The sequence below is a fragment of the Dickeya oryzae genome, from assembly GCF_009372235.1.
GTDB classification, from domain to species: domain Bacteria; phylum Pseudomonadota; class Gammaproteobacteria; order Enterobacterales; family Enterobacteriaceae; genus Dickeya; species Dickeya oryzae.
Genome location: NZ_ML762922.1, coordinates 225,840 through 283,510 on the forward strand (window position 1 = coordinate 225,840; position 57,671 = coordinate 283,510).

Consider the following 57,671-nt stretch of genomic DNA (forward strand, 5'->3'; position numbering starts at 1 on the left):
CGACCGCGTTATCATTAGTAAGCTACCATGATTCGGCACGGGTGATAGAACACACGCTCTGTATCCAAACAAGCCAGGCCAATAGCTCTCCACTCAGATAACAGCACACTCAGTTCACACCTCAGGGTGTGAACTGAGTGAATAACCGATTATTTATTCTGGTAATCTTTCAGAATCTGACGGCCCGCAATATAAATCATGATCTCATCGGTGCCGCCGCCAATTCGCTCACAACGGACATCACGCCAGAAGCGGGAAACACGCGCATCGTCGGTGTAGCCCAGGCCGCCCATAATCTGTATCGCATCGTCAATAACTTCCAGCGCGGTACGCGCACAGTACAACTTACACAGCGCCGCGCTGGTACGCAGCGACTGGTGCATATCCGCCTGCCATGCCACCTTCATCACCATATTGCGCATGTTCTCGATTTTTATCGCCATCAGCGCCAGCTTTTCCTGGATCATCTGGTTATGGCCGATAGGCTTGCCGAACGCAATGCGCTGGTTGGCGTATCTGGCGGCATCCTCAAACGCGCACTCGGCAAACCCGGTACTGCGCGCAGCGTTGATCAGGCGTTCCATCTCGAAGTTGTACATCACATTGAGAAAGCCCATGCCTTCTTCGCCGACCCTATCGCTTTCATCCACCTCGACATTGTCCAGATAGACTTCGCAGGTGCTCAGCATATGCCAGCCGATTTTATGCAGCGGGTTGATTTTGATACCCGGTTTATTCGATTCCACCCACCAGAGGGTGAACGCTTTTTTCGGATCCTTCGGTTCTGGATCACGCGCCAGTACCAGCATATACGGGTATTCTTTCGCCCCGGTGATGAAGGTTTTCTGGCCATTCAAATACACTTTGCCATTTTTGCGCGTATAAGAAGTGGTTGCGCTACTGTTGTCCGAACCCGCGCCCGGTTCAGTCAGCGCCAGCGCATAAGCCGGGTCGCCGGTGGCCAGCGTGCTTTCCGCCGTTTTACGCAACTGCTCCGCCGAGCCGAACCGCAGCATACTGTGAATGCATTGCCCATTGGTGATAAGAAACGCGGGTGCGCCGCATTTTGCCACTTCCATCAGCGCCAGCATCTGGGTGACATAGTCAGCCGGAATGCCGTTATATTCTTCTGGCACGCCCAACAGGGAAATACCGTTGTCAGACAACGCTTTCATGAACTCTTTGGGATACGTCCCGGTCTGATCGCATGTCCTGAAATATTCTTCCGGGAAATTATTGGTAATTAACTCGCGAATACTGGCAAGCAAGAGTTCTTGTTCTTCAGTTAAGGCAAAGTTCATCTTCTTTACTCCTATTATTGTTCTGCTTCAGGCAAAACAAATCCCATGACGTTGTCGTGAAACATTCTTTCATCCATCAATTTCAGATCGCCGGAAATAATGGGTGTGAAGTCCATTTGAGCCAAAATGTCTTTTTCCAGATCGACACCGGGTGCAATTTCGACCAAATGCAAACCATCTTCTTTCAACGTAAATACCGCACGTTCGGTGATATAACGGACATCGAGGCCCCGCTCCAGCGCTGTTTTCCCACTGAAGGTAATTTCCGGTATTTCTTTAATGAATTTTTTAACTTTCCCTTCCTGAGTAATGGTCAGCTTGCCATCCCCCACGGCGGTTTTCAGGCTACCGGCGGTCAGCGTGCCGCAGAAAATGATTTTCTTCGACGTGGCGCTGATATCGATAAATCCGCCGGTCCCCATGATCTTGCCGTTGAATTTGTGCACGCCGACGTTACCGTGTTGGTCGATTTCCGCGAAGCTCAGGTAGCACACATCCAGCCCACCGCCGTGGTAGAAATCAAACTGGGCGGTCATATCCAGAATGGCGCGGGTGTTCACATTGGCACCGAAAGCCACCCCCTGGGTGGTGATGCCGCCCACCGGGCCGGTTTCCACCGTCAGCACAAAATCGTCTGCGCACCCCTCTTCCCGAGCCACCAGGCCGATACCATCGGCAATCCCGACCCCCACATTCCCGACTGCGCCTTTGCGCATTTCAAACAGTGCGCGGCGAGCGACCAGTTTGCGCTGGTTCAGCGGGATAGCCATTTGCGTGCTGTCATCAAGGGTGAAGTCGCCGGAAATAAAGCGATTGACGGGCGCACCGCCATAGAGTTGCGTCTGGGCTGAATCAACCACCACGATATCCACCAGATAACCGGGGATTCGCACCGATTTGGGGTGTAGCGTGGCCTTTTTCACCATTTTCTGCACCTGCATCATCACGATGCCGCCATGATTGTGAACGGCTTGCGCGATCACTAATGCGTCCAGATACATCACCTCATCCTCAAACGAGGCATAGCCTTCACTGTCGCAGGTGGTGGCGCGGATAAAGGCGATGTTCGGCGCTATCGCCTTGTAATACAGGTATTCCTGGTTATCGATTTCAATCAGTTTGATCAGCTCTTCTTTGGTGACTTCGTTGAGCTTCCCGCCCTGCTGGCGTGGGTCGACAAAGGTGCCGACGCCGATATTACTCAGGATACCGGGCTGATGCGCGGCAGCGGCGCGCAGCGTCTGGGTCAACACCCCTTGCGGATAGTTGTAGGCAAAGATTTTGTTCTGCTCGGCCAGATCAGAAATTCGCGGTGACTGCCCCCAGTGACCGCACAGCGCCCATTTCACCAGTCCTTCCTGTGCCAGTGGGCTGATGCCGCGCTCAGCACGATCCCCCAATCCGGTCGGGCTGATTAGCGACAGGTTGCGCGGTGACTGCGTGGCTTTATATCTTTCGGATAACGCAGTAATTAATGTTGTGGCTTCAAGGATGCCGCCACCAGCGCCTAATACGCACAGCGTGGCTTCATCCGGAATATATTTAACGGCGTCTTCGGCAGATAATACCGGCACTCTGCCATTGACTCTTTTCGGTTTTTCCAGCTTCATAGCGACTCCTGACCCAGGCCGAATTGAATTATTTTTATTCAAAAATGAAATATACTGACGCAGTGCTAAATAATTTTCTTTGCGTGACATATAAAATAAAAATACACACATTCATTTTTGAATGAGGATATATTTACCATTACTTTCATTGCACTTAACGTTATCAATTCAGACCATTGATAATATGCGAGCGTTCGAGCCATAGTAATAATACTATTTCTCTCATCAATGATGCTATTTGATATTTATTTTATTCAGGCACCATAGTAGTACCTGAATAAATACGCCAATGCCTTTCAATCAGGCTTCATGCAAAATTCTCAGTACGTCTCTCAAATCTTTGATAGCTATCTGGCCGGGCGCGGACGCTTTTTTCAGGGCGCCGAACGTTGCCGACGACCCGAATACTTCCCCCGCCAGACGTGAAATTACCCCGTCTTTCGACATCGACATGGTGATGATCGGACGATCCGCATATTTCTCAGACATTTCCTGCGTGGCCAACAGCAACGTCAACACGTCGCTCTTGTTTTGTGGCATCAATGCAATCTTGGGAATATCAGCACCCAGCTCCTGCATTTTGCACAAGCGTTTGACGATCTCTTCCTTCGGTGGCGTTTTGTGGAAATCATGGTTGGACATCACGACCTTGATTCCGTTGGCATGCGCGTGAGCAATGGTGTCACTCACCAGTTGGTCACCGGTAAACAACTCCAGATCAATCATGTCCACAAGGCCACTGTCGATTAGCTGTTTATTCAGGGCAATATAGGCTTGCGGCGAAATATCTTTCTCACCGCCTTCTTTAGCGGTACGGAACGTAAAGAGAATCGGTTTCTCACGAATGATGGTGCGCAGCTTGTGCGCGGCATCCAGCACGCTGTCGATCTGTTCCACGCCATCAAAATGATCGATGCGCCATTCCAGAATATCGAAATCAAAATCCCGGTAGTAATGCGCTTCCGACTCTACGGAAGACACATCTTTTCCCATTAATGACACGATGATTTTGGGGGCACCTTCCCCTATCACCACACTCTTCACGGTTACGGTATTCATGTTGTTCCCTTAAAATTTATCCCCTGACCAGCACCGCCTGAGCGAACAGCGTGCTTCAGGCGGCCACCGCTGGGCAACTAACAGCCGACGCGGACCATCAGGCACCAAATCCCATCGCTTTTTTAACGTATTCCAACGGGAAGTCTTTTCCGGTCCAGAGTTTGAACTGCTCTGCCCCCTGCCACAGCAACATACCGTAACCATCAACGGTCTTACAGCCAACTTCCTGTGCCATCTGCAACAATTTGGTGATATGCGGGTTATATACGCATTCGGTAACCAACAAGCCTGGGCGCAACAAGGATTTATCCGTAACGATGCTCTCGTTTTCCAGCGGTTTCATCCCAAGCTTGGTGCCGTTGGTCAGGATGTCGGCGGTAGCGATAGCATCAGCGAACGCCTGTTGATCACCCAGATCGTGCACGGTAACCATGCAGTCGGTGTTGTCGTTCACGCGTTTGGCAAAGGCGAGCGCCTTTTCGTAAAACTCATCACGACGATTGAACAGCTTGATGGCCTTAATGCCTTCAATCGCCGCCTGAGCACCGATCGCGGTCGACGCGCCCCCGGCTCCGACCAGCACCATAGTTTTGCCTTTGATATCAAAGCCGCTTTCCTTGATGGCGCGGATATGCCCGGTACCGTCGGTGTTATACCCTTTGAGGTAACCATCATCGTTGACGATGGTATTTATCGCGCCGACCAGTTTGGCTGCTGGTGTCAATTCATCCACATAATCGCAGGCCAGCTGTTTATTGGGCATGGACACACCAGTACCACGCATTTTTAGCGCTTTAAGCCCTGCTATCGCCTGAGGGAAGGTGGTGTTATCCACTTCAAATGCCATATAGGTATAAGGTAACCCAACTTCTTCCAGCGCTTTATTCTGCATTTCCGGTGACAGGCTGTGTCTGATTGGATAAGCCATTAACCCAATCAGTTCATATTTTGCAGTTACATCCATTATAAACTCCTTACGCTATAAATATATTCTTGCCGCCTGCGCCATTATTATGATGACGAGGGGTTCTGCTTATGAATGTGATGGTCTATTACTGGCATTCTTCATCGAAAACATGTTTTCCCCCATCCGCACATCGTTTTCAGGAATATTGAACACTTTGTAATAGCGAACGAAAACGATAAATGCGGTGAGCAGCGATACCACGGCAAAACCAATATCCAGCAGAATGATGTATTTCAATTCAATCTTGGATAAATAACCGGTGATGATAGGAATCACGAAATTAGCCAGGCCGCCCATCAACATATAGAGACTGGTGACTTTTGCTTTGCTTTTTGGGAAGAACTCGGACATCACAGAAACGCCCAGTTGTAATAACCCACCGGCCGCAGAGAAGCCGATAACAAATGCGCCGACGTTACAAACCAGTGCGGAGGGATACAGATAAATCACCGTGCTGGCCACCACTGCCAAGGCAGAGTTGAACACGTTGGCCCAGACTGGGCGAACCATGCTTTTCAACAGCAGAGCGAAGACGAATACGCACACCAACGATCCCATGCTGTAATAAGAAATGGTCTTCAACGCGTCGGTTTCCGCCATACCGGCATAGGCTACGGCATATTTCGGCATCCAGACCACGATGACGTAAAAGGTGGAGAAGATGGCAACGCCGAATACAATCGATGCCACACCTTCCAACCAGACCAACGGCTTCTGATTCATCTGCGGCAAGTCTTTGATGGCATTGGCATCTGCCGTCTGGCTCGGGAATTTACTCCTTACTATAAGCAGCGATACCAGCAGGAACGCGATCCCCGGCAGGACAATGCCGTAGCCGTACCAGATATTGCTGGTGAGCAGGTAGCCGACCAGGACCGGATAGAACATTTGTCCGAAAGAAATCATGGCCTTGAGCAGAATAACGGCCGAACCGGACGTTTTGGGATAAGCCTCCATCAATGCCGGATAAGCGCCGGTATCCAAGGCAGCGTTGGCCACCCCCACGCAGACCGCGAGAATAAAAGCTACGATCAGGTTGGGGCTGGAAGGAATACCGAAAAAGAACAACACATACAGCGCTACCCCGATAAGAATTGACACGCGGCGGCCGAACTTATCGGAAATCACCCCGAAGAACAAAATACTGACCAATCTTCCCAGGCCAATACCTGAAATAAGATAGGCGATGCCTGCATTATCAGTTCCGAACTTTGCCGCCAGACTCGTCATATTCTGCGCCAGGGTGATGACGCTAATGCCATGAAGAAAATAGCTTAGATATATGCCGATAACAGCTAATAAAAATGGCGAATTGAAGGCCTTGTTCTGGCTCATGCTTCTCTCCGTTTATAGTGATTTTTTCATTGCACAGTTTTCATTGCATCATGTTCATCGCACAAGTCGTGCCTTGCTGCACAAGTTGCACAAATTGTTCCGGCAGTTTTATTTCTCTTATTTACTCCCCATGAGTTATACGCCCATGAGTTATACGCTTCGTAAAATATTGCTAAATTACTCTCTGTATTTAATGTACTCAGCAAGGGAAACAATGAACACGCAATATAAGGTTTTCGTTGCAAACTTTATTGCAGGGAACGACAGACCTCATTCAGTCAGCGTGTTGAAGATTTGTTTTCTCTTTTACAAAATCACCACATTATGATGCCAAAAAGCACAACCCTAAACATCAACAAGACAGAATAAAATAATGCGACACACTTCAAATTTATTTTTATGATTCGTGTGTGATAAGATTTTTTTCATGCCAACTATCGCCACGATAAAAAAACAGCACATTGTTATTGTGAGCCAGCTGGCATTAATACATAAAAGAGGAAAATGAGATGAAGTGACACCTCTCTCTCCCTCTTCGACTTCACGAGGCGAGAGATAACAGAGCCGCTCTCAAGTAACACCCTATTTACCTTTTCCTCCTGTATTTCATATTCAAAAAGACATGCTATTTTGCAGTTCACCATAATAATGTTGCAAACAGGACAAAGCGGCCTCGTTTTTACGGTCATACCCGTGTACACCATGACATAAATCCCACAGATAATCTGATTCTCATATATTTGCGGTATGTGGGTATTATCAACCGTATCGTTAGGCTACGCTCGTAACCAATACGGTAGTACCACCGGCAGGGATAGGCGCTTCATTGATCTGACGAGAACCCGAATGAACTTAAAACAACTACATTATTTCAAACGACTGGCAGAAAAACAGCACTACACGGAAGCGGCATCCAGCCTGAACATTACCCAACCCTCGTTGAGCCATGCCATCTCTGAGCTGGAAAAAGAACTGGGGGTCGCTCTGTTTGAACGGCATGGGCGCAACGTGCGAATTACCCAGAGCGGGAAACTCTTTTTACCCTATGTCGAAGGTGCGCTGCTTGAATTGGAAAATGGCCGCACGGCGCTGAGGAAAATGTGCGCGCCCCACGATGAAATCATCAATCTGGCGTTTATTTACACCATGGGGGAAACCGTGGTGCCGCAATTGATCGATCGTTTTATTCATATTCCAGAAAATACGCATAAACGCTTCGCTTTTTTTCAGGGCACCACACTGTCGATCGTGCAGGATCTCAAGGAAGATAAATTTGACATGGCGCTGTGCTCCCATATTCCAGACGAGTCAGACATTGAATTTATCCCGGTGATCACTCAGGAACTGGTGCTGGTGACCTCACGCGACCACCCACTGGCGCAACGCCATCGCAGTGAAATCGATCTGGAAGACGCCATCGCCTATCCGTTCATCTTTTTCTCCCAGAAAAGCGGGCTGCGGCAGTTTATCGACAAAATCTTCATGCAGAAAAAACTGATCCCAGAAATTGCCTGCTATGTGGAGGAGGATACGGCGATGGTGGGCCTGGTTAGCATCAACTACGGTATCGCGATCATGCCACGTATCAGCACACTGTCGCACTCCAACGTACAGGTGATGAAAATTCGCAATCCAGGCCAGACGCGCTACGTCTATCTGGCGACACACAAAGAACGGACGCTGTCGCCAGCAGCGGAATCTTTTAAGCAGTTCATCCTAAGCACCTGCCCGTCGATAGCATTGGCATGACGGTGTCCGACGTCAGAGAACTGAAATAAACGAAAGTGGCCGTAACCTCCCGGCGGGCCTCAGGCACCAATCTGATTCATGCTGATGGAACAGCGACGGGCTTCCATATCGCGGTAGCCAATAAACAGTGCGGTCAGAAAACCAGCCGCCGCCAGGCCAACGTCAAACCACATAATGCTGGCGATGCTGAGTTGCGACAACCGGGCAGTGACCAACGGAATCGTAAAGGTCGCCAGACTCCCCGCGCTGTAATAAATGGCGGTGGCTTTCCCTTTGGCATTGGGAAAACGCCGCGCCATCAGCGTTAACCCCAGTTGTAACACCCCTCCCGCCGCAGAAAAACCGATCACAAAGGCAAACACGACCACCACCTTAACACTGGGATACAGGCACACCACCAACAACGCGATGAAAGACAGGAAGGTGCAACCTATCAGCACCAGACTCGAATGGGTACCGTTCCTCGCCAGTCCCGCGATAATCACCACGCCAGACAGCGAACCGATGGTGTAGAGACTCAGCAACTTGATTGCCATTTCATAAGGCATGCCCGCCACAAACTGCCCGTACTGCGACAACCATTGACTGATCAGGTAGAACGTTGCCATAGCGATGTAACCGTAGAAGGTAAAACTGGCGAGATCCAGCATGGCACAGGCATGGTGTTCTTGCTCCGCCAGCACTGGCTTAATCTGGGCGTCGGCCCGTTTGGCCTTATCGGTTTGCGGGTGATGCGGCGGAAACGGATACCGGAACAGGCACACTGCATTTAACATCATGATGCTTGCCGCCAGCAGGAACGACCAGCCGAACCAAAGATTAGCCCACACCAGTACACTTATCACCAACGGCAGAAGAAACTGCCCACCGGAGACAAACGCTTTGATCAGGATATTGGCGGTACCCGGACTGTTGGGAAACGCCTCCATCAGTGACGGATAAGTCCCGGAATCCAGAAAACTGTTGGCCACGCCAGCCAGTAACCCAAAGCAGTAAGCCAGGATAATATTGGTCGTGCCGAGGATGCCCAGGAAAAACACCAGATAGCATGCGATACCAAGATAGATAAAAGGCTTACGACCAAATCTATCGGACAGCGTACCGGCAATCATTAACAGGCTTAACCGACCAATCCCCAACGAAGAAATGACCACAGATACCCCAGCGGCATCGGTGTGCCATTGCTGTTCCAGATGGTGCATGTTCAAGCTCATCAGGATAACGCCCATGCCATGTACCAGATAATTGAGGTACAAGCCAAATGCCGTTGGTATATAGGGATTTTTCATACGGGACCTTCGGTTCAGAAAAGGATGCTGTCATTAAGCGGCATGTCCTTATTCTCCCCGGATACCCATTCATCAATGGGTATGATACAGAGAGAGCGCAGCCTTCTCATGGCACATCACCTGGCGTCATGCAGACAAAAAAGCCTACGGTCTTGTCTGCCCATAAGGCACATTTAATTTCAGGTATTCCATACCTTTTTCATGCTATCAATTCATTCTCAAAATAAATAATTCCTTTTTCAGTCACAATTCATAGATTCTTTCTATAGTGAAATTTCATGAACCACTGCACATAAAAAAATGAATTATTCGAATTTACTCATACAAATAAAAACACAAATGCAACATTTCAATCGTTATTTAATCGCATTTTTGGCTATACCCCCTCCTTAACTATTAACAGACAACACCCTTACGTATTGGCAGCAAAGAAAGGGTATCTGCCCATGCTTTTCATTATGAATCTGCGCATTACCCTGTCGGTCATAAAATAAAATGCAAGATTGTATGTTTTCTTATAAAAAAGGGGGGAATACCCGTTTCTCTTGCCAATCAGTCTTTCCTCATAATAATGGTTTACATATTTTTCCGATGGCCCAATTCCATTCACGAGACAAAACCGGATGTCTGACCAACACAGGCTGACCACACCAGATTATATCGGGCTATACAGAACTACACCGAACTGCACCGCTCTATACCGAACTACACCGATGCTCTACCAATGCCTTCACCTACAGGCACCCGCGCTACGCCTGTATCTGGCGCGCAATGGCGCTATGTCTGGCAATATCGACATAGGTGTTAGCCATTAACACAATCGTTCCAGATCACGCGAATAAAGCTCATTGGCGACAGATTGATACACTTTCCACTCCAGGAAATCGCCATCGGGATAAACAGAAAGGAAATCATTAAAATCGGTAAAGGAACGCATGGTGTTATTGCCAATGCGGTTATTTATTTTTTCAATTATTGCGCTAATTCTCCGCTTTCTCTCCTGATTCATTGATTCAAACTGCTCAACAATCAATACAGGTATTTCCTGTTCTCCCCGTTCCCACATAACCCACTGTTCGGTATTCCCATCGTTAGCAATATAGTATGCAGCCTCATCCACACTCAATAGAAAAAGCTGGCGCATTGCCAGTAGTTCAAGATGATTCATGATGCATGACTCCGAAATTACCAGGGTGAGAGAGGAATTAAATATCACCTTCATTCTTAAGGCGGTATGATCATTATCACACTATCCCGAAGAAAATAGTGTGGCTATCTCTCGTCATATTTCAAGAGACAAGACAGTGGCGTGCAAGATAGTGAGGTTTCAAATAACGATTCGGGATATAAGCCGGAGCAATATTGCTCCGGTTTATACCGTAATAAAGCACGCAGATACCTTATTCCCGGCCCTGCGCATGCCAGACAATCTTCGTGACTTTCCAGTTTTTAAGAATATCGTCGGACGGCATCAACCCTTCAGGGCCATTCCAGTCGCCAGAAAACAGGTAACTCACGTGTTTACCCTGCGGTGCCACACACTCCACACTGCGAGCATCCGCGCCTTGTCCCGGCTGACAAACGCCAAACGCTTTGCTATACAGTGAGCTGAACTCATCACCGATTTTTACGCCCCACTCGCTGGCGATAGCTTTATCCGTCACGGTCACCTGTTTTACCTGGCCTTTTGGCGCGCCGCTGATTTCCAGTTTGACGCTGTCATCCTTAAGCGCTTCATAGATAGAAACCAGTTTGCCGTTACGGGTTTCCATACCGCCACGCAGGCGATAGTCGCCATCCAACGCCTTATCCAGAGCAGACTCCAGCATGGGAGTAGAGGCATTAATATCACCCACACCCGCGTCCGACACCGTCAAGCGGTGACCAAACCAGTTGAACGGCGACAGACTGGACCAGGAAAAACCAGACAGGGTGCTGCACCCTGCCAGCAACAGCGGGAAAGCCAGAAACAACGGACGCACTTTTGTCACACTCGACTCCTCAACATAAAACGGTGCCGACCCACAGTCGTCAGCCCTGATAGTGCTGGCTGTTGGAGTCCACCCCCGGCAAAAAGTGCCGTAAATATTCGCGCGGGTTTATTCACGGCGCGCACAATGGCGCCAAGATTACCATTGTTCGGCACAACGAGGAAAATCTGACGCCAGGAAAGCTGCCGTACGAGGTGATAAGGTGGGGATAATCAATACTCCTGATCTTCAATCAAACGCTTACCCAACGTAATACTATCGACCAGGTCGTAATTCATCTTTTCATACATGCTGATGACGGCGGTGTTGTTCTGGCGCACCATCAGGTGAATCTTCGGGCAACCACGTGCGATCAGTTTTTTCTCCAAACGGCTGATCAACGCATTGGCGATACCACGGCCACGGTAATCAGGATGCACCCCCAGATAGTAGGCAGAACCGCGATGCCCATCGTAGCCGCCCATCACGGAACCCACGACCTCACCGCCCACTTCCGCCACCAGAAACAGGTCGGGGTCATGGTTGAGCTTACGCTCAATATCCATTTCCGGATCGTTCCAGGGACGCAGCAAATCACAACGCTCCCAAAGGGTGATCACTTCTTCAAAGTCATCTTGCCTGAATATGCGGATTTCCATTGCTGCTCGCCATCTAGAGTCAATCGGTTATTCCTGATTATCCCGCGATTCATCGCAGACGCAATATCTCCGTCATACACTTTTCAACCGCAGGCTGATAATTCACGCCAGCGACATTTTCGGTAATGGGCGACGTGGCGAAGTCCGATATACTAAGGCCAGAATCAGCCCGGGCAGGAAATCCGCCCTCACTGCCTTTCACTATCATGATAAGGGACATTATGAGTTCACCGGACACCAACGCTATCAAGCATTTTCTGCTCGGTTTGCAAGACACCCTGTGCCGACAACTGGAACTGGCGGACGGTACCGCCAGCTTTATGGAAGACGCCTGGCAGCATGCCTCCGGCGGCGGTGGGCGTAGCCGTGTTCTGCGTCAGGGGCGCGTATTTGAACAAGCTGGAGTGAATTTTTCTCACGTCTCAGGTGCATCGCTGCCACCCTCTGCCAGCACCCATCGTCCCGAGCTGGCAGGACGCAGTTTCCAGGCGATGGGCGTGTCGCTGGTCATCCACCCGCTTAACCCTTATGTGCCAACCAGTCACGCCAATGTCCGCTTTTTCATCGCCGAAAAACCGGGTGAACCGGCGGTATGGTGGTTTGGCGGCGGGTTTGATCTCACCCCGTTCTACGGTTTCGAAGAAGACGCCGTCCACTGGCACCAGACCGCGTTTGACTTGTGCCAGCCATTTGGCGATGACGTTTATCCGCGTTACAAGAAATGGTGTGATGATTACTTTTTCCTCAAACACCGTAACGAAGCGCGTGGTATCGGTGGTCTGTTCTTTGATGACCTCAACACGCCGGATTTCGACACCAGCTTTGCTTTCATGCGCGCAGTCGGTGAAGGGTTCCAGCACGCCTATCTGCCTATCGTCAATCGCCGCAAAGATATCCCGTGGGGCGAGCGGGAGCGTCAGTTCCAGCTTTACCGCCGGGGCCGTTATGTGGAATTTAATCTGGTATGGGACCGGGGGACCTTGTTCGGCCTGCAAAGTGGTGGCCGTACCGAATCTATTCTGATGTCGATGCCGCCGCTGGTACGCTGGGAATACCAGTACCAACCCGAGCCAGACAGCCCGGAAGCCTCGCTGTACCGGGACTTTTTACCCGCTCGCGACTGGCTTAGTGTCGCAACATCGCCGGAGTCACACGGATGAGTGCCATCTGGGTCGATGCCGACGCGTGCCCTAACGTCATTAAAGAAGTGTTATACCGTGCAGCCGATCGTACCTCGACCCGGCTGACACTGGTGGCCAACCAGCCGCTCAGAACGCCGCCGTCACCACACATCCACAGCCTGCGCGTGGCCGCCGGGTTTGATGTTGCGGATAACGAAATTGTGCGTCGTGTTCAGCCTGGTGATCTGGTGATCACCGCCGATATTCCGCTTGCTGCTGAAGTGCTGGCAAAGCAGGCTATCGCCCTCAATCCACGTGGCGAGCGCTACACCGCGGATACCATCCGTGAGCGGCTGACCATGCGGGATTTCATGGATACGCTGCGCGCCAGCGGCGTGCAGACCGGTGGCCCGGCGGCACTCAACCAGCGTGACCGCCAACAGTTCGCCAACGAACTGGAGAAGTGGTTACGCCAACAGGCGTAAAAAAACCGGCAGGTCACCCTGCCGGTTTCGTTGTTCTCGCAGTAATCAGGACGATTACAGCGGTGCGGTCTGTGCTTCCACAACAGCCAGTGCGACCATATTGACGATACGACGAACAGAGGCAATCGGTGTCAGGATATGTACCGGTTTCGCCACGCCCATCAGTACCGGCCCGACGGTCACGCCTTCGGAAGAAGAAACACGCAGCAGGTTATAGCTGATACGCGCAGCTTCCATGTTCGGCATGATCAGAATATTAGCCGCCCCTTTCAGCGGGCTATTCGGCATCTGTTCACGACGAATGGCTTCCACCAGCGCGGCATCGCCGTGCATTTCACCATCGATCTGCAACTCCGGCGCCATCTTGTTCACCAGTTCCAGCGTCGCACGCATTTTCTTCGCCGTCGGCGAATCAGAGGTGCCGAAGCTGGAATGCGACAGCAAGGCCACTTTAGGCTCAATACCAAAACGGCGTACCGTGTCGGCGGCCATCAGCGTAATTTCCGCCAGTTGCTCTGGTGTCGGATCCGGGTTGACGTAGGTATCGGCGATAAAGGTGTTACCGCTCGGCAACAGCAACGCGTTCATCGCGCCCGCCACATGCACACCGTCACGGTAGCCGAACACTTTCTCTACCACACCGAAATGCTCTTCGTAATTACCGACCGTCCCGCAGATCATCGCGTCCGCTTCACCGCGATGGACCATGATAGAGCCAATCAGCGTCGGGTTAGCACGCATATCACGCTGCGCCTGTTCCTGAGACACACCACGGCGCTTCATCATCTCGAAATATTCAGTCCAATAGGCTTTGAAACGTGGGTCGGACTCGTTATTGACCACTTCGAAGTCTTTACCAATGGCTATCTGCAAGCCCAGTTTCTGAATACGTTTTTCGATAACACTGGGGCGACCGATCAGTACCGGGAATGCCAGCCCCAGCGACACCAGTTCCTGCGTTGCATGCAGCACACGCGGGTCTTCCCCTTCCGCCAGTACCACACGTTTTGGCTGGGTACGAGCCTGAGCGAAGACCGGCTTCATGAACAGGTTGGTTTTGTAGACGAACTGCGTCAGCTTCTCGATGTAATCATCGAAGTTTTCAATCGGACGGGTTGCCACGCCGGAGTCCATCGCCGCTTTCGCTACCGCCGGTGCAATCTTGATGATAAGGCGTGGATCAAACGGTTTCGGGATCAGATATTCCGGCCCGAAAGAGAGATCCTGATCGCCATAGGCAGACGCAACCACATCGCTCTGCTCCGCCAGCGCCAGGTCTGCAATGGCATGCACGCAGGCCAGCTTCATCTCTTCGTTGATGGTGGTCGCCCCAACGTCCAGCGCGCCACGGAAAATAAACGGGAAGCACAGTACGTTGTTAACCTGATTCGGGTAGTCAGAACGGCCAGTACAGACGATAGCGTCCGGGCGCACTTCTTTTACCAGCGGCGGCAGAATTTCCGGTTCCGGATTCGCCAGCGCCATGATCAGCGGGCGCGGAGCCATGGTTTTCACCATGTCCTGAGTCAGCACGCCCGGGCCAGAACAACCGAGGAAAATATCCGCGTTCGGGATAACATCCGCCAGTGACCGGCTGCCATTGTCGTCAATCGCATAGGCCGCTTTGGTTTCCGCCATATTGGCTTCACGGCCCTTGTAGATAACACCGCGGGAATCACACACCACGATGTTTTCACGTTTCAGGCCCAACGCCACCAGCAGATTGAGGCAGGCAATCGATGCCGCACCCGCGCCGGAAACCACCAGCCGGACATCGGCAATCTGTTTTTCTACCACGCGCAACCCGTTGAGTACCGCTGCGGTACAAATGATAGCTGTGCCGTGTTGGTCGTCGTGGAATACCGGAATCTTCATGCGCTCGCGTAGCTTCTGCTCGATATAGAAGCATTCCGGGGCCTTGATGTCTTCGAGGTTGATACCACCGAAAGTCGGCTCCAGTGCGGCGATCACATCGATCAGCTTGTCAGGATCCTGCTCATCCACTTCGATATCAAATACATCGACGCCGGAGAACTTCTTGAACAGTACCCCTTTACCTTCCATCACCGGTTTACCGGCCAGTGCGCCGATATTACCCAGCCCCAGCACGGCGGTACCGTTGGAGATCACCGCCACCAGATTACCGCGAGCGGTGTATTTGTAAGCGGCCAGTGGGTCTTGCGCAATTTCCAGACAAGGCGCAGCAACGCCCGGTGAGTAGGCCAGCGCCAGGTCGCGCTGAGTTGCCAACGGCTTCGTCGGGGAGACCTGGATTTTTCCCGGCACCGGATATTGATGGAAGTCCAGTGCGCTTTGCTTGAGTTGTTCATCCATAGCTAATTACCTTGTCTTCTTGCTTTGTTTGTAGGGTAGTGGGCTACCCAGTCTATCGTGTCTGTCATTTGCGAAACCATGAAGCATTACAAAATCCGCGCCGGAATACCGCTTAATATAGTTAATTAATGAGAGTGAAAATCACTCAGTAGCATACCTCCCTACAACCTGTGACAACGCGCATATCCGCGATAACCCCGCGTGATGCGCCGGGCAAAAAAAGCAGAAAATGCCAGAAAAAACGCCACTTACCCCTCAATTTATCCAACCCGACGACAGATGGCGTACAGATTAGCTATGCTTAGCCCGTGTTACGGCATGACGGGGTCAGCTCTGCCGATGGCTGCGCAATCAGAAAAAACGCATGTCATTCCACCACAGAATCCTGCAGTGTGATTCCGCCAAATTTATCTTCAGGGAGCTAAGCCATGAACCAGCTAGACGCATTGAAACAATTCACTGTGGTAGTGGCAGACAGCGGCGATATCGAATCGATTCGCCACTTTTCACCGCAGGACGCTACCACTAACCCCTCACTCATTCTGAAAGCCGCCAGCCTGCCCGCATATCAATCACTCTTTGCCGATGCACTGGCGTATGCCCGCCAGCAAGGCGGCTCGAAAGAGACACAACTCATCAACGCCAGCGACCGCCTGGCAGTCAACATCGGGACGGAAATTCTCAATAGCATTCCTGGGCGAGTCTCCACCGAAGTCGATGCCCGCTTGTCGTTTGATCGCGGCATGTGTGTGGCGAAAGCCCGCAAACTGATCGCGATGTATGAGGAAAAGGACATCCATCGTTCGCGTATTCTGATTAAGCTGGCCGCCACCTGGGAAGGGATCTCCGCCGCCGAAGAGCTAGAAAAAGAAGGGATAAACTGCAACCTGACGCTGCTGTTCTCATTTGCTCAGGCTCGCGCGTGTGCCGAGGCGGGTGTCTATCTGATTTCGCCGTTTGTCGGTCGTATTTACGATTGGTATCAGGCCAGACAGCCTTCTGCCGACTACAATGCCGAACAGGATCCTGGCGTACTGTCCGTACGACGTATTTACGAGTACTACAAACAGCACCGCTACCGCACTATCGTGATGGGGGCCAGTTTCCGCAAGGTAGAACAAATCCTGGCATTGGCCGGATGCGACCGTCTGACCATCGCCCCGGCGTTGCTGGAACAGTTGAAAAACAGCACCGCGCCGGTAGAACGCCGACTCAGTCCGTCAACCGAAGGCTTCCATCAGCCAGCGCCACTGTCGGAAACCGAATTCCGCTGGCAGCATAATCAGGATCCTATGGCGGTAGAAAAACTCTCTGAGGGTATTCGCCTGTTTGCCGCAGACCAGCAGAAACTGGAAGATCTGCTCGCCGCCCAGCTATAAGCCCGCAGAATCACCAAACGACACGGGGCCTGTCGGCCCCGGATAGCGAGATTGACCATTCCCTAAGGTTAGCGGGTGCTGGCGAACCAGCCGTTAATCTGTGCGTACTGCAACAACATGATGGTTTTGCCATCCTTAATACGGCCATCTTTGACCATCGCCATCGCTTCACTGAATGGCAACTCCAGCACTTCGATATCTTCGTCTTCCACACCACCGCCTGAAGCCCGTTTTTGCGTATCGTCATATTCCGCCGCAAAGAAGTGCAGCAGCTCGGTGACACCACCCGGCGACATATAGGCTTCAAACAACTTTTCCACCTGGCCAATCCGGTAGCCGGTTTCTTCGATAGCCTCATTACGGATGCACTGCTCCGGCGATTGATCGTCCAGCAGGCCTGCGCAGGCCTCCAGCAACATCCCGCTTTCATTACCGTTCAGATAGGTCGGCATACGGAACTGACGGGTTAGCACAACGGTGCCTTTAGCCCAGTTATACAGCAAAATAGTCGCGCCATTACCACGGTCGTACACTTCCCGGATCTGACGCACCGTGCCACCGTTTTTTCTCTTCAAATCAAACACGTATTTATGCAAAACGAACCAGTGGTCGGATAGCAGCTTCTTCTCAACGATAGTAATCGGCGCAGACATAATGGTATCCCGGTATCAAAAATCAGCTTCAGATAATAGGCCGGGCATCACCCAATTGCACGTGATCATCCGGTGAAAGCAAAAAGTCAGACACATAAAAACAAAACGCCCCCGACACACGGAGGCGCAATAGAAAACATAATGGATGGAAACGCAATGAATGAAGAACCGGCGGGCATTATCCCAGCAACGTATCCACAACCAGATACAGGTTGAGCGCAACCACCATACACACGATCACTTTACCCGTATTCTGCACCCGGCGACTGTTGACCAGGTTTCCCATCAAATCGCGGTTACCGGTAAACACCAACAGTGGGATCAGCGCCAGTGCAATACCGAAGCTCAACAGCACCTGGCTTAATACCAGCACCCGGGTCGGATCCATACCGCACAGAATTACGACAAAGGACGGCAGCATGGTCACCACACGGCGAACCCACAATGGAATACGGAAGCGCACAAAGCCTTGCATCACCACCTGACCGGCCAGGGTTCCCACCACGGTAGAAGACAGACCAGCCACCACCAGACTCAGACCAAAAATGGTTGCTGCCGCCTGCCCTAACAGGGGTTTGAGCGTCAGATACGCCTGATCCAGCTCTGCAATCGAGGTGTTTCCGCTAAAGTGAAATGCCGCCGCTGCTGTCGCCATCATGGCCAGATTGACAAACCCGGCGATAGTCATCGCCACCGCGACATCCACCTTGGTGGCGGAATAACGTTCAGCACGGGTGATGTGACTTTGCTGCTGCGTCAGCGACGAATGCAGATAGATAACATGCGGCATGATGGTAGCACCCAGCACACCGGCCGCCAGTAATACCGCATCGGAACTCGGCAAACTTGGCACCACCATGCCTTTTGCCAGCGATGCCAGTTCAGGACGAGAGAAAATCAATTCAACGATGTAGGCTGCGGCGACGAACATCAGTAACCCGCCGATCACCATCTCCAGCGGCTTCTGCCCGCGTTTTTGCAACATCAAAATCAGAAAGGTGGCAATCCCGGTCAGGATAGCGCCTTCCAGCAACGACACGCCAAGCAGCAACTTAAAGCCGATAGCCGCACCGATAAACTCGGCGAGATCCGTCGCCATCGCGATGATCTCGGCTTGTATCCAGTACGCCCAGACCACAGGTTTAGGAAAACGATCGCGAATATGCTCCGCCAGATTCTTGCCGGTCGCGATCCCCAGTTTGGCAGAAAGCAACTGGATTAACATCGCCATCAGGTTAGCCCATACCACCACCCACAACAGCTGGTACCCGTAAGCAGCACCCGCCTGAATATTGGTGGCGAAATTACCGGGATCGATATAACCGATCGCCGCGATAAAGGCCGGCCCCATCAGCGAAAGTTTGAGCTTTCTTGACGTTCGGCTGACTGATTCCACTACACGACTCCCCGGCATATGAGTAACCCTTCTAATGCTATTGTTTTGCTACTGTCGCAAAGTTGATAATGATTATCAAGTGCATTTAGAATGAAAGAAATGATTGCTCTGATAGGTAATGATAATGATGCATCTACCCGGCAAGTAACACCGGTTTTAACACATAAAGATTAACAAAATATAAACACAAAAACGAACAATGAATAACGGACTAACGAATTTGTTTCACAACATGGCACGGGGGAACGTGGGGAGAAAAGCGGGAAGGAAAACGAGGGAAGAAACCGTAACACAGAAACCCCGGGAAGACGCCGTTGGCCGCTTCCCGGAGCACGAACAGACGTTACTCTTTTGCTTTAGACACAGCGACCATCGCCGGACGCAACAAACGACCGTTCAGGGTATAGCCTTTTTGCATCACCATCATGACATGGTTTGGTTCATGATCGGCGGATTCGAGCAGAGTCATCGCCTGGTGTACGTCCGGATTAAACGGCACGTTCACCTCAGCCACCACCTCGATGCCGAACTTGCTCACCGCAGAAAGCATCGCTTTTAGCGTCAGCTCAACCCCTTCAATCATGCCGGACAGTGCTTCGTTCGACTTATCCGCCATTTCCAGCGCACGCTCCAGGTTATCAATCACTGGCAGCATTTCTCCGGCAAACTTCTCCAGAGCGAATTTATGCGCTTTTTCCACGTCCAGCTCGGCACGACGACGGACATTCTCCATCTCGGCACGGGCACGTAATGCGTTTTCACGTTCACGTTGCTGAAGCTCGCTCAGTTGCGCTTCCAGCTCGGCGATACGCTCTTCACGCGGGTCAGCGACATCCGTCGTCTCTGGCACGGCATCCGCTTGCTGACCTTGCGCTGCTTCCTTTTGATCCAAGACTTGCTCGTCAGGCGACTTCTGTTCTTTACTACTCATGAAATTCTCCGCGTTTTTCGCATTCATCTCGCTAGTTCGCTTATTATGGGGATCAAAACCGGGGTTTCAAGGGAACCACTCACATATTGGTCTGATTACCGGTCCGAAAACCGTGAGCTGCCGGTGCGCCTATGAGGACAAACCACCCAAATGAACAGAGCGTTTAACTGCATTGGTATTGTAGGTCATCCACGTCACCCACATGCATTGACCACCCATGAAATGCTGTATCACTGGCTGCGCGCGCAAGGATACAAGGTCGTGCTCGAACAACAGATCGCCCGTGAATTGCAGTTGACGGAGGCCGCCACCGGCAGCCTGTCGGAAATTGGTCAGCAGGCTGATCTGGCGGTGGTGGTCGGCGGTGATGGCAACATGCTGGGCGCAGCGCGGGTGCTGTCGCGCTACGATATCAACGTCATTGGCGTCAACCGTGGCAATCTCGGTTTCCTCACCGACCTCGACCCGGACCACACCCAGCAGCAACTCAGCGAGGTGCTCGCCGGGCGTTACATCCGCGAACAGCGTTTCATGCTGGAAGCACAGGTGTGCCGCGCAAATCATCCCAACAGCAGTAGCACCGCTATCAATGAAGTGGTGCTACACCCGGGCAAAGTGGCACATATGATTGAATTTGAAGTCTATATTGACGACAAGTTCGCCTTTTCCCAACGTTCCGATGGCTTGATTATTTCAACCCCCACCGGCTCCACGGCATATTCGTTATCTGGCGGTGGCCCCATCCTGACCCCATCACTGGATGCGATAGCGCTGGTGCCGATGTTCCCACACACCCTGTCGGCAAGGCCGTTGGTGATCAACAGCAGCAGTGCCATTCGGCTGAAGTTTTCCCACATCACCCAGGATCTGGAAATCAGTTGCGACAGCCAAATTGCGCTGCCAGTTCAGGAAGGTGAAGAGGTCGTCATCCAGCGCAGTCAGTACCACCTGAATCTGATTCATCCAGAAAATTATAGCTATTTCAATACATTAAGCAGTAAGCTCGGCTGGTCTAAAAAATTATTCTGAAAGTGGCGATTGCCTCTTTACTGTACAAAAAACCAGTCTATACTGTATGTAATAACAGTTGTTGTTACATACAGGACACTATCATGCTGGCGCAACTCACAATCAGTAATTTCGCCATTGTGCGCGAACTGGAAATTGATTTTCAGGCAGGGATGAGCGTCATTACCGGTGAAACCGGGGCGGGAAAATCCATTGCTATTGATGCTCTCGGCCTGTGTCTCGGCAACCGCTCTGATGCCAGCATGGTGCGCCCTGGAGCCACTCGCGCTGACATCTGCGCCCGCTTCTCGCTGACGGATACCCCCGCCGCGTTACGCTGGCTGGAACACAATCAGCTTGATGACAACAACGAATGTCTGTTGCGCCGCGTCATTAGTGCCGACGGCCGCTCTCGCGCCTTTATCAATGGTACGGCGGTGCCGTTGTCGCAGTTACGCGAACTGGGCCAGCATCTGATTCAGCTCCACGGCCAGCACGCGCACCAGTTGCTGCTCAAGCCGGAACATCAACGCCATCTGCTGGATGCCTACGCCGATGAATCACAACTGCTTGGTGCCATGCGCCAGATGTGGCAGCAATGGCACCAGAGCTGTCGCGAACTGGCGCAACATCAGCAGGCCACCATCGAGCGGGAAGCGCGCCGGGAATTGTTGCAATACCAGCTCAAGGAGCTCAATGAATTTGCCCCTCAACCGGGTGAATACGAGCAGATCGATGTCGAATACAAGCGGCTCGCCAACAGCGGGCTACTGATGTCACTCAGTCAGCAGACGCTGCAAATACTCAGCGAAGGTGAAGAGCAGAACGTACTTGGCATGTTGCACAGCGCCAAACATCAGTTATCGGAACTGATCAGCATGGATGAGACGCTCTCCGGGGTGTTTTCCATGCTGGAAGAAGCCAGCATTCAAATTAGCGAAGCCAGCGATGAGTTGCGCCATTATTGTGACCGCATGGACCTGGACCCTATCCGGCTCTACGAACTGGAACAGCGTTTGTCGCGCCAGTTAACGCTGGCACGTAAACACCACGTCACGCCGGAAGAATTGCCTGCGTATCACCAACAGCTGTTGCAGGAACAACAACTGCTGGAACAGCAAGAAAGTGACCACGACGCCCTGAACCGTGCCGTGCAGGAGTACCATCAACAGGCCCTGCATGTGGCGGAGCAGTTACACATCCGGCGCAGCCAGCACGCCAGTGAACTGGCACAATTGATCACCACCAACATGCATGAACTGGCTATGCCGCATGGCCATTTCACCATCAACGTTACCTTCACCCCAGATTCGCTGACCGCCACCGGTGCTGATCACATCGAATTCTGTGTCACCACCAACCCCGGCCAGCCACATCAGCCGCTGGCTAAAGTGGCGTCTGGCGGTGAACTGTCGCGTATCGCACTTATTATTCAGGTGATCACCGCCCGCAGAATGGATACACCGGCGCTGATTTTTGATGAAGTGGATGTGGGCATCAGCGGCCCGACGGCGGCTATCGTCGGTAAAATGCTGCGCCAGCTTGGTCAATCAACCCAAGTCATGTGCGTGACCCATCTTCCACAAGTGGCTGGTTGTGGTCATCACCACTACTTTGTCAGCAAACATACCGACGGTGAAGCAACAGAAACCCTGATGCAGCCACTGGGTAAACGCGAACGGCTGCAGGAACTGGCGCGTTTGCTCGGCGGTTCGGCCGTCACCAAAAACACGCTGGCAAACGCCAGAGAATTACTTGCAGCCTAGTGAGGATCAACTTTTTCGAATTCCCGCGGTCTTACAGACGTCTTGCAGGTTTTCAAGTCAGGCAAGGTCTATTATCATCTGCAACCTATGCCCTTAAGGAATGTAATCACTATGCGCTGTAAAACGCTGACTGTCGTCGCTGCGGTGGTTGTTGTTATGTTGACTGCCGGTTGTTCCACACTGGAGCGTGTCGTCTATCGGCCTGACATCAATCAGGGGAACTATCTGGCCCCCGCTGACGTTGCCAAAATTCATAATGGAATGACCAAACAGCAGGTCATCTATACGTTGGGCACCCCAATGCTGCAGGATCCGTTTGGATCAGACACCTGGTACTACGTCTTCCGTCAGCAGCCAGGGCATGAAGCCGTGAAACAGCAAACGCTGACGTTGACCTTCAACAGTCAGGGTGTGCTGACGAATGTGGATAACAAACCCACGTTACAGGCGCAGTAAGTGAGCAGGTCTGGCGAAGTAGCCCTTCATTGGAAGAAATAGTCCTTCATTGGAAGAAGTAGTCCTTCATTGGAAGTAATCCTTCGCTGACCGGCACAAAAAATAAGGCACGTTACCGTGCCTTATTTTTTGAACGCTCTGCGCGCTGACGGCGTAATTCTTTCGGGTCAGCTAGCAATGGCCGGTAGATCTCTACTCGGTCGCCATCACTGAGCACGTCGCTTAGCTTCGCCGGGCGGCTAAAAATACCGATTTTGTTGACGCTAAGATCGATATCCGGGCGCAACGCTAGCAAACCGGATGCCTGAATAGCCTGTTCCGCGGTACTCCCCGCTTCCAGCGTTAACGGCCGCAAGTACTGACGCTCCGGCAAGGCGTAGACCACCTCAACATGGATCTCAGGCACAGTAGACCTCTTTGGCTCGCAGGGTAAATGCCTGCACCATACTGTTGGCCAGCTCTTTGAAAATTTTGCCAAATGCCAGCTCAATCAATGCATTCTTGAATTCAAAATCCAGATTCAGCTCCACCTTACAGGCATCATCACTCAATGGCGTAAAGCGCCAGTCGCCACTGAGTTGACGGAACGGGCCATCCACCAGTTGCATCAAAATGCATTGATTGTCGATAAGCGTATTGCGGGTGGTAAATGTCTTGCTGATGCCAGCTTTTGACACATCAACAGCAGCCGTCATTTCACTTTCGGAAGAAGACAGCACGCGGCTACCGGTGCACCCAGGCAGAAAGGCAGGGTAAGAAGAGACATCATTCACTAATTTATACATCTGCTCGGCACTGAATGGGACCAGCGCAGACCGGCTGATTTTAGGCATACAATTTTCCGTGATTCATAAAACGCGCAAAATCATACCACCGATGAGCAGCCAGACAACCATTCTGCGAGGAACATCGCACCTGTTCATAAAGAACGGGATGAATCCCGACTGGGGATTTCATTCACGACGACAACCAGTATAATGACGGCACTATGACAAAGAAAAAAGCACATAAACCCGGTTCTGCCACCATTGCGCTTAACAAGCGCGCTCGCCATGAATACTTCATAGAAGAAGAGATTGAAGCGGGCCTGGCTCTTCAGGGATGGGAAGTCAAATCACTGCGCGCAGGTAAAGCCAATATCAGCGACAGCTACGTGCTGATGCGTGATGGCGAAGCGTACCTGTTTGGTGCCACTTTCACCCCGCTGCACGGCGCTTCCAGCCATGTGGTATGTGACCCGACCCGAACCCGCAAGCTGCTGCTAAACCAGCGCGAGCTGGATTCGCTCTACGGTCGCGTCAACCGCGAAGGTTACACGGTAGTCGCGCTGTCACTGTACTGGAAAAACGCCTGGTGCAAGGTCAAGATTGGCGTTGCCAAAGGTAAGAAAGAGCACGATAAGCGCGACGACATCAAAGAGCGCGAATGGAAGCTGGATAAAGCCCGCATCATGAAAAACGCGGCCCGTTAACGGCTGCTAGCGTCGCTACCCATCTTTCTGTTATAATAGTGAAATATCTTGGGGCTGATTCTGGATTCGACGGGATTCGCGAAACCCAAGGTGCATGCCGAGGGGCGGTTGGCCTCGTAAAAAGCCGCAAAAAAATAGTCGCAAACGACGAAACTTACGCCGTAGCAGCTTAATAACCTGCTTACAGCCCTCTCTCCCTAGCCTCCGCTCTTAGGACGGGGATCAAGAGAGGTCAAACCTAAAAGAGATCGCGTGGATGCCCTGCCTGGGGTTGAAGCGTTAAATCTAATCAGGCTAGTTTGTTAGTGGCGTGTCTGTCCGCAGCTGGCAAGCGAATGTAAAGACCAGACTAAGCATGTAGTACCGACGGTGTAGGAATTTCGGACGGGGGTTCAACTCCCCCCAGCTCCACCACTTTTTAGTTGTTTGAAGTATACTGAAGTCTACTAAGCCTGCATGGACCCAGCCTTGCGGGCTTTTTTACGTCTATAGAAGTCTACTGAGATTTGCTAGAAGCTACTCGTTATGGCACCCTTTTTGGGACCCAACCCAAAGGGTGCCAAAATCGAGGGTCCTAAAATGGCAAAGATCGCTAAGAAACTTACTGACACCGAAATCAAAAATACCAAACCAGCAGAAAAAGAGATCAACCTTTTTGATGGCGACGGCCTGATGCTACGGATCGCTCCTCTCTCTGTCGGTGGCAAGAAAAACTGGTATTTCAGGTATGCGGTACCAGTAACTAAAAAGCGAACTAAGATGAGTTTAGGAACTTATCCTCATCTTACCCTTGCCAAGGCACGAACTTTACGTGATGAATATTTGTCATTGCTCGCAAACGGTATCGATCCGCAGACTCACAACAACGATAAAGCTAATGCTCTTAAGGATGCCACTGAGCATACGCTACAGGCTGTTGCAAGGAAGTGGTTAGATGAGAAGATTAAGACCTCTGGTATTTCTGCAGACCATGCAGAAGACATCTGGCGGAGTCTGGAACGAAATATTTTCCCTGGATTAGGCAATGTCCCTATCAAAGAAATCCGGCCTAAGCTGTTAAAACAGCACCTTGACCCAATCGAACAACGAGGCGTATTAGAAACTCTGCGCCGCATCATTTCGCGCCTGAATGAAATTTTCCGTTGGGCTGCGACAGAAGAACTTATTGAGTTTAATCCTGCTGATAATCTTGGCCAGCGCTTCAGTAAGCCTAAAAAGCAGAATATGCCAGCCCTTCCCCCCAGCGAACTACCAAGATTTATGATTGCTCTGGCTAATGCATCCATAAGGTTAGAAACACGTATGCTGATTGAATGGCAGTTGTTGACTTGGGTTCGACCGGGAGAAGCTGTTCGCGCCAGATGGATGGATATAGATATTGATAATGCCGTATGGGACCTTCCAGCCGAGTTTATGAAGATGAAACGCCCTCATAAAGTCCCATTAAGCAGAGAAGCGTTACGCGTCCTTGAATCAATGAAACCAATCAGTGGTCATAGAGTGTGGGTTTTCCCCAGCATCAAAGCTCCCTTCAACCATATGCATGAACAAACAGCAAATGCAGCAATCATTCGTATGGGCTTTGGTGGAGAGCTTGTGGCTCACGGTATGCGGTCAATCGCAAGGACGGCCGCGGAAGAATGCGGTAGATTTAGAAAAGAAGTGCTTGAATCAGCTTTGGCTCATACCCAAAGCAGCGAAATCATCGCAGCGTACAATCGTGCCGAATATCTTTCGGAAAGAACGGAGTTAATGCAGTGGTGGGCCAATTATATTCAAACACAAAAACATAAGGTGTGTGATTCATAGACATCATTTTGATCCTACCCACATAATGTGTATTAGCTCAGACCTGATCTGACAGTTACCGGTTATTTATACAGGTGTCTGTCAGATTACATCTGGCTTAAATTTTTATCAGCCCAGATGCGTTTTCCATCAAGTAATGTTTCCATTGGCGTCCGCCCACAGCACATTTTTCCCTGATGGGTTCGCTCAATTATAGTGAGTCAGCCATTCATCAAGGTCCGCTTGTAATGTGTCGAGATCGCCATATAACTTTTTACGGAACGTCACCTGATAAAACTCGTTTAGTATCGTTTTATGGAACCGCTCGCAGATGCCGTTGGTTTGTGGTGACATCGCTTTCGTTTTTGTGTGTTCGATGTCATTTATCGCCAGATAAAGCTGGTAATCATGCTGCTCCACTTTGCCGCAGTACTCTGTGCCTCTGCCTGTCAGTATCCTCAGCATCGGCAGCCCCTGAGACTCATAAAACAGCAGCACACAATCATTCAGTAAATCAGCGGCTGTAATGGGTGTTTTGATGACGTAGCGTTTGCAGTGAGCCACTTTCGAATACGTATCGACGAACGTCTACTGGTAAATTCGCCTGACGCCTTTCAGATTGCCGACATAGAACGTGTCCTGCGAGTCCAGATAGCCCGGATGAGCGGTTTCGATTTCGCCACAAGCTTCGTCATCACTGGCTTTACGCTCCAGCGCGGCGATTTGGGTGTCAGTGAGTTCGATACCTTCACGAGACACCTTTTCTTCCGGCGCTTTCAGCCGTTTTTTGAAGTTCTCAAGGTCGTGACGCAGCCAGACTGAACGAACGCCGCTTCTGGACCTTAACAACCTGCTTAGTGGCGTCATCGGTACGATTTTTAAGGTTAGGTGTGCGGCGACTACGGTTTATCAGTGCATCCACGCCGCCTTCATCGGCCAGTTCACGGTAACGATAAAACGTATCCCGTGAAACGCCCATGATCTTGCAGGCTTTGGATACGTTGCTGAGCTCTTCAGCGAGGTTGAACGAACCAGCTTTGTGTTTGATAACGGGATTGGTAGTATGAAGCATGAGAATTACCTTGTGTTTTGTATAAGGCTTCGACACCCATATCAAAACCGGTAACTCTCAACCTTTCAAGGTCATGAGTCAGATCAAGTCGCGACTAATACAATTAAAGCGCTCCGGTTAGACCGTTTCTCGCTCGCTAGGTTAATTCATATTTATCAAAAGCCAGTGTAATATTAATGTCCTGAAAACCTTCAATGTACTACATATTATTATTTAAGGAACAACGCCTATGGCTGGCCACTTTGCCCTTCAGACATGGATATTAATCATATTTTTAGGTGGAATATCGACTTTTTTTATATTTCTATTTTCTTCAGTCATCTGTTTCTTTTGTGTTTATCCTAAAGGCACTCTGAAATATCTGTTTAAAACGTTAGCGATTGGTCTTTTAACTATTCCTGTTGCTATTATACTGCTGTGTCTCTTAATTTTTTATGTTTTCAGGAACATCATATACCTGTCTTTCTGGAGACGAACTACCCAACCAGCCATGAAGCATCATGATGTAAAAACACCTGCCCCAGACGTCATGATCTATCTCATCAACGGGACTTTCGATGAAAATCCCCTCTGGGTGCAACCGGGCTCAGCATTACGTAAAGAGATCGAGGCGCTGGGATTAAATGTAGGCATAACACACTTCAGTTGGGATGGACAAAACACCACCACGTCTCGCACCCGTGCATCAATCATCTTAGGCGAGAAACTGGCAAAATCATCCGCGCGACATCATTACCTTATTGCACACAGCCACGGAAGTGCAGTTGTGCGGGAAATGTCGCATCGACGACCAGATGTTGCACACAAAGTACGAGGGGTCTGTCTGCTATCTCCACCTTTCATTTATCGCTGTCAAATTGAACGAACTTCAGGTGCACTTTTTTATCTGACCGATATCGGTGGCTCTTTCGCCCTTCAACTAGTGCTTGCAGCCGTCCTTCTACCATTTGGCATTTATGATTTTTTTGGCGCAGCCGTTCTCTTCTTCCTGACAGCTTTAGCTGAACGGGTGATATCGAAACGCTGCCGTAATTCGCTTCATAAGGAGGTCGAAGAGCGTAAAAATCAGGAATCCGTAAATTTTAACAACGTACAGATATTCCAGGCCGTCGGGGATGAAGCTGATTCAGCGCTAAGGTTTGTCAGTTCACTCCACGAAAGTTGTTTTGCAGTTCTAGCGCAGCTTAAAGATGCATCTCGACCTGACGCAAAGTTCCTGTGTGCTTCGGCAGTACTGAGTTACTTCATCTATGCTGCGGTCGGTACAACCTTATGGTACTTTTACCCAAACATAAGAGATATCGCTGCCGTCTGCGGGGTAGGATTCATCGCTATAGCTGTGGTGCATCTATGGCAACTATTTAAGCCATCGGAGTACATTCCAAATGTACTGATTACAGCGGCCCTGCCCGTTACCATTTTCTCGTTCTGGCTGGGAGTGGCCAAAGCACTCGCATATGGAGACCTGCGCCTCATGTTCTGTCCTAATATGTTTATATCCTCATCAGAAACCCCGGCAGGGGAATTCAGCATCCACAAATATGTTCCCAAAGACGATGCCACAATGCTCCACTCCACGCACTCGCATCCCCAAGCTATCAGGGATGTCACTGCGTGGATTAGCAACAGCGAATATGAAAGAACATCCACTAACACTGATCAGATCCCCGTTGATTAACACGCACCATCAACTATATTGTTGTCAACAAAAGTACTCTTGTACCGGGAAGTTAAGTCGTACTGACAGGTGCTGATTCACTTGATGACGATCAGAAGGCTGTATTCAGTTATGACTTGTTTCGTGTAAGAGTAACTACAACAGGAATGCTGCGTAGCATTTAGGAAGACAGGGCTCACTGGAAATAAAAATCGCCAGACCGAAGCACACCAAAGTGCTTCGGATATCTGGCCTACACCTTATCGCACCTGCGGTTATACCCTGTTCGTCAGGTTGCGCTTATCGTTTCATGAACAGGGGATGTATGGGCTACCCACCACAACATCATCAAAACAGCTCAAAGGACTCAGTAGGTTATGCCGGAGCAGCAATTTTCAGATAATTGAGCCGTAAATCTGATACCGCGTGGAAGTTCAATACTGACGGCTTTTCGGTCTTCAAAAACAATATTTTTTGTCGGGATAGGTACAGATTTAATAACGTCACCAACCAACTTCCCGTTTACGTAACGTTGAGTGTCGTAATAATCAATAGAGCCGCTAATTACTGCTGTATAACCATTTCTGTCCTTAATCATGTCTATATACATAAATACTGCGGTGTATTTTTTATCAAAATCGTCATGATAAATTTTACCTGCCAGAGGTTGTAGACCATACATGCGGATGTGGCGAACGCGGTCTTCCTTAAGCAGACTGTCTACCTGCTCTGAATTTTCTGCTACGTTCGAGACGGAAGACTGCATTTCAGTTTTCAGATAAAGTGTCTTTTCGGATGATCTTTGGGCCGAACATCCTGCAAGAAGCAGACCTGAAATTAGAACTATACCGGTGAAGATTTTCATTCTGACTTTCCCTTTGTCTTCAATAAGTTTCTTCACATATCGGCAAATTTAGCTTTAGCTTTATTGGTTTCAGGTAATGACTTGGATGACAATGAAAACAGATAGTCTCCCACTGAAATGAAGCTGGATTCTTTATCCATATTTACATTGTTCACCATATAACCGAATGGATTACATGTCCGGTTAAAACGACATTCATTCGCTGGTCCCCAGCGGACTCCATGTCGCCAGCACCGGAGGGCAATCCTGCCCGACGAGCACGGAAGGTACTAACCCACATTCAGCACCAGATATCAGCCGTTCACACAGTCAATCGCCGTGCGCTGGTTTTCTCCGTTATACCGGATATTGGCGTCATAACTGTTGTCAGCCTCTTCCATAACACCTGGTTGATGAGTCAAGAGGCGCATCTACCTTCTTCGACCGTTTTGTGCCAAGCAAACGTTGCATGTATCCTGCCGTGTTGATTCTTGCGGATCAGGTCTAAGGAAAAATGCTAACTGCTTATTGCTATACAAATGCACAAGATAAAAGTTTATAGGAGTCCAACTGCGTTAAACATTCTGCATAGACATCCACCAAGTTTAGTAATACACCATTTAACTAAAACGCGCTGTATTATTAGTAGGAATCCCGTCATGGCCTTCGACGGCAGTTAACGAATTCGTTATTATATAAATCCAACGGCATTGTATGCCGGATGCCCGAAATCCCCAAACCGTTTAATAGGAAGAGCTGGTGAACATGGAATTGGATGAAATAACAGACATGGCAGTGACTTCACCGGCGAATCACGTACCAGATTTTGTGGCCGTACGTCCCGTTACGATGGCGTTGCCCTTTGCTGAGCTGACTTGGGAAAACTTCGAAAAACTCTGCTATCGGTTAGCGGGGAAGGATGCGGATATTGAGTCACACAGTCTGTATGGCAGAACAGGCCAGGCACAGCAGGGAATTGATATATTTGCGAGGAAGCGCAACGGGCGATACAACACCTGGCAAGCAAAACGTTATAAAAAATATACAAATAATGATCTTAACAGTGCCTGTGCGATATTTCTGTCAGGCGGATGGGCGGGTAAAACGGACATCTTTTATATTGTCGTACAATGTACTGTTGATGATGTAAACCTTCAAGACGCCATTGAAAAACAAGCTGAGAACTTTCGTACTCAGAATATCGTGTTAAAAGTTCTGGGTGGACATGACTTGTGCACTGCTCTACGCGACCATCCGGATATCGTTCTGGAATTTTTTGGACGAGAATGTGCAAAACATTTTTTTGGCGATACTGTCAGTCAGGATCTTCTTAACAAGCTTGATGGTGGGGAAATCCAGAAAGTCAGATCGCAACTGCTGAGAGTCTACCAGGCGGGATTTGAGCTACTTGATAAAATCCCAGTCAATGCCCCAACGCCTTTTTCCGACCAGCCGATTGAACCCATTTCTCTACTCAAACGTTTCTCCGCTCCCGATGTTTTACTGAGAGAAAGCGTCAAGAATCATGCACCCGAAAAAAAAACTGCCGAAAAGAAGGATCTTGCGCATGATCAGCAGCTGATTGAAACGCATCCACAATCCCGAGGTGAAGAAAGCCGCCAGGCTGAACAATATCGACGAACCCCCATTCTGAACTGGTTAGCACAATCTGATCAAATTGCTGTTATTGGTCATGCCGGCACAGGAAAAAGTACTGTACTCCGCTGTCTAGCGCTTGATCTGCTTGGGGAGCAGAATCATTTCACGCACGTGGCAAAAAAATGGGGACGCCATCTTCCCCTATTCATCTCATTCGCAAAATGGGTACGTCTGACGGAAGCGAATGGTGGTGTTGTGAGCATTAAAGCTCTAATCCGGGAAACGTGGCAGCAACAGTTGACGGCAGATCTAGTCGCTTTGATTGATAAGGCGATTGATGAGAACCGTGTGGTACTTTTTGTGGATGGCCTTGACGAGTGGGCTAACGAGCAAGCTGCACGTACCACGCTCCAGGCGATGCTGACTGTGGTCTCTGCACATAGCATTCCCGTTCTGGTCAGTGCCCGTCCTGGGGGGCTGGCAACCATTGGGGGCATTCCAGATAACTGGGCCGTGGGCGTACTTGCGCCATTATCGAAAAGGCAGCAAATACAAATTGCCACCATATGGTTCTCAAGAAACGTAGATCGACAGCGCGATCCGGTTCAAAGCGAAGAGTCCGTACTCTGGCAGACAAACCGCTTTTTTGATGAGTTAAACAAAGGCCGTGGGCTGTCCACCCTGGCTGAAACACCACTACTGCTGTTGGGGCTTATTGCTCTTGCTATACGTCAGCTGGTTCTGCCTATTAACAAAGTTCAAGCGCTGAGTCAGCTCACTGAGCTTCTATTAGAACGCCACCCTCACAGTCGTGCAACCGCTGCGGGAGATGTTGTTCCGCGCTTTTCACCCGCGGCTTCAAATGATGTTCGACGGGAAGCACTTGCCGCACTCGCTTTTAAAATTCGCTCTGAGGGTGGCGATGCCGGGTATCCCATTAATCTGGCTCGAAAATGTATTCAAACGTTTCTGACAGATCCTGAGGGGTTTAGCTATACGCAACGAGAAGCAATTGAAGTTGCCAATGAAATCCTGGCTGTGAACTCAGAAACTATGGGACTGCTGGTCGAAAAAGGGCGTGCAGAAGTCGGATTTGTACATGCAAGTCTGGAAGAATATCTGGCATCGGTTCATATCCACGGCTGGCCCATTGAGCGTATTTTAGAGTTTGTCCGGGACAATGCTAGCCACTTTCGCTGGAGAAGTGTTTTTAGCGATTTGATTGCCAAAAATAACCGGCGATCTGAGGCAGAGAAAATTGTCAGAGTTATTGACGAGCCTGAAAGTGATGCTGTCGGCGCACTGCAGCGCCGTTTACTGCTTGCTAATGTTGTGTTTGGCGGTGCTGAGATAAACAAGCCAACTGCTCTCAGGCTTGCTGAGCAAAGTTTCAGTATTATTACTGGTTCTGGCTGGATAGGGGAAAGGAGTGCACATCTTGCAGCCACCTTTGAGGGAGTTTATAACACAACGCTCAGAGAAAAAGCCTCTGCAGCTATCAGTACCTGGGGCATAAAAAGCGCCGATTACCTGCATAACTTCTATCACACTTTATCAGCTTGGCCGCACTCAGATGAAACACTGAATATCCTTCAGCACGGTATGAAAGACGAAAGCATCTACAATGCACGGCCTGCTGCTCATGTTCTTGCTTTAAAATACGCCGGAGATGCTGTGGTAGAGGAATGGTTGCTATCACTATTTCGGGGTGATTCAGAATTAATGATAGTGGGGATAGCGTTAGAGGCACTAGTGCTTGGTTGGCCAGAAAATAGTGCATTACCTGAGCTGATTTATTCTGCGTCAACCTCAAAAGACCCACACCTGCGGCTTAGCGCGATTTTTTGCAAAGTGAAGCTATCTATACATGATGATCAAGACTTGGATGCATTGTTGGATTTGCTTTGTTGGTATAGTCGTCTCGATTATTACAGCAGAGATCTCGCTGGGCTATGCCTGATATTGGGCTGGAAGGATAATGAGTCCGTCATTAAGAAATGCCTAGATTCATTTGATAATTCATTCGGGAGAGACGAAGAGATTGAAAAAAGCATAGCGCAGCTATACCTCACAAATTGTGATGCAAAAAATACCGACATCATTGACTGGATTTTACGTGAACTGGAATCAGAACACCCCTTCCTGGCTCATTTCGGGCGGAACTGGGAATGGCTGTTACGCTTTGCTGAGGTAAATGCAGAGATCCGTGAGAAAGTCATTTCCACCATATTGTCTGAGAGGATGGAGTACAAAGAATATGAATTGAATCCTGTCATTAGTGGAATTGAAGACCCACGAATCAAACAGCACCTGATAAATAAGGTAAAAACTGTTGAAGAATTTAGAATTTTCTGGTTCTTAAGTCCCTTGCTTCATAAGAGGAAGGCCGGCGACCAAGAGGTAGATTCTCTTGTCCAAGAAATTCTGCAATGGCCAGATGAAAAAAAACGACATATTGTCAGTTTATTCCCCAAAATGTTGGGCAGGGAAGAATGCATTGAAGTTCTGATTAGTCTTGCCAAGACTATGGATGGCGTCAGGACAGACCTGCTCATGTCTGCTTTTACTCAACTTGATGTTGGTGCAGATGCTGACATTACTGACTTCCTAGTTACCCACTTTTTAACTCAGCCAGACAATATGTACTCAGGCCTCAACAATTTGTTGTTGATCTGTCCGGATGAACCAAGGTTAAAAGAGTACGCGCTTTCAAAACTTGAAGATCGTAATCCACCCCTTGCAATCATTGCCTCTACTTATCACAAACTGCCTGAAGTCCGTTTACAAATAGCAAAACACGTAGGATCTCTTTCCGTTGCCATGCGCCATCAAATTATGGACGCTGCGGCCAGTGAATTTGATAGAAATGGGACTGCAGAAAAAATACTCAGCCGATATGATAATGAGGTTGACGGTCAGTTAAAAATCGAAGGTGCAATAAAATACTATCAGGCATTATTACCCGCAAACGTGGAGCGTCAAACAACTATTGACCGTTTGATATCAGATGCTCAGGTTGCAGGCCCGGATTTTGAAGAGCGCCATGCAGCTGCTTTTGCGGGACTGGTGTGTTACGGTGCCGTAAACAAGTTTGTTCGCCTCGAATGGAATAACAAGCCATTAGCTGTTTCACTGGGCTCATACAGTGGAGAATCCAAAGCCCTTTTAAGATTAGTGGCTGAGCACTGGGATGAAATTGATGTGTGTTTTGATAGAACGTTTAGGTCTCGAATCAGCCGCATAGATTCAGAAGGCTCTTTCTGGTCTCTCATATCCCCATATGTTGGTGAGAGTGTATCTTTACGAGAGAAATTCATCGATTACTGTGAAAGCTCATCTCAGGTTCTAGATGTCCAAACTTTACAGTCACTCGCAAGGGAACTTCCAAAAAGTGATTTACTTCAGAGGCACTGCTTATTAGCCATTCGAGCATTGAGAGAAGTAAAGGCCAATAACTCATGGTCGCTATACCAAAGCTACTTCGAAGCTTCCTATATATTGCGTGACCAATTTCCAGGCCTGCCTGAGCTGACAGTTCAAATATTAAAAGTACTGGCGGATACTGATTATACTCATGGCATTGCTGCTATGGCGATTTATGATCCTCACCATTCCAGCCTCGATAATCTTGTCGAAAAGATTTTTCAAGAGACAGTGTCTCAATCACGCTTTGTGACGCCTATCATTCTTGGCTCAGCAAGATCTGATAGCCAGCAACTCGGCGTTATCGTCAAAAAAATGATAAACCGCCATGATCATGATCTGTGGGACTTTCAGGACAGAATTAATCAAGCTCTCAAATTCAGGATGGGAAACGACACGGATTTAATTACATTGATGGGTGAATGGCTGGCATCGACCCCCACAGAAAGTGAAATTTCGAGTCTTTCTCGTTATCTGGCGTCTTCGGGAAAACTTGATGAAGACGCTCGGAAATTATGTCAGCATTATCTCAATGAGAGATATATCTCTTCCGGAATTCCGGCTCATGGTTACGATGCCCTCTCTGACCTCATAAGACCTGTCACGCACTCATTACTTGATGTGTTGGCAGGACCTATACACTAAAAACATGGAATTAGGGAGGATGAGGGTGTGTCACTTAACCTCCCTCCTTGCATATTAAAAATTGCTGCAGGAATCATTTCCGAAATGTGATTTTTGGTTAAATATCGTGCGATTAGAGGCGTTTTTTATCGCTTAAAAACATTTTTTGCATAGTCATAGCAATGCTGTTCTGTACAAAAAATAGTTACGGGACACACCCTAGAGTTTATATCGATCTGTCCCTCGAACCACCAAGGAACTAGAGAACCACCTAGGGGGGTCAGTTGCTTCAGCGAACTAAAGGACGTATCAGGCTGACACCACCAAGGCTGACACGCTGCATTTACGCTTACACATGAAAGCGGTAACCAACTCATTCCTATTGTTTGAGGTGACTTATTAACGGTAACTATTTAATGGTAATCACCCTCAATAAGCACTACCAAGCATTAAGGAGTGACTATCATGTTCCAGCAGAACACTAATCTCGTTCCTGAACGTCGTATCCTGCGTCGGGCTGAAGTTGAAGCCAAAACAGGCTTTAAAAGAGCACACATTTACAACCTGATGAAGGAGGGGAAGTTTCCCAAAGCTCTGCACCTCGGCGTCCGCGCAGTCGGATGGGACTCTGCCGAAATCGATCAGTGGATCACTGATCGTCTCAAAGAACGCGCCTAACTGCTCCCAGTCACTCGTTACCAGGAGCAGGCTATGCAGGTGATTTCTGTTATTTCGACAAACGGTGACGTGGGTAAAACAGCCCTTACTGCCAACTCAGGAAGTTTCGTTGCTGATGCCAGATTGCGCGTACTTCCGCTCAATCTGGATATGCAGCCTACGCTGTCCTCTTACTATGAGAGGATCAGCCACGCCCCTAGCGGCATCGATGAACGGCTGGCTTTCAACATGCAGGATCTACGCACAGTCCTGTTGGAGCTGGAATTACTGACGTGGCAGCAAGCTATTTCGCCAGTCACGCCAGAAACACTCGCTGCTCAGGAGTTGAGTCTGGGCCCCGTGCAACTGGTCGCGGACATCGCACCTTACCGCAACCTGGGCATGACACCTTCACCGCTACATCTGCTGATCAATCGCGTACTGGCAGTGTCGTCCAATCAAAAAACCTTAAACCTGATTTTGCAGGAGCAAGCGGACATTCACATTCTGGACACAGAGATACCAGTAATGAAGCCTTTCCTCATGCAACAACTCTCTGCCTGCAAGCGCATCGCGTTGATACGTACCAGACACGTTCTGCACGAGAAATCATGTGTAACCTGGCAACAGAGTTGTTGCCCCAGTGGCATGAGCCGTTCATACAGGTCACAGGAAAAACCAGCGGAGGGCATGCCCATGTCAACTGCCCGTGAATTGGCTCGAGGCCACAAGCAGTTACTACCACTGATCGAATACGCACTGAAAGAAGGATGGGGGGTTGTGTGTACCTCTGGTGGGCATTTGAAGTTCACCAAGCCTGGTATGCCACCGATTTTCACCGGCTCGACAGCCAGCGACTACTGTGCTGGGCGTAATACGCGCGCCTTACTACGGCGAACACGGCACCAGTTTGCTACTGACGAATCCTCTCCTAAAAAGTGAGGCCGCTATGCCTGACATTTCCGTACAAGACCTTGCCGGCAAACTACTGAGCGAAGGCTTCACGAGCAAAGTACAGATTGCCGAGGTGTTGAGCGCACCTGTTGCAGAAACAGCGATGATTGTCACGCTCGACGAACTATCACCCTATGAGTTCAATCCACGCCTGACCCGTAACCCGCTCTACGACGAGATCAAAGCCTCAATACGCGAGCGTGGGCTAGACTCACCGCCCACCATCACCCAGCGTCCAGGGGCAAAGGGCTATATCATTCGCACCGGAGGCAATACCAGACTCTCGATCCTGCGCGAGCTCTGGACGGAGACCAGGGATGAACGCTTCTTCCGCATTCCCTGTCTGTTTCGCCCATGGCCGGAACGTGGTGACATCATCACATTGACAGGGCATCTGGCTGAGGACGAGCTGCACGGTGGTTTGTCATTTATTGAACGTGCTCTGGGCGTCAATAAAGCACGAGAACTCTATGAGCAAGAGGCAGGAAAAGCACTGTCACAGTCAGAACTGGCCCGGCGTCTCAAAGCCGATGGCTACCCCATCTCCCAGCCTCATATCAGCCGCATGCAAGAAGCCATTCAATACTTGCTCCCGGCCATCCCTACGGTTCTTTATGCGGGCCTAGGAAGGCATCAGGTTGAACAATTGACCAGCCTGCGACGCGCTGCTGAACGAGCCTGGTCTGCTTGCGGCACCAATGCGCACCATCACATCGACTTCACCACCTTATTCCAGGATGTATTGGTAATGTTCGACAGTACGCCGGAAAATTTCACTGTCCAGCGTGTACAAGATGAGTTGATCGGACAAATGGCCGATCTGCTGGAGATGGAATACGACACGTTGGCATTCGAGATCACCGACTCCGACCGACGCTGGCAGTTACTCAGTAACGAAGCACCATTGGCTGAATCCGGAGTATCGACCCTACAAGGTAAACCACCACTATCAGCAGCGAAGCACGAAGCCATATCTGGGCCCACACAGTTCAGTGACGCCGTTTCACCAACAAGCAACAAGAAGTCTGCACCATCTGCGTCACCCCCAACTGAACCTGTTAGTCACCCCCCACAAGGTAAATCAGCAACAGAAAACGGCGGACATGCCGCCCAGTTGCAACAGCATGTTGTTTCTCCGGCAAGCACAACCAAACGACTACAGTCGATCCAGCGCCTGGTCGCCGACCATACCGGCGAGACATTGCCGGATTTCGAACGCAATGTCTTGCAATCCATTCCTATCCAAGCCGACAGCCTGTATCCGATCACCGATATCTGGTACATCGAAACAGCACTCAATGAGCCAGCTCGACTACGCACCCATATCGCACAGTTTGCAGCCGAAATCGCTCACGAAGTCGGCGCAAAAGATGCCATTGAACCATACGAAAACGGCATCGGATTCAGTTGTCAGTACGCCGATGATAGAGTCAACACAAACACATCAGCACCAATGGCGCTGGCGCTACTGCACGCTCTGAGTACCCCCTATCTGCCTGCTACACATCCTATTTCAGATACCACATCTATGATGTCGTTCGGGCAACTCGGGTATTTGTTGCAGGGGATACCGGACGCGAGCAATGACGCAAACGCTGCACCGCAGCGGCTCAATGACAGTGCGCTGGTAAAGCTGTTCCGATTGCTGCGGCTGGCACGTCGGCTGATCGACATGGAGAACGGCAGACAAGATGACAACGACGGCATGTCCGGATCATGAGGAGCACAACCATGACCGGTCCACACCCTCTCAACCAGGCTGTCATCGCGCAAGCCCTGCATGATTTGCGCAATGGTCAACTACGCAAAGCCAAATCCATGGGATTTGATGACACTGACCTCGATGCACTGAAGCATCCTGCCATGGCCAGCGTGCTGGCCAACGCCAACGTATCCTGGTGTTCGGTAGTGGTTAATCGTGATGTGCTGCGTCGGCTGCTGCATCAGGTTGATGATGTCACCGAAGAGATTGCCAAAACAGATCGGCTACTGCGCCTGGGTGCAAGCACCGAACTTATCAGCAAATTCTTCGGACTCACCCATCAGGAAATCGCGTTACGTCGTAGCGTCCTCGGACTACCCAAAAGAAAAGGACGCCATCCCGTTATGACCGAAGAACAGGATACCGATCTGTGGCATCGATGGGCTGCTGCGATGAAATCACAGCAAGTGGCGCTCAATGACGATATGCATATGCTGGGTATCGCAGCGGATCTCGCCGAGGCTACAGATCTGCCGCTATCCGTTATCTGGAGCGCCATACGCGGATGGATTGATGAAGGACAAACCTGATGACAGGAGGCCAGCCACACACAAACGGCCCCATCCGGCTGAATGAGCTGTTCGACCAGGCTTTCGCCCATCTGCAACCGCAATCTGCGAAATCGGTTCAATCCACCTCATCGCCTGCGGCAACTGATGGTTTCCTTTTCAGCGGCAATCACCACGACAGTGTGCCACGGGCACTGCTGATGGACAGGCGGCTAACCCCGCTTGAACGTAACGGCTGGCAAGTTTTCCGGCTGATGCTCGCAGAGGATGGCATCACCGCGATGCCGACGTACGATCAGCTCGCTCCATGGCTCGCCTCCATGCCGTGCGCTGCCAGAGCGTCTCACGAAACGGTTGCACGCACCCTGACTATGCTGCGCCTGACCCGATGGATCAGCCTGGTCAGGCGCAGACGCGATCCACGCACAGGCCGCATTCTGGGTAACCTCTATGTACTACACGATGACCCGCTCACTTCCTATGAGGCAATCCAGCTTGACGCCGACTACCTGGCTCTGGTCAGCCAGTCGCTGACGCATACCAGCAAATCCATCCAGCGCGTTGGCGTGTATACACTACGAGAAATATCCCAGGACCCGATGCTCAGTGGTCAGGTACTGCCGACCCGATTACAGGTTCTGGCACAACGTCTGGCCGCTCAGGGCTGGAGCATGGAGTCAGGTTACCCACAGGATATGAACGATTGCGATTCCGAAGAAGGGACAACACCCCTTCTTCGGAATGATGGCGGCCAGACTTCGGATTCCGAAGCTGGCCTGAGAGCCCGCGACATCAACACACTTCGGAATCCGAAGAGCATCAGTACAGTACATACAAAAGAAAATAATAAAAAAATACTTACAGTACCGCGCGCGCAAGGGCTCAGGATGCTTCGTTTACCTGAGCGCTTTATGGCACTTAGGGTTGAGCAGCAATCCGGTGCTCTCACCGCATTACAGTCGGTTGAACCAACGCTGCACCAGGCAGTCCTCGACGAATGGGATGCCCGATGCACGACAACTACCATTCGCAACCCTACTGGCTATCTGTTCGGCATCATCCAGAAAGCCCTGCGCGACGACTTCCGAGCCTGGGCAGGGCAGAAGGACAACACCCAAAAAACGCTCGCCGCCAAACCTCATGACGTCCCCACGCCACCACGGCCATCTACGGTGAACAGAGATGTCGCGCTGGCACATCTGGCGCGGTTGCGCAAATTGCTGGATACCCCCTGAGCTCGATATATCCATGAGCATCCATGGTCGTCTATACCCGGGGTATAGCTGCACACACAGCCTTCCATTGCCAGGCATCCGGCTCTTCGCAAAACAGGCTGACCACCAGTGCGGTTTCATGACTGACGGTCTTCCTGTTGCAGCCGAAGCTGACGACTCGTTTCACTACAGAGAATCATCACTATGGCCAGCGAAAACCGTGCCACTGAATCTTTGCAATTGAATCTGGGGTCATTGCGCAGTGCGATGTCACTGACGTTGCATACTCACCACGCATCACGAATCTGGCACGGCCGCGCAGCAACAGAAGGCAAACCCGGCATCGTCGGCCTGAACGGATTTGTCTCCATCATGAACAAGCTCAAGCGAGGTGCCGAGCAGGACGATCCCTACTCCGACTGGTGGATGCTGTGCATCGAAGACAAGCTGGCGCTCACCAAAGAACAGCTCCAGATCTTACGCCAACAAGTGGATCAGGCACTGGCTGACGTACCTCCCGCGCTAAGCCTTGGTGAAAACATGAACGTGCAACCCGTCAGACTACCGCTGTTTGTATCCTCGCAACTGGGCTTTATGGCGGTCTATTTACTGGCCGACTACGACGATCTTGCGCGTCGCCTAATCCTGGCTCACCACACTGCACTGATCGACCGTTCAACCCTCGAACGCTGGCTCAATGACGGAGCCCATGCCCTGCGCAGTCTCTTCAGCCTGGCACAGCAATACCGTTACTCCGGTACCCGGCGCGACGACTTCGCCGCCAACAATGCCGCGGCCCGAGCCGCAGTAGAAAAGTTCGGAGAGCTGCCGCAGGACGTGCTCGAAGGCACGCGTCGTTCACGCTTCGCACCGCCCTTGATCCGACGTGGGCAAGCGAACACAGCCCAATCAAGCACCACTAATCAGACACCATCACCAGTGAACGAGGCTGCTAATACCCCTGCCGATGACAGTGAAAACCCGACAGAAGGTGCAAAAGATAGTGAGGGTGACCACGTATGATCACATTAACTCGCTTCACCATGCTGGAACACACCACCTTCCAGCAGTTGGAACATGCAGGCTACCTAAAAGGCCTTTTAAAACCTTTTAAAGGTAAAGGGGCACTCGATGACTGGGCCAGCCAATGTGAGGCATTACGCAACAACGTGATCGTGCTGGCACAGCGGCAAGTTCTGGCGCAGGCACGCAGCCACCCCTTCAACCTGCTACCGGTACAACTGGCCCAGCAAGCCACTGGCGCAGGCACCACCTTTCTGCGCTGGCGCAACCTCGACCGTAGCAGCATGGGTGTGGCGTTGTGGCAGGAGATGATGGCCAACCCAGCCACGCCGCCTGGACTCATCGACGATTTGTACGCAATCGAAACCCAGCGGGCTGTGCTGAATATGCAGATTAGCCTGTTGCACACACTCGCACGCCAAGCCAGAGACTGCGCCAGCAAGCTGGCCGATGCCGACGACGCTTATCTGCGCCGGACAGGCCATCAGGCAGAGCTGAACCATCCCCCCCCAAAGGGAGCCACATGAAATTTCAAGCATCGGCACAACGCCGTTGACTGTTTCCGCCTGCATCGTCTTTTACGGAAGATCTGAAAAAATTCAAAGCCGGATCCGCCAATGCTGTCGACCTAAGGTATCTCGTTTGAATGTCAGACTTTTTTCCTGAATTGATGTAATGTACTTAGGATTAATCTGACTGCTTACATGCAAAGGGATCGATCAGAATGGCTGCTAGGCAAAATATCCCAGCGCAATTGCGCTTGAAGGAAATACAGATTCAGAGCCTAAAAGGGATTTCTAACTGCACCATCACATTTCCTGCTGACAAAAAAGTCACTGCCATCATGGGGATGAACGGATCCGGAAAGTCGACAATCATTCATGCCCTTGCCTGCTGCTACAAACCGCGTAATGCTACCTCGAAAGAAAACAACCGGTTCTCTGATTTCTTTACTCCTCACGATGATAACAACTGGCGTGACAGTGGTTTTACAGCCCATTTTTTTGCAGGAGCGCTGAACAATCAGGGCAACAGGATTATGTTTGTTCCCACGCCTGCACCCGATGATATTTTTATCCAGCTATATTCTAAAGTCAGCCGCTGGCAGCCGGTGTATGCACGTCGGCCCGTCAAGGAGTCCATATATCTCGGGCTACAGACACTCGGAACGTTATCTGATGATCTCGCTGCGTCCCGTCATGCAAGGTATACCAGCCATGTCTTCGAACCCGCACATATTAAACAAAAAATACTGGATTCAATGTGTCGAGTTCTTGAGGCTAATTACTCAGATTTAATGATCTGTACTACGCAGAAAGGCTATACCTTTTATAAGTTTACCAAAAACGGTATCTCCTATACCGAACACACTATGGGGGCGGGGGAGAAGCGTGTATTTGAAGTGCTGAAAGCCGTACATGACCCCTCCATTCGGCCAAATGGATTGCTTCTTATTGACGAACTCGATGTTCTGCTCCATGAGAAAGCCTTTAAAAAGCTGGTTACTGAGCTGATCGAAATAGCGGAAGAATCTCTACTTGAAATTGTTTTTTCAACGCACAGAGAATCTATCATTCAGTTCAAGAGAGTGATCAATATTGTCAGTATTTTTAATATGGGCACTGGGATCCGAGCATTTCCTGGAGTATCAGCTGATGCGCTGCGTCAGCTGACCGATATTCAGCCTGAAATGGTCAATGTTTTTGTTGAAGATGAACTGGCACGTACGGCCATTAATGTGCTTCTAGAGCGAGAGGCGTTGACCGATAAGGTCGATGTTCAAATTTTCGGCGCTGCAGAAAACTCTGCTGTCGTACTTGCGGGGCTTTTGCTTTCCGGCAGAGACATTGGAAAGGTTATGTGTGTGCTGGATGGCGATGTGTATCGTGATGAACAGGAAAAGCTGAAAATCATTCAGAAGTGCCTGACAGGAACGGATACAGTGAAACAACAACAACGTCGAGACGTTCTGAGCAGGATCTTTGAGTTTACTCTTCAGTCATTTCCTCAAAAAGGTGCCCCGGAACATAATCATAAATGTTGGTTTGAGGCGATTGATCCGGCAGCTATCGCGAAGGAAGAGTATGCTGAATACATGAAACTCAAGCAGTTTTCCATGTCGATTAACGGGCTGGCAGACTGGCATGATTACTACGACAAGCTGAATCAGCTGGCACGAAAAACCAACATTGAACATACCATTCTAAGCTATATCAGCAAATACTCCCCGACGTGGAATAATTATATTTCAGCGGTCCGTCGGGAGATTATCAACCGGGCTGCCGAACTAGAATGAGGATATACAGGGCAGCACTTTTGTTGCCCTGCTGCAGTACTTCTCTGCCGTACGGTTTTACTCTTCCTCCAGATCGCAGTGACTGCAATGCTCTTCCATTCGGTAACCGCCGCATTCGCACGGCTCCATAGGAACAAACCCACCCTCCTTGCTGTAGTAACAAGTATGGCAAAGGCAGGCCCCTGCCCTGTACTTTGGTACGTAGATCACTGAATACCAGTTGCACTCTGGGCACTGCTGAAAATTACATACCTGCAGGTCGGTCAGCCTGAAATCACAACAGATACAATGTGAGCTGACTGGGTAGCTCTCACCGGCGTAGACAATAAAGTGCGACCAGTTTTCGCAGGCGGGACAAAGTGCCAGCACATATTCCTCTGGTGTGGTGATCCCCATAAACCGAGCCTCCAGATCAATAAATTGTCTGCGCACAGCAGAGTCCCAGGAATTATGCGTTTCATCGGCCTGCAGCAGAATGAACGCTGGTCGAAAGATTAGCCGGTACAATTCAGCCAGCTGCATCGCCAGACTTTCCGGACTGACTTCCAGAGCAAAATGCTGAAGGTTATTCCTCATCTGCGCTACAGCACTCATCAGTTGAAGTCCGGAATCCGAAAAATCACTCCGGTGATGCGTTTTTACAAGGTCGCACAGCTCGCTAATCTTCACGGACTGGCACCGGTGCAGTTCGCTTTCTGTGGGAAATGCTGGATCTTTGCAATGCCTTTTCAGGGACATTGGTGTGAAAATCCTTTCAGTTCCCTGACGCGAAACGACAGCCTTCAGCAACAACTCTGCCGCCTGAAAGAGATTAAGCAGGCACTGTTTGTAATCACGTCGGTTCTGGCTTTCCCGGGATTTACTGAAATACTCAAGCCCGGTTTCTACTGAGTCCAGCGCATTTTCCAGTAAAGTAAAACGCACCATATCAGAGATCCCCGTACAGGCAGCGCAGCCCGGTCAGGGCGTCCGCCAGCGGTCCGGTATCTGCAGCCACGGTCAGTTGGCTGACCAGTGAATCAAAGGCCTCTGCCGGCAGAAAAATTCTTAATCCGTCGATACCGAAGAACCCTTCTTCTGTGACGTGTCCGGGTGGGGAGAACATGACGCGCTCGCCCTGATGGCCGTGCGCCAGCGCATCCGGATGACGGGCATACAGCGTGAACAGGCCCAGCAGTTCGGAGAAGGCTTCCCAGCCATACGGCACCACGAAGTCCTGCCCGGTGATTATCAGGTGTAGTCGCGGCGTGTCATACCATGCTCCAGGACGCTGACCTGGATGCTGACCGTCAACACGCAAATCGAGGCGCAGCGTGCCGGCCTCAAGAGTTTGTACAATAGCCGGAATAACCGGTCGCAAGTCCTGTGCCAGTGCAGCAGCCTTTTCTCCAGTCCAGCCCAGCCCACGCAGAACCAGCGGAAAAATGTCTTTCAGACGCGGCAGGGTGAAAATCTCAGCCAGCCGGCTGTCGGGAACGTCCGCCAGTTCAAAACAGTTGCTCTCCATCGGACGTAGGAGGCACTCAGCATACATCTGATCAACGACCGGGCGCAGTTCCGCCAGGAACCGGTCAAACTCCTCCGTCCAGTTCTCACCGGCCAGCCGGAAGATCCCCCTCAGGTAGGGAGCGTCCACCGGACGGTCAAGTGCCACCTGCCAGGCCAGCAGATCGCGGGTGATATCCAGCAGCGTGCGCAGGGCCGGGAGGATCGCCAACCTACCCTGCCCGCGCAGAAAGGCCTCCCGGGCGTAAGTCAGCATGAAGCGCAGCTCATCGCGGGAGACCGGGGCGGTGCCGAAGGTCTGGCCAAGAATAATATGCCGGTACAGCTGCCGGACCGTGGCCTCCGGATCGGCAATCAGTTGAAAATATCCGTCACCGGCGGCGGCCGTTTTCAGACCGTCATCAAGGAAACGTTCGGCCAGGGCGTTGACCGAGGTATTTTCGCGACCGGCACGCACTTTCAACGCCTCTATCAGCTTTTTATGAAAACGCAGGTTAAGCTGGCTAAGCATCATTGTTCCTTTCATCTTTGTTTTAATTTTAATGCTAGCATAGCACTCAACGATTAAGCTATTTATTGAAGTGATGATAAATAAAAATGTATGAATGAAGTATGTAATCTACAATGTGATGCTTACGTTGCTATACCTGCGTCTTTTCCTTTTCATTTCATCGGAGATCCGGAAACTCCAAGTTCCGCATCTTTCATCACCGCACCGACGCTCAGCGGCTCAATGACACAAGATTTACTCCTTTTTAGATGACTGCTTTGCTATAGATCGCAAAGGGTTTTTCATTGATTGATTAGAGAATGATTCCTATTAATTATCAAAGAGATATCCAACGGGGATCAGAGGGATGCCCCATGAATACCGAAGAGGTGTAGTAATCCGGCGATTGCCAGAAATAGAAACGCTATACAGCCATGGCCAACCGTTGTTTAGGGGTCTATCCGCCCAGTACCATGTTTGGCATTCATGATTGTAGGACCACATCCATTCTGCCGCTGCACGCTGGACCTTGGAGTAGCCCCATGTACGTCTTGGTGTGCCCTGTGGTCTCACAATCTATCTAAAAGACCATTGCAGCGAGGTGTCCAGCGCCCTCCTGGTGGGAGGTCAGCGACTGGGTTGCAACTGCCTCCCACACCGATGAACCTGCCATCAGGAGCCAGGAATGCCGGTTATCCTCTCGGACCGTTCGGTTTCTTATCGGCGTCCACCGCCTTAACAAACATCTTCCAGTCGTGACTTTCTTCGCGGCAGTTGCTGCACGGAGGCAGCTTCTCGCACTCGCGATTGATCACATCCTCGAAGCCGCAGTTCTGGCACTCGTATATGCCGGGACTGCCTGGCTTGGTGCCTACACGGCGCAGGCGCTCATATTGCTCGGCATGGTCGGTTAGGCGTACTGCACTGCATTGGTACTGCTGTAGAAGGCCATGATCAGTTCTCCTTGGTAATGGCGTCGGTTGTCAGTTTGGAGGCCAGGGTTGGTGAGGCCAGGTTTTTATGGGAGCAAAATAGGGGGACACAAGGGATAAACACAATATGTTGTGGTTTTTGCTAGTTGGTGAACTACAACGGATAGAAACGCGATGAAAAGTTTGATGGCACTTTATTTGTAAGGGTGAAACTCTATTTCCAAGGATGAATCTTTATTTTCATCCCACAACCTCGAGCTCTTCCTGCCAACACATTACCAACAAAACAAGAAGGCGTGTACATGCCGCCCCCTTAAGAGGGAAATGCGTTTGGGTAAAACACGCGGGATAGTGCAAATTTCACAGATACACCAAACCCTTCAGGTACTCTGCCAGCCTTCCTTGAGCTCCAAGCGTCGATGCTCGACCCATTTGAGGAATACAGCCTTGGTGTACTCGTCGGCCAAGCGCACTGCTTGGCACTTATGCTTGCGGTCGACTTTAAGGTTGATACCTTTGCCCAGACTCACCGAATGATTCGGCATATCAGATTAGAAAATCAAATACGGTAGTTCGCAATCCATATTCTTTATAAGTTTATATTCTTGATACAGGAATACTCGACGGCATGATTCACATGCCGAGAGAATTCCATGCGGTTATTTCTGTGTGAAAAGCCTTCTCAGGGCAAAGACATCGGGCGTGTGCTGGGTACTACTCAGCGAGGCAATGGTTGCCTCACAGGTTCAGGCATCACCGTGACCTGGTGCATTGGCCATCTCGTTGAAGCGGCACCACCCGAAACTTATGGTGAGCAGTACAAACGCTGGTCTATCGAACAGTTGCCGATTATCCCCGAGTGCTGGCGTATCGAAGTCAAATCCAAGACCGCCTCGCAATTCAACGTCGTCAAAGAGCTTCTGAGCAAGGCAACCGGACTGGTCATCGCGACCGATGCGGATCGTGAAGGCGAACTGATCGCCCGCGAGATCATCGAGCTATGCGGCTATCGCGGCCCTATCCAACGCCTGTGGCTATCAGCGTTGAACGACACGTCGATCCGCAAAGCCCTGTCGGTTCTCAGACCATCTGACGAGACGCTACCGATGTACTTCTCGGCACTGGCTCGTTCCCGTGCGGACTGGCTGATCGGCATGAACCTCAGTCGCCTGTTCACCGTGCTGGGACGACAGGCCGGATACGACGGCGTACTCTCCGTTGGCCGGGTACAAACCCCGACACTGAAACTGGTTGTCGATCGCGACCGAGAAATTGCACGCTTTGTCTCTGTACCGTTCTGGGCTGTTGAAGTCGTGCTGTCGAGCGCGGGTCAATCTTTCACTGCAGCCTGGCTGCCACCTGATACAGAGACTGATAATGCGGGTCGCTGTCTGCAGGAACCCATCGCCCGGCAGGCAACCGAACGTATGCGTGTTACTGGCAGCGCACAGGTAACGTCAGTCGAAACAGAACGCATGCGTGAAAGCCCCCCGCTGCCGTTCGATCTGGGAACGCTGCAAGAGGTCTGTTCGAGGCAACTGGGCTTCGACGTACAGGAAACGCTGGAAATCGCTCAGGCACTGTACGAAACGCACAAAGCAACAACGTACCCGCGTTCAGACTCCGGCTACCTGCCCGAAAGCATGTTCGCCGAGGTGCCTATTGTATTCGATAGCTTGCTCAAGACCGATCCAGGCCTGAGGCCGATCGTCGATCTGTTAGACAGAAACCAGCGCTCACGCGCCTGGAACGACAGCAAAGTTACTGCGCACCATGGCATCATTCCCACGCTCGAACCCGCTAACCTGGCAGCCATGAGCGATAAGGAGCGGGCAGTTTATACGCTGATCCGTACCCACTACCTGGCGCAGTTTTTGCCACATCATGAATTCGACCATACCACTGCATACCTGTCTTGCGCAGGCGAGATGCTGCAGGCGGTCGGCAAGCAAGTAGTCGTAGTCGGCTGGCGACAGGTATTCACCGAGCCTAAGCCTGACGACGATGGCGATACCACATCACGCAGTCAGGTTCTGCCACCGCTGAACGAAGGATTGTCCTGCCAGATCACTGGCATCAGCTGCAAAGCACTCAAGACATCGCCACCACGCCCTTATACCCAGGGTGAACTGGTTAAAGCGATGAAGAGCGTTGCCAAACTGGTCTCAAATCCACGCCTGAAGCAAACGTTGAAAGACACCACCGGTATTGGTACTGAGGCGACACGCGCCAATATCATCAAGGGATTGCTTGACCGTGGCTATCTCTTGAAGAAAGGCAGCTCGGTACGCGCTTCCGATGCCGCCTTCACACTTATCGATGCCGTTCCCGGTGCCATTGCCGACCCCGGCATGACCGCCATATGGGAACAGGCGTTGGATATGATCGAATCAGGCCAGCTCACACTCGACGTCTTCATCGACAAGCAGTCAGCCTGGATTGCCCAACTGGTACAGCAGTATCGGGGAGCATCCTTATCCATCAAGATGCCACAGGGGCCCGCATGCCCTGAATGCAGCACGCCCATGCATCAGAGGCCCGGCAAGAACGGAGCGTTCTGGTCTTGCCCGCGCTATCCCGATTGCAGAGGCTCGCTACCTTTCGACGGCGGCAAGCGTAAACGCACCACGCCGCGCAAACGTAACAGCAGTCTCCAGGCATCCTGAGTCCCCCTACACCTGAAGAGCCCTGTCACGTCTTCTTGATGACATGCCGCCATCCCGCGTCCGTGCGGGAATCCCGGCGCACCAGCCTTCTACTAAACCGTGCGCACCTCGCTATGCAACGGCAGCGAGGCAAGAAGGCAACTCGTCCACGGATCGCACCAGACGCGCTCCCCCTTATCCGACATTTCCGCTCTCCATGAAGGGTTTCCTGATGCCTTGCTCTGATGGTCAGGTCTGAGGAAACCCTTCCGGGGTTGGCGGTATTCGTTGCCGTGCCCAACGGCGAAAAACTGGGCTCCCTTTGTGTGTGGATACATGCCAGAGGATTCCGGCCACAACCACGATAACGGCCGGGTGCGATTGCTGCGACAGCGAACGGTTTTGACGACAACCGCATCCTGGAACAGCCCATGGGTGGTTTCTTCCTACCGAGTCGGAGGCCAGCAGGTCCCCGACACTTTTTCTCCTGAGTGACGACACACCGCTCAGGCCTGTAACCCATAACTCAACAAACAGGAGACTTAATGGACACACACCACACATCCCATATGCTGCAATACGGCAGCGTATGCAGCGGCATCGAGGCAGTCAGCCTCGCCTGGGAGCCACTTGGCCTGCAAGCAGCCTGGTTCTCGGAAGTTGATCCATTTCCGAATGCCGTACTCGCGTATCGCTATCCCCATATCCCCAATCTCGGCGATATAACTCGCATCGCCGACCGTGTACAAAACGGTGAAATCACAGCCCCAGACATTCTTGTCGGCGGTACACCTTGTGTCACTAACGATGCGAAAGTGGGTCTTCCGCAACCTGTTAAGGTATCGGAGAAAATCGATCAAGTCCGTGGCATAGTCTCTCTGTCGTTCAGGGAGCTGCTGTGCTGACCCTAGGTACAGAAGATGGTATCTTGATCTTACCCACCATTAGTGGACACGCGACTAAGTGAGTAAACTCTCAAGTAAGAGGTGATTACTCATGACAAAACCAGCATCAACCAGCAAAACAGCCCGTAAACAGTACACACCCGAATTCCGCGATGAAGCCCTGAAACTCGCTGAACACATCGGTGTCGCTGCCGCTGCCCGCGAGCTCAGCCTGTATGAATCCCAGCTCTACAACTGGCGCAGTAAACAACAGCAACAGATGACCTCCTCAGAGCGCGAGAATGAACTGGCGGCCGAAAATGCCCGTCTCAAACGCCAACTGGCGGAACAGGCTGAGGAGCTGGCCATTCTCCAAAAGGCTGCGACATACTTCGCGAAGCGCCTGAAATGAAGTATGTCTTTATTGAAAAGCATCGGGCAGAGTTCAGTATCAAAGCGATGTGTCGGGTGCTTCGGGTTGCCCGAAGCGGCTGGTATGCCTGGTGTCTGCGTCGTCACCAACTGAGCCACCGGCAACAGTTCCGGCTCGTTTGTGATGATGCTGTTCGCAACGCATTCGCTGAGGCAAAACAGCGCTATGGTGCACCACGCCTTGCTGATGAGTTGCCGGAGTACAACATCAAAACCATCGCCGCCAGCCTGCGCCGTCAGGGATTACGGGCAAAAGCCAGCCGAAAATTCAGCCCGGTCAGCTACCGTGAACATGGTCTGCCGGTATCGGAAAACCTGCTGAAGCAGGACTTTATCGCCAGCGGCCCGAACCAGAAGTGGGTGGGTGACATCACTTACTTACGTACAGATGAGGGCTGGCTGTATCTGGCGGTGGTGATGGACCTGTGGTCTCGTGCCGTTATTGGCTGGTCGATGTCCGCACGAATGACGGCGAAACTGGCCTGCGATGCGTTACAGATGGCACTCTGGCGGCGTAAACGCCCGAAAAACGTTATCGTTCGGCGGGCAGTACTGTTCAACGGATTATCAGGCATTACTGAAGCGGCACAGCCTGCACGGCAGCATGAGCGCAAAAGGTTGTTGCTACGATAATGCGTGCGCGGAAAGCTTCTTTCATTCACTGAAAGTGGAATGTATCCACGGAGAGCGTTTTAGCGACCGTGAAATTATGCGGACGACGGTATTTAATTATATCGAGTGTGATTACAATCGGTGGCGTCGTCACAGTGCCTGTGGCGGTCTCAGCCCGGAACAGTTTGAAAACAAAAACCTCGCTTAGGGCTGTGTCCACATTACGTGGGTAGGATCATCTAGACATGCCAACTGCTCACGACTAACTACAGCAAGGACTTCCTTCCCTACCAGAGACAATCCGTCATGGCATCATACAAGCCACTGGAATGTCCCCCGAACGATCAGCCTCTTAAAAGCACAACGTGTTGATCGCCTATCTGATCGACATATCTCAAGTAACCATTCTTCTCTGTATCTTCCGCAGTGAAACGGCACTACACAGCGCGTATACAAAGTTATGTGTAGCATGCCAAGGCAACTTTATTTTCATCAAGAAATAACTATCCCAACACAAAAGTCCATTTAATATAGTGTGGCATTTTTTTCCTCTGTAAAAATCAAACTTCAATAAATTATATACTATGTTTCGATTTTTAACTCCAGGAGCATTGCTCATCTCAATCTTATAGAAAAGCTAATGACTCTTAAGGAAAAATGTTTAAAATTATTACAATCGCAATTGCAATAAAGCGACATTATTATCATTTTTTGTTTATTTTCTTGTTCAAGAATGGTGCAAATTAAATATAAAACCAAGAAAATTAAAAAAACAACACTATCTGTTTACCATTTGAAATATTTTCATAAAAAAAACAAACAAGCATATTCAGATTTTATTATTGAAAAAAAGAAGAAAAACTCATAAAACGAAAACAGGGCCAAACGATAGTATTCGTTAATAAAATAAAGATTAAGGAGGATATAATGATTAGCGTATCCAGCAACTAATTGCATGCCAAATAGACGGGGAAGGTCCTCCCCGTCATCCTCTTTTATTAAATGGAAATTTAACATATGCTTTATACTGGCAAATATATTCAAGTCGGGCGTTATAAAAAAGGAGGAGTCTTCGGAGTAGGCTCTAAGCAGATTATCTTTAACGAAAGAATAGACTTTGAAGATATCGTCAAAATAGCAAGTTTTTGGAAAACCCCGTCAGACCCAAATAGCTTCGTTGAAAAAGCAAAAAAAAATTTTCCTGAAATGTCGGTTTCAAAAATCGAGAATTGTATTCAGTTTCTTTTTGATAACAACAGTTTAATGGAAAATAATGACTTCAACAGCAATGACAGGTATAGCCGAAATAGCCTGTATTATAATTATATGGGTGCTAATTCAAAAGACGTTCAGGAAAAAATCCAGAATTCTTCTGTCACCCTTATTGGATGTGGAGGGATAGGTAATCATCTATCCTATCTATTAGCGACATCTGGTATCGGAAAAATAACATTAGTAGACAATGATAAAGTTGAGCTAAGCAACCTCACTCGCCAAGTTCTGTTTACAGAGAAGGATGTTGGAAATTCGAAGACAGAGGTGTTGAAGCGTGAACTTTTAAAACGAAGAAATGATGTTGCCATAGATATAATTGAATGTACTATCACTTCTGAAGATGACTTATATAAAATACCAAAATCAGACATCTTTATAATTTCCGCCGACCATCCTTTTAGCTTAATGGATTGGGTAAATTCATACTGTGTCGCGCATAATCAACCTTATATCAATGTAGGTTATATTAATGACATCTCCGTAGTCGGACCATTTTTTATCCCTGGAGTCACCTCCTGTTTTAAATGTGCAGAAATCACACCAGACTATACGCAAAAGGATAGTTTAAGTGATTATTTAAAAATAATTAATGGTGATTTCAAAGCTGCAACGTTTCCAGGAGTGAATGGCGTGGCGGCTTCGTATGCATTTGGCGATATCATCAAGTTTTTAGGTGGCTTTGGTGATATTTTAAGTAAAAATAAAAGAATAGGAATACACTCCTCCATAATTAAAATTGAAGAGCAATTGATTCCCAAAAATGAGAGGTGCTTCGTATGTTCTCGCCTATGAAAAAACTCATTCTATTCAATGTATTATTTAATTCATTCAGAATGCTCATAGGAGCAACGTCTGCTATCTATCTATTAAATCACGGACTTAGCTTGATCGATCTTGCATTCATGAAGACTATGCAATCCGTGATATTTTTTATGCTTGATATTCCTTCATCATATTTAGCCGATAAAATCAGCCGCAAGTACATGTTAGTTTTATCGGTTATTTTTGGTGGGTTATGGCTGATTATAACAGGAATAGCCGAAAGTAAAGCCATATTTTATTTAGCCGAAGTATTCAACTCTTTCTCGTTAAGTATATTTGGTGGAGTCTATTTTTCATATCTCATAGATAATACTCAGGATAATGAAAAAGAAGAAATTCATAAAATCCTTGGAAAAAGCAACAAGTACCAGTATTTATTTATGGCTTTTAGTGCACTCTTAGGCTCCTATCTTTCTTCATACAATGACAGACTGGTATGGATTCTAGCTGGCTCCGGATGCCTACTGATTGTCATGACTCTGACATGGTCCTTACCTAAACCGGTAGTGAAGAAAAGACTTGAGAAATCCTCTATTTTGGGAGACTTGAAAAAAATCTATGATATTATCAATGACAACTCATCCTCCCTTCACCTTATATTTATTGCCTTAGCGGCCAATATGGTCTATTTCCAGATAATCTTACAATATTGGCAGCCTTTCGTTAGTGATAGTTTGAAATTCTATTCCCCAAACGATACCTTTTATGGTTTTTTATTTCTTTTCATATTAATTGCGCAATCAATTTCAGGTTGGATCAGTTCCAACGTAAAAAGCAATGCAAAGCTTTATTTTTATAGCATGATGTTGTTATGGCTCTCCAATATAATCTGCTTAGTAGGATTATTGCAATATAACCTTCTTATTCCTGTTTCATTAGTTATTATGTTCGGTGCAAACCAAACACTAACTATGTCTCTCAGAGCACATTACCACTCTCTGATTTCATCTGAACTGAGATCAACATTTGACTCACTGCTATCTTCGCTATCTAAATTAGTTATTTTGGTTTTAATGCCAGGAGTCGTACTGCTGACTCAACGATACGGATGGCTGTGTTTAACTTCTGTTTTAGTCGGTTTAACTGTTTTCGCCTCTATCTCATCGTTGCTTATGAAATTAGGAAAGAGGAACTCATCTATCGTGATCCCAGAGGAGGGCATGTAAATGGATTATTTAAAAAAACAATTTAAAATCTTCAAAGAAAATATTAAAAACGGATATTCAATAGATGATTTTGCAGCTGTGAAAGTTTATGCACAAAAGCTATTTTGTGAAAAAATATCCACAATGAATAATAATAGCTACCTTGAGGTCGGTTGTGGCGGCTCACTCTCCGTTCATTATTTAAGCAAACATGATAATGTCATATCTTATGGATTGGATTACGATGACATGGCTATTGAGTACTCGCAATTTCTTAAGAAACAGTTAAATTCAAATGCTGTAATTTTAAAAGGAAATGCGTTCTCACTCCCCTTTGACGACAACAGCATAGATTGCGTTTTTTCTATTGGAATGATAGAGCATTACGGTAAAGAAGAACAGTTAAAGATTTTGACAGAAATGGCACGAGTCGCAAAGAAAAACCTGATTATGGGAATTCCAAATTATAAGGAAAGCAGTGCTTCTTATCATATTATTAAACACGGTGATGAAGAACATCTTGATTGCGATCTGGAAGAGCTGGCTAATGCTTTACCTAGTAAAAAAATCTTCTTTGATGGACGAGGACTGTTCATGGCCAAAAGGGATGTGGACAAAAATGAAAAGTATAAAGAATTTATTATTAATGCCTACCCAAATCTTTATAAAGATGTATTTCTTTCACACGATATTGAAGATTTGATTGCACATGAAAGAACAGCGCCACCTGAAACACGACGAAAGCATGGATTTATTGAGTATTTTGTTGCCACTATATAAAAACCAAGAAGATATACTATTTATCTGTAAAATATAAACACGCCTCGCTACAAAGCCATCGGCAATTCCATGGCCGTACCATGCGTGGCGTGGCTGGGTCAACGTCTGCTCCAGGCATTACAACCGTCCAAGTTATAGAACAGAGTTGTGTGTCGTTCGATAGCAGCAATACTCACAGGAGGTATGTGTTCTTACCAGCACCGCGTTGTATTACTTCTCTACGAGGATTTTGATCTCCCCACACATCCTCTCTACGAGGGGATTTGTCTACCGTAATCAGTGCCAATATGGGCGCAACCTGATGCGTTTTGTTCCACGCACGCGGGCCATCATCACGCCATTCTGAATATATGTTCGCTGGCGTAGCTGGCAACATCCCAGGCAGTCAAGGCCATCAAGACTGCGGCACGCTGATAGCGTGTTGGCTTTCGCTATCACAGGGCGCTTAGCGTCCATTCGTTCCACCCACAAGGGCCCCCATCCCTTGAGGCTGGGGAGTTCCTTTTTTGGAGACTTTCCCATGGATCATCAAACCATTCGCAATCAGATGCAGTCATTGGTGCGTGACCACGTTCCATCTAATGCCCGCAGCTTCAAATTCAACATTTTCGACGGACAGCCCAAAGTGTCTACACTGGGCTTTCACATTGATCCCAAACCTTTTGAGGGAAAAATCATCGCCAGGACGGAGGATGCCATTGTCGTCAAGACCGGCCGAATCGAGTTCGCCGTGCTTGACCGGACTCTTGTGACCGAAGATCCGGACGAAGGTGCCAAGGTACACGTAGAGCCCTATGCGCGGCACCGCTTCGACGGCCTTCGTGCAGACACACCCGAAGAGCGCACCGAATACACCGCCGATGGCACGCCCTACAAGCTCAAGACATATATTCTCGGCTCTGCCCCCGCCAGGCTTCCGATCCCACAACCTCGCTGCCCAGAGTTACAGGAACTTATCAGGCAACTGGAGGAGCTACCGGCCCCCGATGGCTTCCGTCGTATTACACACCTGTTGGTTGATGCCGGTGCGCGGGATTTCACCTGGGTCGATCCGCTGCCCCAGGACATCATCGCCACACCACCGGCGATCAGCTTCAACACAAGCACAGCGAAATTCGATGGCCGTGTCACCGTGCAATACGAGCGCGCCGACGACCTCTATGCCGTGGTGCTGCGTCACGATGGAGAGTTGGTCGAACGGGTTGACGGTGTGTTCTTCGATAGCCTCGGGGAGGTACTACTCAGGCTGATCGATGATGGAAGCTGGCGTCGCATACGTGTGTGCACCATTCAAAAGCCGCTACGGCGTAAGTCATGACGCTGCAGAAACAACCCGTCTACACGCCGGGTTAGCTGACAAACATCGTTTATTTACCGCGCCGCTACTGGGGCGCGCGTCAATGCCTCGTCGCCAGACAACGGTTCTTCACCGTATTGCCCGGCATACCATTATCTCAGGAGTACCTATGACTTTACGCTTCAAAGGAGCCGAATTGCGGCCCGTCATCGCCGAAGCTGTTGCCAATCAGTGCCGCATCATTCTGGTCAAGGATCAGGGTGTTTATTGGCTCGCCGAGCATGGTGAGCGCCATCCCGATGGGCGTCAAAAGCTGATCGCCTACGCGGTTGGCTGCAACCCGGACATTGACCCCTTTGACGACTGGTGGGAGCGTTCACACGCTGAGTTCGGTGGTGATGATTTTGGCGAATTTTTCGAGCCCCGCGACAGGGTGTTTACCCGCATCCTGGATGGTGCAGGCGATCTCCACGTGTCCGCTACCGCAACA

Annotated in this window: 44 protein-coding genes, 1 other RNA gene and 2 pseudogenes (1 of these 47 only partly in view); 28 read left to right on the plus strand and 19 right to left on the minus strand. The window is 49.9% G+C overall.

Annotated features, from left to right (window positions below):
- Positions 1–149: 149 nt before the first annotated feature.
- From FAZ14_RS08415 to FAZ14_RS08435, 5 genes are all read right to left on the minus strand, one after another.
- A complete protein-coding gene (locus FAZ14_RS08415; RefSeq protein WP_016942292.1) occupies positions 150–1,301 on the minus strand; it encodes an acyl-CoA dehydrogenase in 1,152 nt (383 codons plus the stop codon).
- Between the two features lie 14 nt (positions 1,302–1,315).
- The gene (locus tag FAZ14_RS08420; protein ID WP_016942293.1) at positions 1,316–2,911 is read right to left on the minus strand and encodes an acyl CoA:acetate/3-ketoacid CoA transferase; all 1,596 of its coding nucleotides are present in this window, start codon (positions 2,909–2,911) and stop codon (positions 1,316–1,318) included.
- A 300-nt stretch (positions 2,912–3,211) separates the two neighbouring features.
- Complete coding sequence (gene aroD, locus FAZ14_RS08425; RefSeq protein ID WP_016942294.1) at positions 3,212–3,970, minus strand: type I 3-dehydroquinate dehydratase; 759 nt, start codon at positions 3,968–3,970, stop codon at positions 3,212–3,214.
- A 97-nt stretch (positions 3,971–4,067) separates the two neighbouring features.
- Positions 4,068–4,934, minus strand: a complete 867-nt coding sequence (gene ydiB / locus FAZ14_RS08430) for a quinate/shikimate dehydrogenase (protein ID WP_016942295.1) — start codon at positions 4,932–4,934, stop codon at positions 4,068–4,070.
- A gap of 69 nt (positions 4,935–5,003) precedes the next feature.
- A complete protein-coding gene (locus FAZ14_RS08435; protein ID WP_016942296.1) occupies positions 5,004–6,272 on the minus strand; it encodes an MFS transporter in 1,269 nt (422 codons plus the stop codon).
- Between the two features lie 846 nt (positions 6,273–7,118).
- Here FAZ14_RS08435 and FAZ14_RS08440 point away from each other — a divergent pair.
- Entirely contained in the window at positions 7,119–8,021 is a 903-nt protein-coding gene (locus tag FAZ14_RS08440; RefSeq protein WP_016942297.1) for a LysR family transcriptional regulator, read from the plus strand.
- Positions 8,022–8,080: 59 nt separating this feature from the next.
- Here the strand turns inward: FAZ14_RS08440 and FAZ14_RS08445 are convergent, their stop codons facing one another.
- The 4 genes from FAZ14_RS08445 to FAZ14_RS08460 all read right to left on the minus strand — a co-directional run bounded on the left by FAZ14_RS08445 (position 8,081) and on the right by FAZ14_RS08460 (position 11,939).
- Positions 8,081–9,310: an MFS transporter gene (locus FAZ14_RS08445; RefSeq protein WP_153508347.1), complete on the minus strand. Its 1,230-nt coding sequence runs from the start codon at positions 9,308–9,310 to the stop codon at positions 8,081–8,083.
- 811 nt (positions 9,311–10,121) lie between these two features.
- Entirely contained in the window at positions 10,122–10,478 is a 357-nt protein-coding gene (locus FAZ14_RS08450) for an Aca2/YdiL-like domain-containing protein (protein WP_153508348.1), read from the minus strand.
- Positions 10,479–10,710: 232 nt separating this feature from the next.
- On the minus strand, positions 10,711–11,301 hold the full coding sequence (locus tag FAZ14_RS08455) for an RpoE-regulated lipoprotein (protein ID WP_153508349.1): 591 nt from the start codon (positions 11,299–11,301) through the stop codon (positions 10,711–10,713).
- A 212-nt stretch (positions 11,302–11,513) separates the two neighbouring features.
- Entirely contained in the window at positions 11,514–11,939 is a 426-nt protein-coding gene (locus FAZ14_RS08460; protein ID WP_016942301.1) for a GNAT family acetyltransferase, read from the minus strand.
- 221 nt (positions 11,940–12,160) lie between these two features.
- On the opposite strand from FAZ14_RS08460, the gene hemF reads away from it, so the two are divergent.
- Complete coding sequence (hemF, locus tag FAZ14_RS08465) at positions 12,161–13,099, plus strand: oxygen-dependent coproporphyrinogen oxidase (protein ID WP_016942303.1); 939 nt, start codon at positions 12,161–12,163, stop codon at positions 13,097–13,099.
- A complete protein-coding gene (locus tag FAZ14_RS08470; protein WP_016942304.1) occupies positions 13,096–13,545 on the plus strand; it encodes a YaiI/YqxD family protein in 450 nt (149 codons plus the stop codon). Before hemF ends, FAZ14_RS08470 begins: the two co-directional genes overlap by 4 nt.
- A gap of 54 nt (positions 13,546–13,599) precedes the next feature.
- On the opposite strand, the gene maeB is transcribed toward FAZ14_RS08470, so the two are convergent.
- Positions 13,600–15,879: an NADP-dependent oxaloacetate-decarboxylating malate dehydrogenase gene (gene maeB / locus FAZ14_RS08475; protein ID WP_153508350.1), complete on the minus strand. Its 2,280-nt coding sequence runs from the start codon at positions 15,877–15,879 to the stop codon at positions 13,600–13,602.
- 428 nt (positions 15,880–16,307) lie between these two features.
- Here maeB and tal point away from each other — a divergent pair, with 428 nt between their 5' ends.
- Positions 16,308–17,258, plus strand: coding sequence for a transaldolase (gene tal, locus FAZ14_RS08480; RefSeq protein WP_016942306.1), 951 nt, complete (start codon positions 16,308–16,310; stop codon positions 17,256–17,258).
- 68 nt (positions 17,259–17,326) lie between these two features.
- On the opposite strand, the gene nudK is transcribed toward tal, so the two are convergent.
- The 3 genes from nudK to grpE all read right to left on the minus strand — a co-directional run bounded on the left by nudK (position 17,327) and on the right by grpE (position 20,238).
- Complete coding sequence (gene nudK / locus FAZ14_RS08485; RefSeq protein ID WP_016942307.1) at positions 17,327–17,911, minus strand: GDP-mannose pyrophosphatase NudK; 585 nt, start codon at positions 17,909–17,911, stop codon at positions 17,327–17,329.
- Positions 17,912–18,089: 178 nt separating this feature from the next.
- Positions 18,090–19,325 (minus strand): Nramp family divalent metal transporter, encoded by a 1,236-nt coding sequence (locus FAZ14_RS08490; protein ID WP_016942308.1) that lies wholly within the window; start codon positions 19,323–19,325, stop codon positions 18,090–18,092.
- 325 nt (positions 19,326–19,650) lie between these two features.
- Positions 19,651–20,238: a nucleotide exchange factor GrpE gene (gene grpE / locus FAZ14_RS08495; protein ID WP_016942309.1), complete on the minus strand. Its 588-nt coding sequence runs from the start codon at positions 20,236–20,238 to the stop codon at positions 19,651–19,653.
- A 150-nt stretch (positions 20,239–20,388) separates the two neighbouring features.
- Here grpE and nadK point away from each other — a divergent pair, with 150 nt between their 5' ends.
- From nadK to bamE, 3 genes are all read left to right on the plus strand, one after another.
- On the plus strand, positions 20,389–21,267 hold the full coding sequence (nadK, locus tag FAZ14_RS08500) for an NAD(+) kinase (protein ID WP_016942310.1): 879 nt from the start codon (positions 20,389–20,391) through the stop codon (positions 21,265–21,267).
- Positions 21,268–21,350: 83 nt separating this feature from the next.
- Positions 21,351–23,012, plus strand: coding sequence for a DNA repair protein RecN (gene recN / locus FAZ14_RS08505; RefSeq protein WP_038925590.1), 1,662 nt, complete (start codon positions 21,351–21,353; stop codon positions 23,010–23,012).
- Between the two features lie 111 nt (positions 23,013–23,123).
- Positions 23,124–23,468, plus strand: coding sequence for an outer membrane protein assembly factor BamE (gene bamE / locus FAZ14_RS08510; protein WP_012883505.1), 345 nt, complete (start codon positions 23,124–23,126; stop codon positions 23,466–23,468).
- A 112-nt stretch (positions 23,469–23,580) separates the two neighbouring features.
- On the opposite strand, the gene FAZ14_RS08515 is transcribed toward bamE, so the two are convergent.
- Both FAZ14_RS08515 and FAZ14_RS08520 read right to left on the minus strand, forming a co-directional pair.
- Positions 23,581–23,874 carry an RnfH family protein gene (locus FAZ14_RS08515; RefSeq protein ID WP_016942312.1) on the minus strand — a complete coding sequence of 98 codons (294 nt, stop codon included), beginning with the start codon at positions 23,872–23,874 and terminating at the stop codon, positions 23,581–23,583.
- Entirely contained in the window at positions 23,867–24,301 is a 435-nt protein-coding gene (locus FAZ14_RS08520; RefSeq protein ID WP_016942313.1) for a type II toxin-antitoxin system RatA family toxin, read from the minus strand. The genes FAZ14_RS08515 and FAZ14_RS08520 overlap by 8 nt, the downstream gene beginning before the upstream one ends.
- Before the next feature lie 155 nt (positions 24,302–24,456).
- Here FAZ14_RS08520 and smpB point away from each other — a divergent pair, with 155 nt between their 5' ends.
- The 3 genes from smpB (at position 24,457) to FAZ14_RS08535 (ending at position 26,748) form a co-directional block, all read left to right on the plus strand.
- Positions 24,457–24,939, plus strand: coding sequence for an SsrA-binding protein SmpB (gene smpB / locus FAZ14_RS08525; protein WP_016942314.1), 483 nt, complete (start codon positions 24,457–24,459; stop codon positions 24,937–24,939).
- A 50-nt stretch (positions 24,940–24,989) separates the two neighbouring features.
- Positions 24,990–25,353, plus strand: a transfer-messenger RNA (tmRNA) gene (ssrA, locus tag FAZ14_RS08530).
- A 165-nt stretch (positions 25,354–25,518) separates the two neighbouring features.
- Entirely contained in the window at positions 25,519–26,748 is a 1,230-nt protein-coding gene (locus tag FAZ14_RS08535) for an integrase domain-containing protein (protein ID WP_194287069.1), read from the plus strand.
- An 86-nt stretch (positions 26,749–26,834) separates the two neighbouring features.
- Here FAZ14_RS08535 and FAZ14_RS08540 read toward each other — a convergent pair.
- Positions 26,835–27,799: pseudogene (locus FAZ14_RS08540) on the minus strand (IS481 family transposase).
- 229 nt (positions 27,800–28,028) lie between these two features.
- Here FAZ14_RS08540 and FAZ14_RS08545 point away from each other — a divergent pair.
- On the plus strand, positions 28,029–29,477 hold the full coding sequence (locus tag FAZ14_RS08545) for a hypothetical protein (protein WP_153508351.1): 1,449 nt from the start codon (positions 28,029–28,031) through the stop codon (positions 29,475–29,477).
- A 346-nt stretch (positions 29,478–29,823) separates the two neighbouring features.
- On the opposite strand, the gene FAZ14_RS08550 is transcribed toward FAZ14_RS08545, so the two are convergent.
- Positions 29,824–30,321, minus strand: coding sequence for a hypothetical protein (locus tag FAZ14_RS08550; RefSeq protein WP_153508352.1), 498 nt, complete (start codon positions 30,319–30,321; stop codon positions 29,824–29,826).
- A 744-nt stretch (positions 30,322–31,065) separates the two neighbouring features.
- Between FAZ14_RS08550 and FAZ14_RS08555 the strand changes: the two genes are divergently transcribed.
- From FAZ14_RS08555 to FAZ14_RS08600, 9 genes are all read left to right on the plus strand, one after another.
- Positions 31,066–35,967: an NACHT domain-containing protein gene (locus FAZ14_RS08555; RefSeq protein WP_153508353.1), complete on the plus strand. Its 4,902-nt coding sequence runs from the start codon at positions 31,066–31,068 to the stop codon at positions 35,965–35,967.
- A gap of 444 nt (positions 35,968–36,411) precedes the next feature.
- Positions 36,412–36,624, plus strand: a complete 213-nt coding sequence (locus FAZ14_RS08560; RefSeq protein ID WP_019844476.1) for an AlpA family transcriptional regulator — start codon at positions 36,412–36,414, stop codon at positions 36,622–36,624.
- A 33-nt stretch (positions 36,625–36,657) separates the two neighbouring features.
- Positions 36,658–37,545 (plus strand): nucleotide-binding protein, encoded by an 888-nt coding sequence (locus FAZ14_RS08565; protein ID WP_438908003.1) that lies wholly within the window; start codon positions 36,658–36,660, stop codon positions 37,543–37,545.
- Between the two features lie 7 nt (positions 37,546–37,552).
- Positions 37,553–39,277 carry a ParB family protein gene (locus tag FAZ14_RS08575; protein WP_153508355.1) on the plus strand — a complete coding sequence of 575 codons (1,725 nt, stop codon included), beginning with the start codon at positions 37,553–37,555 and terminating at the stop codon, positions 39,275–39,277.
- Between the two features lie 11 nt (positions 39,278–39,288).
- Entirely contained in the window at positions 39,289–39,849 is a 561-nt protein-coding gene (locus FAZ14_RS08580) for a DUF2857 domain-containing protein (protein WP_102801111.1), read from the plus strand.
- Positions 39,849–41,063 carry an STY4528 family pathogenicity island replication protein gene (locus FAZ14_RS08585; protein WP_153508356.1) on the plus strand — a complete coding sequence of 405 codons (1,215 nt, stop codon included), beginning with the start codon at positions 39,849–39,851 and terminating at the stop codon, positions 41,061–41,063. Before FAZ14_RS08580 ends, FAZ14_RS08585 begins: the two co-directional genes overlap by 1 nt.
- A gap of 183 nt (positions 41,064–41,246) precedes the next feature.
- A complete protein-coding gene (locus tag FAZ14_RS08590; RefSeq protein WP_153508357.1) occupies positions 41,247–42,065 on the plus strand; it encodes a PFL_4669 family integrating conjugative element protein in 819 nt (272 codons plus the stop codon).
- Entirely contained in the window at positions 42,062–42,592 is a 531-nt protein-coding gene (locus tag FAZ14_RS08595; protein ID WP_153508358.1) for a DUF3158 family protein, read from the plus strand. The genes FAZ14_RS08590 and FAZ14_RS08595 overlap by 4 nt, the downstream gene beginning before the upstream one ends.
- A 197-nt stretch (positions 42,593–42,789) precedes the next feature.
- Positions 42,790–44,361, plus strand: a complete 1,572-nt coding sequence (locus FAZ14_RS08600) for an AAA family ATPase (RefSeq protein WP_153508359.1) — start codon at positions 42,790–42,792, stop codon at positions 44,359–44,361.
- Between the two features lie 57 nt (positions 44,362–44,418).
- On the opposite strand, the gene FAZ14_RS08605 is transcribed toward FAZ14_RS08600, so the two are convergent.
- Complete coding sequence (locus FAZ14_RS08605) at positions 44,419–45,288, minus strand: hypothetical protein (RefSeq protein ID WP_153508360.1); 870 nt, start codon at positions 45,286–45,288, stop codon at positions 44,419–44,421.
- A gap of 1 nt (position 45,289) precedes the next feature.
- A complete protein-coding gene (locus tag FAZ14_RS08610; RefSeq protein ID WP_153508403.1) occupies positions 45,290–46,378 on the minus strand; it encodes a transcriptional regulator in 1,089 nt (362 codons plus the stop codon).
- 1,564 nt (positions 46,379–47,942) lie between these two features.
- Between FAZ14_RS08610 and FAZ14_RS08615 the strand changes: the two genes are divergently transcribed.
- The 8 genes and pseudogenes from FAZ14_RS08615 to FAZ14_RS08650 all read left to right on the plus strand — a co-directional run.
- Positions 47,943–49,955, plus strand: coding sequence for a DNA topoisomerase III (locus FAZ14_RS08615; protein ID WP_153508361.1), 2,013 nt, complete (start codon positions 47,943–47,945; stop codon positions 49,953–49,955).
- Positions 49,956–50,479: 524 nt separating this feature from the next.
- Positions 50,480–50,839, plus strand: coding sequence for a DNA cytosine methyltransferase (locus tag FAZ14_RS08620; protein ID WP_438908004.1), 360 nt, complete (start codon positions 50,480–50,482; stop codon positions 50,837–50,839).
- 91 nt (positions 50,840–50,930) lie between these two features.
- A pseudogene (locus FAZ14_RS08625) lies at positions 50,931–52,070 on the plus strand (IS3 family transposase).
- An 809-nt stretch (positions 52,071–52,879) separates the two neighbouring features.
- The gene (locus FAZ14_RS08630; RefSeq protein WP_153508362.1) at positions 52,880–53,929 is read left to right on the plus strand and encodes a HesA/MoeB/ThiF family protein; all 1,050 of its coding nucleotides are present in this window, start codon (positions 52,880–52,882) and stop codon (positions 53,927–53,929) included.
- Positions 53,926–55,125 carry an MFS transporter gene (locus FAZ14_RS08635; RefSeq protein WP_172640057.1) on the plus strand — a complete coding sequence of 400 codons (1,200 nt, stop codon included), beginning with the start codon at positions 53,926–53,928 and terminating at the stop codon, positions 55,123–55,125. Before FAZ14_RS08630 ends, FAZ14_RS08635 begins: the two co-directional genes overlap by 4 nt.
- A complete protein-coding gene (locus FAZ14_RS08640) occupies positions 55,126–55,884 on the plus strand; it encodes a class I SAM-dependent methyltransferase (RefSeq protein ID WP_153508363.1) in 759 nt (252 codons plus the stop codon).
- 520 nt (positions 55,885–56,404) lie between these two features.
- Positions 56,405–57,202, plus strand: a complete 798-nt coding sequence (locus tag FAZ14_RS08645) for a GTPase (protein WP_153508364.1) — start codon at positions 56,405–56,407, stop codon at positions 57,200–57,202.
- Positions 57,203–57,350: 148 nt separating this feature from the next.
- Positions 57,351–57,671: the 5' portion of a DUF3085 domain-containing protein gene (locus FAZ14_RS08650; RefSeq protein ID WP_153508365.1), read on the plus strand. The gene runs 45 nt beyond the window's last position; 321 of the gene's 366 nt are visible here — the first part of the coding sequence; its start codon is at positions 57,351–57,353; the stop codon falls past the right edge of the window.

Coding starts and splice junctions, on each gene's coding strand:
- FAZ14_RS08415 (WP_016942292.1), bottom strand. CDS start 1,301: ATGAACTTTGCCTTAACTGAAGAACAAGAACTCTTGCTTGCCAGTATT.
- FAZ14_RS08420 (WP_016942293.1), bottom strand. CDS start 2,911: ATGAAGCTGGAAAAACCGAAAAGAGTCAATGGCAGAGTGCCGGTATTA.
- aroD (WP_016942294.1), bottom strand. CDS start 3,970: ATGAATACCGTAACCGTGAAGAGTGTGGTGATAGGGGAAGGTGCCCCC.
- ydiB (WP_016942295.1), bottom strand. CDS start 4,934: ATGGATGTAACTGCAAAATATGAACTGATTGGGTTAATGGCTTATCCA.
- FAZ14_RS08435 (WP_016942296.1), bottom strand. CDS start 6,272: ATGAGCCAGAACAAGGCCTTCAATTCGCCATTTTTATTAGCTGTTATC.
- FAZ14_RS08440 (WP_016942297.1), top strand. CDS start 7,119: ATGAACTTAAAACAACTACATTATTTCAAACGACTGGCAGAAAAACAG.
- FAZ14_RS08445 (WP_153508347.1), bottom strand. CDS start 9,310: ATGAAAAATCCCTATATACCAACGGCATTTGGCTTGTACCTCAATTAT.
- FAZ14_RS08450 (WP_153508348.1), bottom strand. CDS start 10,478: ATGAATCATCTTGAACTACTGGCAATGCGCCAGCTTTTTCTATTGAGT.
- FAZ14_RS08460 (WP_016942301.1), bottom strand. CDS start 11,939: ATGGAAATCCGCATATTCAGGCAAGATGACTTTGAAGAAGTGATCACC.
- hemF (WP_016942303.1), top strand. CDS start 12,161: ATGAGTTCACCGGACACCAACGCTATCAAGCATTTTCTGCTCGGTTTG.
- FAZ14_RS08470 (WP_016942304.1), top strand. CDS start 13,096: ATGAGTGCCATCTGGGTCGATGCCGACGCGTGCCCTAACGTCATTAAA.
- maeB (WP_153508350.1), bottom strand. CDS start 15,879: ATGGATGAACAACTCAAGCAAAGCGCACTGGACTTCCATCAATATCCG.
- tal (WP_016942306.1), top strand. CDS start 16,308: ATGAACCAGCTAGACGCATTGAAACAATTCACTGTGGTAGTGGCAGAC.
- nudK (WP_016942307.1), bottom strand. CDS start 17,911: ATGTCTGCGCCGATTACTATCGTTGAGAAGAAGCTGCTATCCGACCAC.
- FAZ14_RS08490 (WP_016942308.1), bottom strand. CDS start 19,325: ATGCCGGGGAGTCGTGTAGTGGAATCAGTCAGCCGAACGTCAAGAAAG.
- grpE (WP_016942309.1), bottom strand. CDS start 20,238: ATGAGTAGTAAAGAACAGAAGTCGCCTGACGAGCAAGTCTTGGATCAA.
- nadK (WP_016942310.1), top strand. CDS start 20,389: ATGAACAGAGCGTTTAACTGCATTGGTATTGTAGGTCATCCACGTCAC.
- recN (WP_038925590.1), top strand. CDS start 21,351: ATGCTGGCGCAACTCACAATCAGTAATTTCGCCATTGTGCGCGAACTG.
- bamE (WP_012883505.1), top strand. CDS start 23,124: ATGCGCTGTAAAACGCTGACTGTCGTCGCTGCGGTGGTTGTTGTTATG.
- FAZ14_RS08520 (WP_016942313.1), bottom strand. CDS start 24,301: ATGCCTAAAATCAGCCGGTCTGCGCTGGTCCCATTCAGTGCCGAGCAG.
- smpB (WP_016942314.1), top strand. CDS start 24,457: ATGACAAAGAAAAAAGCACATAAACCCGGTTCTGCCACCATTGCGCTT.
- FAZ14_RS08535 (WP_194287069.1), top strand. CDS start 25,519: ATGGCAAAGATCGCTAAGAAACTTACTGACACCGAAATCAAAAATACC.
- FAZ14_RS08545 (WP_153508351.1), top strand. CDS start 28,029: ATGGCTGGCCACTTTGCCCTTCAGACATGGATATTAATCATATTTTTA.
- FAZ14_RS08550 (WP_153508352.1), bottom strand. CDS start 30,321: ATGAAAATCTTCACCGGTATAGTTCTAATTTCAGGTCTGCTTCTTGCA.
- FAZ14_RS08555 (WP_153508353.1), top strand. CDS start 31,066: ATGGAATTGGATGAAATAACAGACATGGCAGTGACTTCACCGGCGAAT.
- FAZ14_RS08560 (WP_019844476.1), top strand. CDS start 36,412: ATGTTCCAGCAGAACACTAATCTCGTTCCTGAACGTCGTATCCTGCGT.
- FAZ14_RS08565 (WP_438908003.1), top strand. CDS start 36,658: ATGCAGGTGATTTCTGTTATTTCGACAAACGGTGACGTGGGTAAAACA.
- FAZ14_RS08575 (WP_153508355.1), top strand. CDS start 37,553: ATGCCTGACATTTCCGTACAAGACCTTGCCGGCAAACTACTGAGCGAA.
- FAZ14_RS08580 (WP_102801111.1), top strand. CDS start 39,289: ATGACCGGTCCACACCCTCTCAACCAGGCTGTCATCGCGCAAGCCCTG.
- FAZ14_RS08585 (WP_153508356.1), top strand. CDS start 39,849: ATGACAGGAGGCCAGCCACACACAAACGGCCCCATCCGGCTGAATGAG.
- FAZ14_RS08590 (WP_153508357.1), top strand. CDS start 41,247: ATGGCCAGCGAAAACCGTGCCACTGAATCTTTGCAATTGAATCTGGGG.
- FAZ14_RS08595 (WP_153508358.1), top strand. CDS start 42,062: ATGATCACATTAACTCGCTTCACCATGCTGGAACACACCACCTTCCAG.
- FAZ14_RS08600 (WP_153508359.1), top strand. CDS start 42,790: ATGGCTGCTAGGCAAAATATCCCAGCGCAATTGCGCTTGAAGGAAATA.
- FAZ14_RS08605 (WP_153508360.1), bottom strand. CDS start 45,288: ATGGTGCGTTTTACTTTACTGGAAAATGCGCTGGACTCAGTAGAAACC.
- FAZ14_RS08610 (WP_153508403.1), bottom strand. CDS start 46,378: ATGCTTAGCCAGCTTAACCTGCGTTTTCATAAAAAGCTGATAGAGGCG.
- FAZ14_RS08615 (WP_153508361.1), top strand. CDS start 47,943: ATGCGGTTATTTCTGTGTGAAAAGCCTTCTCAGGGCAAAGACATCGGG.
- FAZ14_RS08620 (WP_438908004.1), top strand. CDS start 50,480: ATGGACACACACCACACATCCCATATGCTGCAATACGGCAGCGTATGC.
- FAZ14_RS08630 (WP_153508362.1), top strand. CDS start 52,880: ATGCTTTATACTGGCAAATATATTCAAGTCGGGCGTTATAAAAAAGGA.
- FAZ14_RS08635 (WP_172640057.1), top strand. CDS start 53,926: ATGAAAAAACTCATTCTATTCAATGTATTATTTAATTCATTCAGAATG.
- FAZ14_RS08640 (WP_153508363.1), top strand. CDS start 55,126: ATGGATTATTTAAAAAAACAATTTAAAATCTTCAAAGAAAATATTAAA.
- FAZ14_RS08645 (WP_153508364.1), top strand. CDS start 56,405: ATGGATCATCAAACCATTCGCAATCAGATGCAGTCATTGGTGCGTGAC.